61 protein-coding genes, 1 tRNA gene and 1 pseudogene (1 of these 63 cut by a window edge) are annotated in these 54928 nt (G+C 68.3%); 26 read left to right on the forward strand and 37 right to left on the reverse strand.

Annotated elements, in window-relative coordinates; translation table 11 throughout:
* The first annotated feature begins 181 nt into the window (after positions 1–181).
* The gene (locus tag LBW94_RS37530) at positions 182–1372 is read left to right on the forward strand and encodes a L,D-transpeptidase (RefSeq protein WP_416277038.1); all 1191 of its coding nucleotides are present in this window, start codon (positions 182–184) and stop codon (positions 1370–1372) included.
* On the opposite strand, the gene LBW94_RS37535 is transcribed toward LBW94_RS37530, so the two are convergent.
* Positions 1373–1624 (reverse strand): hypothetical protein, encoded by a 252-nt coding sequence (locus tag LBW94_RS37535; RefSeq protein ID WP_225058563.1) that lies wholly within the window; start codon positions 1622–1624, stop codon positions 1373–1375.
* A gap of 165 nt (positions 1625–1789) precedes the next feature.
* A complete protein-coding gene (locus LBW94_RS37540; RefSeq protein WP_225058562.1) occupies positions 1790–2635 on the reverse strand; it encodes a 3-hydroxybutyryl-CoA dehydrogenase in 846 nt (281 codons plus the stop codon).
* A gap of 107 nt (positions 2636–2742) precedes the next feature.
* Here LBW94_RS37540 and LBW94_RS37545 point away from each other — a divergent pair, with 107 nt between their 5' ends.
* Both LBW94_RS37545 and katG read left to right on the forward strand, forming a co-directional pair.
* Positions 2743–3183 carry a Fur family transcriptional regulator gene (locus tag LBW94_RS37545; RefSeq protein ID WP_225058561.1) on the forward strand — a complete coding sequence of 147 codons (441 nt, stop codon included), beginning with the start codon at positions 2743–2745 and terminating at the stop codon, positions 3181–3183.
* A gap of 26 nt (positions 3184–3209) precedes the next feature.
* The gene (gene katG, locus LBW94_RS37550; RefSeq protein WP_225058560.1) at positions 3210–5423 is read left to right on the forward strand and encodes a catalase/peroxidase HPI; all 2214 of its coding nucleotides are present in this window, start codon (positions 3210–3212) and stop codon (positions 5421–5423) included.
* Positions 5424–5471: 48 nt separating this feature from the next.
* Here katG and LBW94_RS37555 read toward each other — a convergent pair whose 3' ends face one another.
* Both LBW94_RS37555 and LBW94_RS37560 read right to left on the reverse strand, forming a co-directional pair.
* Entirely contained in the window at positions 5472–5903 is a 432-nt protein-coding gene (locus tag LBW94_RS37555; RefSeq protein WP_225058559.1) for a contact-dependent growth inhibition system immunity protein, read from the reverse strand.
* Positions 5904–5953: 50 nt separating this feature from the next.
* Positions 5954–6154 carry a hypothetical protein gene (locus LBW94_RS37560; RefSeq protein WP_225058613.1) on the reverse strand — a complete coding sequence of 67 codons (201 nt, stop codon included), beginning with the start codon at positions 6152–6154 and terminating at the stop codon, positions 5954–5956.
* On the opposite strand from LBW94_RS37560, the gene LBW94_RS44585 reads away from it, so the two are divergent.
* On the forward strand, positions 6071–6508 hold the full coding sequence (locus LBW94_RS44585) for a hypothetical protein (protein ID WP_416277039.1): 438 nt from the start codon (positions 6071–6073) through the stop codon (positions 6506–6508). The genes LBW94_RS37560 and LBW94_RS44585 overlap by 84 nt on opposite strands.
* Here the strand turns inward: LBW94_RS44585 and LBW94_RS37570 are convergent.
* Positions 6505–6945 carry a DUF1905 domain-containing protein gene (locus LBW94_RS37570; RefSeq protein ID WP_225058558.1) on the reverse strand — a complete coding sequence of 147 codons (441 nt, stop codon included), beginning with the start codon at positions 6943–6945 and terminating at the stop codon, positions 6505–6507. The two genes, LBW94_RS44585 and LBW94_RS37570, sit on opposite strands and share 4 nt — an antisense overlap.
* Positions 6946–7095: 150 nt before the next feature.
* Here LBW94_RS37570 and LBW94_RS37575 point away from each other — a divergent pair, with 150 nt between their 5' ends.
* The 3 genes from LBW94_RS37575 (at position 7096) to LBW94_RS37585 (ending at position 8956) form a co-directional block, all read left to right on the forward strand.
* The gene (locus LBW94_RS37575) at positions 7096–7821 is read left to right on the forward strand and encodes a TetR/AcrR family transcriptional regulator (protein WP_225058557.1); all 726 of its coding nucleotides are present in this window, start codon (positions 7096–7098) and stop codon (positions 7819–7821) included.
* A gap of 110 nt (positions 7822–7931) precedes the next feature.
* Positions 7932–8681: a TNT domain-containing protein gene (locus tag LBW94_RS37580; protein WP_225058556.1), complete on the forward strand. Its 750-nt coding sequence runs from the start codon at positions 7932–7934 to the stop codon at positions 8679–8681.
* Positions 8678–8956: a hypothetical protein gene (locus LBW94_RS37585; RefSeq protein ID WP_225058555.1), complete on the forward strand. Its 279-nt coding sequence runs from the start codon at positions 8678–8680 to the stop codon at positions 8954–8956. The genes LBW94_RS37580 and LBW94_RS37585 overlap by 4 nt, the downstream gene beginning before the upstream one ends.
* Before the next feature lie 23 nt (positions 8957–8979).
* Here LBW94_RS37585 and LBW94_RS37590 read toward each other — a convergent pair whose 3' ends face one another.
* The gene (locus LBW94_RS37590) at positions 8980–9876 is read right to left on the reverse strand and encodes an SDR family oxidoreductase (RefSeq protein WP_225058554.1); all 897 of its coding nucleotides are present in this window, start codon (positions 9874–9876) and stop codon (positions 8980–8982) included.
* A 135-nt stretch (positions 9877–10011) separates the two neighbouring features.
* On the opposite strand from LBW94_RS37590, the gene LBW94_RS37595 reads away from it, so the two are divergent.
* Positions 10012–10593 carry a TetR/AcrR family transcriptional regulator gene (locus tag LBW94_RS37595; RefSeq protein WP_225058553.1) on the forward strand — a complete coding sequence of 194 codons (582 nt, stop codon included), beginning with the start codon at positions 10012–10014 and terminating at the stop codon, positions 10591–10593.
* Positions 10594–10605: 12 nt separating this feature from the next.
* Here the strand turns inward: LBW94_RS37595 and LBW94_RS37600 are convergent, their stop codons facing one another.
* On the reverse strand, positions 10606–12273 hold the full coding sequence (locus LBW94_RS37600) for a methyltransferase (protein WP_225058552.1): 1668 nt from the start codon (positions 12271–12273) through the stop codon (positions 10606–10608).
* Positions 12274–12288: 15 nt separating this feature from the next.
* On the reverse strand, positions 12289–13473 hold the full coding sequence (locus LBW94_RS37605) for a 4-hydroxybenzoate 3-monooxygenase (protein WP_225058551.1): 1185 nt from the start codon (positions 13471–13473) through the stop codon (positions 12289–12291).
* A 171-nt stretch (positions 13474–13644) separates the two neighbouring features.
* Between LBW94_RS37605 and LBW94_RS37610 the strand changes: the two genes are divergently transcribed.
* Entirely contained in the window at positions 13645–14016 is a 372-nt protein-coding gene (locus LBW94_RS37610; RefSeq protein WP_225058550.1) for a hypothetical protein, read from the forward strand.
* Here the strand turns inward: LBW94_RS37610 and LBW94_RS37615 are convergent.
* The 6 genes from LBW94_RS37615 to LBW94_RS37640 form a co-directional block, all read right to left on the reverse strand.
* Positions 13979–14665, reverse strand: coding sequence for an EthD domain-containing protein (locus LBW94_RS37615; protein WP_225058549.1), 687 nt, complete (start codon positions 14663–14665; stop codon positions 13979–13981). The genes LBW94_RS37610 and LBW94_RS37615 overlap by 38 nt on opposite strands.
* Positions 14666–14829: 164 nt before the next feature.
* Entirely contained in the window at positions 14830–16317 is a 1488-nt protein-coding gene (locus LBW94_RS37620) for a sensor histidine kinase (protein ID WP_225058548.1), read from the reverse strand.
* Between the two features lie 100 nt (positions 16318–16417).
* The gene (locus LBW94_RS37625) at positions 16418–17134 is read right to left on the reverse strand and encodes a response regulator transcription factor (RefSeq protein ID WP_225058547.1); all 717 of its coding nucleotides are present in this window, start codon (positions 17132–17134) and stop codon (positions 16418–16420) included.
* Between the two features lie 5 nt (positions 17135–17139).
* A complete protein-coding gene (locus LBW94_RS37630) occupies positions 17140–17601 on the reverse strand; it encodes an MspA family porin (protein ID WP_225058546.1) in 462 nt (153 codons plus the stop codon).
* A 333-nt stretch (positions 17602–17934) separates the two neighbouring features.
* Complete coding sequence (locus LBW94_RS37635) at positions 17935–18612, reverse strand: DUF4352 domain-containing protein (protein WP_225058545.1); 678 nt, start codon at positions 18610–18612, stop codon at positions 17935–17937.
* A 328-nt stretch (positions 18613–18940) separates the two neighbouring features.
* Positions 18941–19582, reverse strand: a complete 642-nt coding sequence (locus tag LBW94_RS37640; RefSeq protein ID WP_225058544.1) for a TetR/AcrR family transcriptional regulator — start codon at positions 19580–19582, stop codon at positions 18941–18943.
* 116 nt (positions 19583–19698) lie between these two features.
* Here LBW94_RS37640 and LBW94_RS37645 point away from each other — a divergent pair, with 116 nt between their 5' ends.
* From LBW94_RS37645 to LBW94_RS37660, 4 genes are read left to right on the forward strand one after another with little or no spacing between them, the layout of a single operon-like run.
* The gene (locus LBW94_RS37645) at positions 19699–20439 is read left to right on the forward strand and encodes a hypothetical protein (protein WP_225058543.1); all 741 of its coding nucleotides are present in this window, start codon (positions 19699–19701) and stop codon (positions 20437–20439) included.
* Positions 20436–21206 (forward strand): hypothetical protein, encoded by a 771-nt coding sequence (locus LBW94_RS37650; RefSeq protein ID WP_225058542.1) that lies wholly within the window; start codon positions 20436–20438, stop codon positions 21204–21206. Before LBW94_RS37645 ends, LBW94_RS37650 begins: the two co-directional genes overlap by 4 nt.
* Positions 21203–21787: a cytochrome c oxidase subunit 3 gene (locus tag LBW94_RS37655; RefSeq protein ID WP_225058541.1), complete on the forward strand. Its 585-nt coding sequence runs from the start codon at positions 21203–21205 to the stop codon at positions 21785–21787. Before LBW94_RS37650 ends, LBW94_RS37655 begins: the two co-directional genes overlap by 4 nt.
* A gap of 4 nt (positions 21788–21791) precedes the next feature.
* Entirely contained in the window at positions 21792–22085 is a 294-nt protein-coding gene (locus LBW94_RS37660; protein ID WP_225058540.1) for a cytochrome C oxidase subunit IV family protein, read from the forward strand.
* On the opposite strand, the gene LBW94_RS37665 is transcribed toward LBW94_RS37660, so the two are convergent.
* From LBW94_RS37665 to LBW94_RS37690, 6 genes are read right to left on the reverse strand one after another with little or no spacing between them, the layout of a single operon-like run.
* The gene (locus LBW94_RS37665) at positions 22073–22789 is read right to left on the reverse strand and encodes a DUF6390 family protein (protein WP_225058539.1); all 717 of its coding nucleotides are present in this window, start codon (positions 22787–22789) and stop codon (positions 22073–22075) included. The two genes, LBW94_RS37660 and LBW94_RS37665, sit on opposite strands and share 13 nt — an antisense overlap.
* Positions 22786–23928, reverse strand: a complete 1143-nt coding sequence (hypD, locus tag LBW94_RS37670) for a hydrogenase formation protein HypD (protein ID WP_225058538.1) — start codon at positions 23926–23928, stop codon at positions 22786–22788. The genes LBW94_RS37665 and hypD overlap by 4 nt, the downstream gene beginning before the upstream one ends.
* A 28-nt stretch (positions 23929–23956) precedes the next feature.
* A complete protein-coding gene (locus LBW94_RS37675; protein WP_225058537.1) occupies positions 23957–24229 on the reverse strand; it encodes a HypC/HybG/HupF family hydrogenase formation chaperone in 273 nt (90 codons plus the stop codon).
* 9 nt (positions 24230–24238) lie between these two features.
* Positions 24239–25351: a hydrogenase expression/formation protein HypE gene (gene hypE, locus LBW94_RS37680; protein ID WP_225058536.1), complete on the reverse strand. Its 1113-nt coding sequence runs from the start codon at positions 25349–25351 to the stop codon at positions 24239–24241.
* Entirely contained in the window at positions 25348–26064 is a 717-nt protein-coding gene (locus LBW94_RS37685) for a D-sedoheptulose-7-phosphate isomerase (protein ID WP_225058535.1), read from the reverse strand. The genes hypE and LBW94_RS37685 overlap by 4 nt, the downstream gene beginning before the upstream one ends.
* Positions 26061–26771 carry a hydrogenase assembly protein HupF gene (locus LBW94_RS37690; protein ID WP_225058534.1) on the reverse strand — a complete coding sequence of 237 codons (711 nt, stop codon included), beginning with the start codon at positions 26769–26771 and terminating at the stop codon, positions 26061–26063. The genes LBW94_RS37685 and LBW94_RS37690 overlap by 4 nt, the downstream gene beginning before the upstream one ends.
* Positions 26772–27193: 422 nt before the next feature.
* Here LBW94_RS37690 and LBW94_RS37695 point away from each other — a divergent pair, with 422 nt between their 5' ends.
* The gene (locus LBW94_RS37695) at positions 27194–27532 is read left to right on the forward strand and encodes a hydrogenase maturation nickel metallochaperone HypA (protein WP_225058533.1); all 339 of its coding nucleotides are present in this window, start codon (positions 27194–27196) and stop codon (positions 27530–27532) included.
* Between the two features lie 3 nt (positions 27533–27535).
* Positions 27536–28321 (forward strand): hydrogenase nickel incorporation protein HypB, encoded by a 786-nt coding sequence (hypB, locus tag LBW94_RS37700; RefSeq protein ID WP_225058532.1) that lies wholly within the window; start codon positions 27536–27538, stop codon positions 28319–28321.
* A 58-nt stretch (positions 28322–28379) separates the two neighbouring features.
* Here the strand turns inward: hypB and LBW94_RS37705 are convergent, their stop codons facing one another.
* The 10 genes from LBW94_RS37705 to LBW94_RS37745 are packed head-to-tail and all read right to left on the reverse strand — an operon-like array spanning position 28380 to position 38163.
* Positions 28380–30866, reverse strand: a complete 2487-nt coding sequence (locus tag LBW94_RS37705; protein WP_225058531.1) for a carbamoyltransferase HypF — start codon at positions 30864–30866, stop codon at positions 28380–28382.
* Positions 30863–31108, reverse strand: a complete 246-nt coding sequence (locus LBW94_RS37710; RefSeq protein ID WP_225058530.1) for a HypC/HybG/HupF family hydrogenase formation chaperone — start codon at positions 31106–31108, stop codon at positions 30863–30865. Before LBW94_RS37710 ends, LBW94_RS37705 begins: the two co-directional genes overlap by 4 nt.
* Before the next feature lie 5 nt (positions 31109–31113).
* Positions 31114–31584 carry a hydrogenase maturation protease gene (locus LBW94_RS37715; protein ID WP_225058610.1) on the reverse strand — a complete coding sequence of 157 codons (471 nt, stop codon included), beginning with the start codon at positions 31582–31584 and terminating at the stop codon, positions 31114–31116.
* Between the two features lie 33 nt (positions 31585–31617).
* Positions 31618–31737, reverse strand: a complete 120-nt coding sequence (locus LBW94_RS44590) for a DUF6893 family small protein (protein WP_416277033.1) — start codon at positions 31735–31737, stop codon at positions 31618–31620.
* Positions 31738–31748: 11 nt separating this feature from the next.
* On the reverse strand, positions 31749–33104 hold the full coding sequence (locus LBW94_RS37720; protein ID WP_225058529.1) for a hypothetical protein: 1356 nt from the start codon (positions 33102–33104) through the stop codon (positions 31749–31751).
* Positions 33101–33751, reverse strand: a complete 651-nt coding sequence (locus tag LBW94_RS37725; protein ID WP_225058528.1) for a DUF6084 family protein — start codon at positions 33749–33751, stop codon at positions 33101–33103. Before LBW94_RS37725 ends, LBW94_RS37720 begins: the two co-directional genes overlap by 4 nt.
* The gene (locus tag LBW94_RS37730; RefSeq protein WP_225058527.1) at positions 33748–34362 is read right to left on the reverse strand and encodes a DUF5947 family protein; all 615 of its coding nucleotides are present in this window, start codon (positions 34360–34362) and stop codon (positions 33748–33750) included. The genes LBW94_RS37725 and LBW94_RS37730 overlap by 4 nt, the downstream gene beginning before the upstream one ends.
* Positions 34359–35294, reverse strand: coding sequence for a NifU family protein (locus LBW94_RS37735; RefSeq protein ID WP_416277034.1), 936 nt, complete (start codon positions 35292–35294; stop codon positions 34359–34361). The genes LBW94_RS37730 and LBW94_RS37735 overlap by 4 nt, the downstream gene beginning before the upstream one ends.
* Entirely contained in the window at positions 35287–37083 is a 1797-nt protein-coding gene (locus LBW94_RS37740; protein WP_225058526.1) for a nickel-dependent hydrogenase large subunit, read from the reverse strand. Before LBW94_RS37740 ends, LBW94_RS37735 begins: the two co-directional genes overlap by 8 nt.
* Before the next feature lie 24 nt (positions 37084–37107).
* On the reverse strand, positions 37108–38163 hold the full coding sequence (locus tag LBW94_RS37745; protein WP_225058525.1) for a hydrogenase expression protein HypE: 1056 nt from the start codon (positions 38161–38163) through the stop codon (positions 37108–37110).
* A 425-nt stretch (positions 38164–38588) separates the two neighbouring features.
* Here LBW94_RS37745 and LBW94_RS37750 point away from each other — a divergent pair, with 425 nt between their 5' ends.
* Positions 38589–38792 carry a cold-shock protein gene (locus tag LBW94_RS37750; RefSeq protein ID WP_225058524.1) on the forward strand — a complete coding sequence of 68 codons (204 nt, stop codon included), beginning with the start codon at positions 38589–38591 and terminating at the stop codon, positions 38790–38792.
* A 60-nt stretch (positions 38793–38852) separates the two neighbouring features.
* Here the strand turns inward: LBW94_RS37750 and LBW94_RS37755 are convergent, their stop codons facing one another.
* Positions 38853–39710, reverse strand: a complete 858-nt coding sequence (locus LBW94_RS37755; protein ID WP_225058523.1) for a mycofactocin-coupled SDR family oxidoreductase — start codon at positions 39708–39710, stop codon at positions 38853–38855.
* Positions 39711–39882: 172 nt separating this feature from the next.
* Between LBW94_RS37755 and LBW94_RS37760 the strand changes: the two genes are divergently transcribed.
* The 4 genes and pseudogenes from LBW94_RS37760 to LBW94_RS37775 all read left to right on the forward strand — a co-directional run bounded on the left by LBW94_RS37760 (position 39883) and on the right by LBW94_RS37775 (position 43357).
* Positions 39883–41163: a serine/threonine-protein kinase gene (locus LBW94_RS37760; protein WP_225058522.1), complete on the forward strand. Its 1281-nt coding sequence runs from the start codon at positions 39883–39885 to the stop codon at positions 41161–41163.
* 788 nt (positions 41164–41951) lie between these two features.
* Positions 41952–42608, forward strand: coding sequence for a type IV toxin-antitoxin system AbiEi family antitoxin domain-containing protein (locus LBW94_RS37765; RefSeq protein WP_323138030.1), 657 nt, complete (start codon positions 41952–41954; stop codon positions 42606–42608).
* 109 nt (positions 42609–42717) lie between these two features.
* Positions 42718–42807, forward strand: a pseudogene (locus LBW94_RS37770) (nucleotidyl transferase AbiEii/AbiGii toxin family protein); the annotation flags it as partial.
* Between the two features lie 178 nt (positions 42808–42985).
* Positions 42986–43357 (forward strand): nucleotidyl transferase AbiEii/AbiGii toxin family protein, encoded by a 372-nt coding sequence (locus tag LBW94_RS37775; RefSeq protein ID WP_225058521.1) that lies wholly within the window; start codon positions 42986–42988, stop codon positions 43355–43357.
* Between the two features lie 164 nt (positions 43358–43521).
* On the opposite strand, the gene LBW94_RS37780 is transcribed toward LBW94_RS37775, so the two are convergent.
* The 3 genes from LBW94_RS37780 to orn all read right to left on the reverse strand — a co-directional run bounded on the left by LBW94_RS37780 (position 43522) and on the right by orn (position 45379).
* Positions 43522–43833, reverse strand: a complete 312-nt coding sequence (locus LBW94_RS37780; protein ID WP_225058520.1) for a putative quinol monooxygenase — start codon at positions 43831–43833, stop codon at positions 43522–43524.
* A gap of 777 nt (positions 43834–44610) precedes the next feature.
* A tRNA-His gene (locus LBW94_RS37785) sits at positions 44611–44683 on the reverse strand.
* A 54-nt stretch (positions 44684–44737) separates the two neighbouring features.
* Positions 44738–45379 (reverse strand): oligoribonuclease, encoded by a 642-nt coding sequence (gene orn / locus LBW94_RS37790; RefSeq protein WP_225058519.1) that lies wholly within the window; start codon positions 45377–45379, stop codon positions 44738–44740.
* A gap of 135 nt (positions 45380–45514) precedes the next feature.
* Here orn and LBW94_RS37795 point away from each other — a divergent pair, with 135 nt between their 5' ends.
* Positions 45515–47146 carry a helicase HerA-like domain-containing protein gene (locus tag LBW94_RS37795; RefSeq protein WP_225058518.1) on the forward strand — a complete coding sequence of 544 codons (1632 nt, stop codon included), beginning with the start codon at positions 45515–45517 and terminating at the stop codon, positions 47144–47146.
* A gap of 6 nt (positions 47147–47152) precedes the next feature.
* Here the strand turns inward: LBW94_RS37795 and lysA are convergent, their stop codons facing one another.
* Both lysA and cmrA read right to left on the reverse strand, forming a co-directional pair.
* Positions 47153–48496 (reverse strand): diaminopimelate decarboxylase, encoded by a 1344-nt coding sequence (lysA, locus tag LBW94_RS37800; RefSeq protein WP_225058517.1) that lies wholly within the window; start codon positions 48494–48496, stop codon positions 47153–47155.
* Positions 48497–48640: 144 nt separating this feature from the next.
* Positions 48641–49438, reverse strand: a complete 798-nt coding sequence (gene cmrA / locus LBW94_RS37805) for a mycolate reductase (protein ID WP_225058516.1) — start codon at positions 49436–49438, stop codon at positions 48641–48643.
* Between the two features lie 292 nt (positions 49439–49730).
* On the opposite strand from cmrA, the gene LBW94_RS37810 reads away from it, so the two are divergent.
* The 5 genes from LBW94_RS37810 (at position 49731) to LBW94_RS37830 (ending at position 54519) form a co-directional block, all read left to right on the forward strand.
* Positions 49731–50060 carry a hypothetical protein gene (locus LBW94_RS37810; RefSeq protein WP_225058515.1) on the forward strand — a complete coding sequence of 110 codons (330 nt, stop codon included), beginning with the start codon at positions 49731–49733 and terminating at the stop codon, positions 50058–50060.
* Positions 50053–50676, forward strand: coding sequence for a DUF6879 family protein (locus LBW94_RS37815; protein ID WP_225058514.1), 624 nt, complete (start codon positions 50053–50055; stop codon positions 50674–50676). The genes LBW94_RS37810 and LBW94_RS37815 overlap by 8 nt, the downstream gene beginning before the upstream one ends.
* Positions 50677–50707: 31 nt before the next feature.
* Positions 50708–53104, forward strand: a complete 2397-nt coding sequence (locus LBW94_RS37820; protein ID WP_225058513.1) for an ATP-binding protein — start codon at positions 50708–50710, stop codon at positions 53102–53104.
* Positions 53105–53561: 457 nt separating this feature from the next.
* The gene (locus LBW94_RS37825) at positions 53562–54077 is read left to right on the forward strand and encodes a GNAT family N-acetyltransferase (protein WP_225058512.1); all 516 of its coding nucleotides are present in this window, start codon (positions 53562–53564) and stop codon (positions 54075–54077) included.
* Between the two features lie 103 nt (positions 54078–54180).
* Positions 54181–54519, forward strand: a complete 339-nt coding sequence (locus LBW94_RS37830; protein WP_225058511.1) for a hypothetical protein — start codon at positions 54181–54183, stop codon at positions 54517–54519.
* A gap of 25 nt (positions 54520–54544) precedes the next feature.
* On the opposite strand, the gene LBW94_RS37835 is transcribed toward LBW94_RS37830, so the two are convergent.
* Positions 54545–54928 carry the 3' portion of a VOC family protein gene (locus tag LBW94_RS37835; protein ID WP_266273084.1) on the reverse strand. It continues 327 nt past the right edge of the window, so the window shows 384 of its 711 coding nt (coding positions 328–711); its start codon lies off the right edge, out of view; the stop codon is at positions 54545–54547.

A 54928-nucleotide genomic window follows, 5' to 3' on the forward strand; every position in this document is an offset into this window, starting at 1 on the left:
ATCGCCTGCTCAGCGGGGGTGCGGGGGAGTGGGTAACGGTTGTGGGCCCAGTTTGGGCTGATTGTCGTCTTCGTGTTGATCCGCTGGCAGAATCAGCGCAGCGCGCGTGCTCTCGTCCGATCCCTGACCCGAGCTGCGACCGGATGGCGGTCGCGAATCAGACATGGAAACGGGGCTGATCATGAGCATTTCTGCTGGTAGGCGGTCGGTGCGGGTGGTGGGCGCGTTGACTGCGGTGTCTCTCGTGGCGGCCGGGTGCGGCCGGTTGCACGATGCGTCGCCCTCGGCGCAGGTGCATTCCGCGATGGACCAGATAAGACCGAAGGTCGCCGTGCCCATTCGGGACGGTGACCTGGAAGTTTCGCCCGGGGAACCGGTTCGGGTGAAGGTCGAGGACGGGACGTTGCTGTCGGTCGGGCTGACGTCCGCCGACGGGACGGCGGTGTCGGGGAAGATGACCGCCGACGGGCATGCCTGGGAGATCACTCAGCCGCTGGACTTCTCCACCGCGTATCGGTTGCAGGCCGAGGCGGTGGGGCTGGGTGGGAAAACGTCCATGAATATGAGTTTCGCCACGTTGACGCCTCGGGTGAAGACCCATCCCTATGTGATGCCGGGGGATGACGAGCCGGTGGGGATCGGGCAGCCGGTGGCGTTGCAGTTCGACGAGAACATCCCGGATCGGCGGGCCGTGCAGGATCTGGTGAAGATCACCACCAATCCGCCGGTGGAGGGGGCCTTCTTCTGGATCAACAATCGTGAGGTGCGGTGGCGGCCGGAGCACTACTGGGCGCCGGGGACGCATGTGACGATCGATGTGAACGCGTACGGGAAGAATCTCGGTGACGGGGTGGTCGCCGATGGTGATGTGCACTCCGAGTTCACTGTCGCGGAGGCGACCGTCTTCACTGCCGACGACGCCACCAAGACCGTGACCGTGGAGCGCAACGGGCAGGTGATCCGGACCATGCCGACCTCGATGGGCAAGGATTCGACGCCCACCGAGAACGGCATCTACATCATCGCCGATCGGTCCGAGCAGATCATCATGGACTCCTCGACGTACGGGGTGCCGGTGGGCTCGGCGGACGGGTATCGGACGCCGGTCGACTACGCCACGCGCATGTCCTACAACGGCACCTTCATGCATTCGGCGCCGTGGTCGGTGGGTGCGCAGGGGTCCTACAACACCAGTCACGGGTGTCTGAATCTCAGTCCGGAGGACGCCAAGTGGGTGTACGAGAACGCCAAGCGCGGTGACATCGCCATCGTGAAGGGCACGCTGGGCAGTCAGTTGTCGGGGCTGGACGGGCTCGGGGACTGGAACATTCCCTGGGCCGACTGGAAGGCCGGGAACATCGACACCCGATGATCAGGCGATACAGCTGAGATGGGTGCTGCCGCTGAGCGAGATGGCGCTGCCGGTCACCACGCACCAGGACTGGGCGCTGGCCGAGCCGGTGCCGACCACCTGACGGGCGGCGGGCGGTGCGGATGTCGTGGCCGTGGTCTCCGCATTGCCCGGCACGGGGGCCGGTTCCAGCGGGACGGCCGCGGCGGCCGCACCGGTGCCGGTCAGCAGCAGGGCGCCGGCGAGGGCGGCGGTCAGGGCATGTCGATTCACGGTCACGACTTTCTGCAACGGGAGTTCGTGACGAGTTTACGGAAATCGGATGTAGCGGGAGATGTTTCGGTGATCTTCACAGGCCACCGCGCGCGGTCCTGCGACGATGCGGCCGCCGCCACAAATCGCCTCGGCCCGAGGCGATTCGGTGGCGGCGGCGCCGGATCAGTAGGTGTAGAAGCCGCGCTTGGTCTTGCGGCCCAGGTAGCCCGATTCGACCATGCGGCGCAACAACACCGGCGGTGCGTAGTGCGGCTCGCGGAACTCCTCGTACAGCGACTCGGCGACCGCGAGGGTCACGTCGAGGCCGATGGTGTCGGTCAGCCGCAGCGGGCCCATCGGGTGGGCGCAGCCGGACACCATGCCCTCGTCGATGTCCTCCGCGTTGGCGAAGCCGGACTCCAGCATGCGGATCGCCGCGCACAGGTACGGGATCAGCAGCGCGTTGACGATGAAACCGGCCTGATCCTTCGATTCGATGGTGCGCTTGCCCAGCGTGTCGCGCGCCCAGGCGGTGGCCTTGTCGACCACGGCCCGTTCGGTTTTCAGGCTGACCACGATCTCGACCAGCGGCAGCACCGGCACCGGGTTGAAGAAGTGGATACCCAGCACCCGCTCCGGGTGGCTGGTCGCGTTGGCGATCCGGACCACGGGGATCGAGGAGGTGTTCGTGGCCAGGATGGTCTCCGGCGACACCAGGGCGTCGAGTTTGGTGAAGAACTCCGTCTTCAGCGATTCGATCTCCGGGGCCGCCTCGACGACCAGTTCCCGATCGGCGAAATCGTCGATCGAGGTGGTCAGCGTGATCCGGGCGCGGGCCTCGTCGGCCGCCGCCTGCTCCAGCCGGCCGGACTTGACCGCGCGGGCCAGTGAGGTCCCGATCCGCGCCTCGGCCGCGTCGGCGGCCTCCCGGTCGCGTTCGAGGACCAGAACGGTGCCGCCGGCCCGGGCCGCGACCTCCGCGATTCCGGCCCCCATCGTGCCGCCGCCGATGACTCCGATGCGATCCACGCCTGTCGCTCCTTCGTTCGTGGGATGCTCCGGGTCGAGCCTATCGGCGGGGGTGGATTCGCCGGAATTCCACCCCACCGAGACTGGAATGAGTCATACTTCTGAATGTGTCCACTGTGTCGGACTTCGAGCGGATGCTCCGGGCAGCCGCTCTGCGTGTGACAGCACCGCGAATAGCGGTGCTGGCCGCGGTGCACGACCATCCGCACGCCGACACGGACACCGTCATCGGTCTTGTCCGAGATGCCCTGGAAACGGTGTCCCATCAGGCCGTATACGACGTACTGCGGGTGCTGACCGGCGCCGGTCTGCTGCGCCGCATCCAGCCGACGGGTTCCGTCGCCCGGTACGAGACCCGGGTGGGAGACAACCACCACCATGTCGTGTGCCGGGTGTGCGGCGCCATCGCCGATGTCGACTGCGCCGTCGGCGTCGCACCCTGCCTGACCGCCGCCGACAGCCGCGGTTTCACCGTCGAGGAGGCCGAGGTCATCTATTGGGGCCGATGTCCGGCCTGTGTCCCGCAGCCGACTTCCGACAGCCGTTGATTCACCAGTTTCGAAAGGGAATTCCTTTGTCCGAGAACAGTTCCGAGAACAACGTCATCGCCGAGGGGGCATCCGGATGTCCCGTCCTGAGCGGCGCGTCCCCGTTCCCGGTTCAGGGTGGCGGTAACCGCACCTGGTGGCCGAACCAGCTGAACCTGAAGATCCTCGCCAAGAATCCGGCGGTCGCCAATCCGCTCGGTGAGGCGTTCGACTATGCCGCCGCGTTCAGCGGCCTCGATCTGCCCGCGGTGAAATCCGATATCGCCGAGGTGCTCACCACCTCGCAGGACTGGTGGCCCGCCGACAACGGCCACTACGGCCCGCTGATGATCCGGATGGCCTGGCACAGCGCGGGTACCTACCGGATCAGTGACGGCCGCGGTGGCGGCGGCGCCGGTCAGCAGCGGTTCGCACCGCTGAACAGCTGGCCCGACAACGGCAACCTGGACAAGGCCCGCCGCCTGCTGTGGCCGGTGAAGAAGAAGTACGGTCAGGCGCTGTCCTGGGCCGACCTGATGATCCTGGCCGGCAACGTGGCCCTGGAGTCGATGGGGTTCGAGACCTTCGGCTTCGCCGGCGGCCGTCCCGACGTGTGGGAGCCCGACGAGGACGTCTACTGGGGCCCGGAATCGGTGTGGCTCGACGACGAGCGCTACACCGGCACCCGCGATCTGGAGAACCCGCTGGCCGCGGTGCAGATGGGCCTGATCTACGTGAATCCCGAGGGCCCCAACGGAACTCCGGATCCGCTGGCCGCCGCGGTCGACATCCGCGAGACCTTCCGCCGGATGGCGATGGACGATGTGGAGACCGTCGCGCTGATCGCGGGCGGGCACACCTTCGGCAAGACCCACGGCGCCGGTGATCCGGACCTGGTCGGCCCGGAGCCCGAGGGCGCTCCGATCGAGCAGCAGGGCCTGGGCTGGAAGAACGCCTTCGGTACCGGCAAGGGCGGCGACGCCATCACCAGCGGCCTGGAGGGCACCTGGACGCCCACCCCGACCGCCTGGGACAACAGCTTCTTCGACACCCTCTTCGGCAACGACTGGCAGAAGACCAAGAGCCCCGCCGGGGCCTGGCAGTGGATCCCGGTCGATCCCGAGGCCACCGTGGCCGACGCGTTCGACCCGTCGAAGCGTCATCCGCTGGTGATGCTCACCACCGACCTGGCGCTGCGCGAGGATCCGATCTACGAGCCGATCTCGCGGCGGTTCCACGAGAACCCGGCCGAGTTCGCCGACGCCTTCGCGCGGGCCTGGTACAAGCTGACCCACCGCGACATGGGCCCGATCGCACGGTATCTCGGCCCGGAGGTGCCCGACGAGGTACTGATCTGGCAGGATCCGGTGCCCGCGGTCACGCACGACCTGGTCGGCGCGGACGACATCGCGAGCCTGAAGCAGAGCATCCTCGACTCCGGATTGTCGGTGTCGCAGCTGGTTTCGACCGCCTGGGCCTCGGCGTCGACCTTCCGCGGCGGTGACAAGCGCGGCGGGGCGAACGGCGCGCGCATCCGGTTGCAGCCGCAATCCGGTTGGGAGATCAACGAACCCGACGAACTCGCCGTCGTGCTGCGCACGCTGGAGGGAATTCAGCAGGCGTTCAACAGCTCTCACACCGGTACCCAGGTGTCGCTGGCCGATGTGATCGTGCTGGCCGGCGCCGCGGGTGTGGAACAGGCCGCCCGCAACGCCGGGCACGAGGTGCAGGTGCCGTTCGCGCCGGGCCGCGCCGACGCCACCCAGGAGTGGACCGACGTCGAATCCTTCGCGCCGCTGGAGCCGACCGCCGACGGCTTCCGCAACTACCTGGGCAAGGGCCAGCGCCTGCCCGCGGAGTTCCTGCTGATCGACAAGGGGAATCTGCTCACCCTGAGCGCCCCCGAGCTGACCGTGCTGGTCGGCGGCCTGCGGGTGCTCGGCGCGAACTATCGGAACTCGCCGCTGGGCGTGTTCACCGATCGCCCGGAGTCGCTGACCAACGACTTCTTCGTGAACCTGCTGGATCAGAGCATCGCCTGGACGCCGGTCACCGACGAGGCGGAGACCTTCGAGGGCCGCGACGGCTCCGGCGCGGTGCGCTGGACCGGTAGCCGGGTCGACCTGGTCTTCGGCTCGAACTCCGAGCTGCGGGCGCTGGCGGAGGTCTACGCCAGCGACGACGCGCAGGCGAAGTTCGTGCACGACTTCGTCGACGCCTGGGTGAAGGTCTCGAACCTGGATCGGTACGACCTGTTGTGAGCGCCGGGGTGCCGGTCGGGTCCGCCCGTCCGGCACCCGCCCCCGGCGCTACAGCACCTCGGCCGTGCGCAAGGTGTCGAGGTGCTGCCAGATCTTGTGATCGGCGGGCAGAAAGGTGCCGAGATCCGGCTGTGCCGAGAGGGTTTCGACGATCGCGCGCAGGCGGGCAGTGGAATGCGGGTTGCCGTACCAGAATTCGGCCGGGATGCCGGTGAGGGCGAGCAGCAATCCGCCCGGCAGGAAGTCGCCCGCGGCGAGCGGATCCTGTTCCAGCAGCGTCAGTGCCCAGGGCGCCACCGAGCCGAGGCTCTCCCGCTGCCGCAGCAGCACGAACAACTCCTCCGCGCCGAGCGCGCGAATCGGTGTCTGCCGCAACGCGTGTGCCGCGTGCCGCTCCCGCGACGCACCCGCCGGTGGTTCCGGACGGGTCTCGCCGTCGAGATCCTCGAGCGTCAAGCTCCCCAGGTCGATGGTGTTCATGCCAGTCCTCGCCGTTCTGCAACCCCCTTCGACGGTACCCGCCGCCGCGATCACCAGGTCGGTCGGCCATGGTTGGCGAAGAATTCGCCGGTCGGTCCGTCGGGGCCGAGCAGCGCCAGCCGCACGATGACCTCGGCGCCCTCCTCGACGGTCCGGGTGCCCGCGTGGTGGTTGAGGTCGGTGGCGGTGAAGCGGGGATCGGCGGCGTTGATCCGGCAGTTTCTCGGCGACGAGGGCCGGGTCCGGTACACCGCCGAATCCCCTGCGGCACTCGAGGAGACGGTGGTCGCCGAGCTGCGGGCCGCGACCGACCGCTATCCGGGCGACGACGGCCTGCGCCGCCTGGTCGCCGCGCTGTCCGAGCCCAGCCTCGCTTCCGCGGGATGTGGGAGCGCGGCGCGGTCGGCCACCACCGGGCCGCGCACAAGACCGTCGACCATCCGCTGGTCGGCGCGGTCACGCTGGACTGCGATGTGCTGACCGTGGCGGGCTGTGACCTGCGCATCATGGTGTACACCGCCGAACCGGGCACCCCGGACGCCGATCGGCTGGCGCTGCTGGCGGTGCTCGGCACCCAGGATCTCACCACTCCCGGTACGGGTTAGCCTGCGGCGGAGCGCAATTCGGCGATCGCACTGTCGATGCGGCGTTGCCGGGTCGCGTCGGTCTTGGCCTGCTCGATCGGTTGGACCAGGCGCTGTTTGCGGCTGTGGGACAGCGCGTCGTAGGTTCGGCGCAGCGCCGGGTCGAGGACCGCGGCGAGGTCGGCCGGCAGGTCGACGGTGCGGGGGGTGTCGTCGAGGGTGAGCTCGACCTCCACTCGATCGCCGGCGCTCACCCCAGCGGCCGCGCGGATCTCGGCGCTGACGCTGAGCAGTTGCCGCCCGCCCATCACCCCGAGGGTGGTGCGGTAGGTGTGATCGTTGATCGTCGCCGCGACGGGTGGGCGGCGACCGGCGCCGAGGGCGGTCACGACCTCGGCCGGTACCTCGATACCGGTCGTGTTCTTACCGGTGGCCTCGACGGTGGCCTGGAATTTCATCCTGCGAATCCCTCTCGTCGGGTGCGCTCGGAGCGAGTCGGCCCTCGAGCGTTTCTTGCACTCCTCGGTACCGGATAATGCACGGTATAGTACCGAGGCGGTACGGTAAGGTGCAATAGTTTTGCCGGGCGCACCGAAGGGCTGATCCGCATGGCGACCGAGGAACCCGGCACCCCGGACGATGTCCTGGTGGTGCGGATTCCGCTGTCCGCGCCGGACCCGGCGGCCCGTGCGCCGCGCGGCCCGGACCCGCGTGCCGTGCGTACCCGGGCGGCCGTCGCCGCCGCCGCGACCCGGTTGTTCCTGGAACGCGGCTATCAGGGCACCAGCGTCGATGACATCGCCGCGGCGGCCCGGGTCTCGAAACGCAGCGTGTACAACAACTTCGGCGACAAGCAGCGGCTGTTCACCGAGATCGTGCTCGGCGCCACCCCGACCGCCGCCGACTTCACCGCCCGGCCGGTCGCCGAATTGACCGGGGCCGCAGACCTTCCGGCGGCGTTGCACGCGCTGGCGCGCCGGCACCTCGCCACCGTGGCGCGGCCCCCGGTGCTGCGGCTGCGTCGGCTGATCATCCTGGAGGCCGGGCGATTTCCCGATCTCGCCGCCGAATACTTCCGGCGCGCACCGGGCCGGGTGATCGACGCGCTGACCGAGGCGTTCACGGTGCTGCACGAGCGCGGTGAACTGCGCGCGCCGGATCCGCGGCGCGCGGCGGAGCACTATTCGTATCTGGTGCTCGGCGCCACGCTGGACGCGGCGCTGTTCGCACCCGACGCCGACCTGCCCGGACCCGCGGAGCTGGACCGGATCGCCGACGCCGGGGTGGCGGTGTTCCTCGCCGCCTATCGGCCCGCCGGGCGCTCGCGGGACTGAGCGCCGGGTTGTGCCGCGGCGCTGCGGCATCGAATTCGCGGACCGGCGCGACCCGGTGCCGTCGCGTGCTCGATAGGGTCGACACGATCGACCGAGCACGAGAGGCTGTGATGGACTTCGACGAACTCGCCCTGATCCTGCGCGGACTGGGCGTGCCCGACTCCGTCGCCTCGATCGGCCGGTACGCCGACGACCGTTACTGCCTGGCGCCCGGATCGGAGGGGACCTTCGAGGTCTGCTGGTTCGAGCGTGGCACGAAACAGGATCTGTGCGTGTACGACTCGGTGGCGACCGCCTGTTACGGATTCCTCGGCGTGATCGGCGGCGGGCTCACCGGCCTGCAACCGGTGGCGCCCGGGCACGGCGTCCGCAACGCGCTCGGCGGGGCCTCGTTCGCGCATCCGGCGGTACAGCGACTGGTGGCGAACGACAGCGACACGTTGTTCGGCCGGTTGCCCGAGCAGGAGTGGATCCGGCGTTTCGTCGTGATGGAGGATCGGGGGCTGCCGATCGGCCAGCGCCGGTTGATCTGGCCGGATCCGCTCCGCCACCCCGACGGGTTCAGTGCCCCGGCGGCCCGCGCGCCGGGGCGGTTGGAGGTGGGGACCGTTCTGGATTCCTTCGGCCCCACCTTCACTCGCGTCCTGTACGAGGCGGGGACGCCGTTCGGCGCCCGCTCGCTGCCCATCGACTACGCCCAGTCCGGATACCGGCGCTGGCGGGTGCTGCAACCGACGCCGGTGTGGTCCGGCCCGGTGGCGCCCTGGTTCGGCCGCCCCGGCGGCGCCACCCAGCACTGGGCGATGACGCCGGTGATCGATCTGGCCGGCGCCGGATTCGTCGAGGAGCTACCGCTGTGACCGCCCTGGAAGCCCTGCCCCCGCAGGATCCTGTCAGCCAGTTCGCCACCTTCTCCAAGGTCGACGTGCCCGGCCGGCTGGTCTCGGAAAACGCTGTCCGCGAGCAGAGTTGGTGCATCCTGCGGGCGCCGGACGGCTGGTACGAGGTCTTCTACCACGAACACGGTGCGCGCACCGAGAAACTCGGCCGCGCCGCCACCCGTACCGCCGCCCTGCGCCTGCTCGGCGGCCGGCTCCTGCACGCCGACATCCTCAACCGCAGCACCCGGCCCTGAGCCGAAAGGTGTTCTCGGCCCTGCTATTCGGCGGAGTAGGCGCCCGCCGCGATGTCCTCCAGCAGGGTGGGTCCGGTGGGGGTCCAGCCGAGCAGTTCCCGGGTGGTGTCGCTGGTGGCGGCGAGGTCGGCGGCGAAGAAACCGCCGATCCAGCCGAAGTGGGCCGGGACGTCCTCGGGAGCGATGGAGGCCACGGGCAGGTTCAGGGCGGCACCGATGGCCTCGGCGATCCGCCGGGTGGGCACACCCGGCTCGGCGACGGCGTGCAGGCGGGCGCCGGCCGGGGCCTTGGCCAGGCCCAGGGTGGCCATTGTGGCGGCGTCGGTGCGGTGCACGGCCGCCCAGCGGTTGTCGCCGTCGCCGGGGTAACCGGAGACGCCGTGCTGCCGGGCTATTCCCGCGATGACCGCGATGAAGCCGTGGTCGCGGTGGCCGTGCACGGTCGGGGCGAAGCGCAGGCTCACCGCGTGGACACCGCGGGCGACGAATTCCAGGGCCAGGTTCTCGCTGCCGCCGCGCGGTGCGTCCGGGCCGTGGAACGGGGACGGGTCGGCCTCGGTGGCGGGCCGGCCCTGGGCGAGCGCGGCGACGCCGGAGGCCAGCAGGAACGGACGGCCGGAACCGGCGAGCGTCTCGCCGATGGTCTGCACGGCGGCCCGCTCGGCGGCGGCCGTGCCGGCCATGTCCGACCAGTCGTGCTTGTTGGCGAGGTGGAACACGGCCTCGGCGGCCTCGGCCCCGCGCCGGATGCCGTCCAGATCGTCCAGGTCGCCGCGGCGGACCTGGGCGCCCTTGGCCTCCAGGGCCGCTGCCGAGGCCTCGGAGCGGGCCAGGCCGGTCACCTCGTGACCGGCGGCGAGTAGTTCGTCGACCAGGGCGGAGCCGATCCATCCGGAGGCTCCGGTGACGAAGACGCGCATGACGTGATCTCCTTCGACACCCCGGCGGACCGGGATGATGGGTTCGGGCAGACAGTTGATGTCTGCGACTGACGTCAGTGACAGACATCAACCTACACCCGAAGTCAGCCGCTGTCATCACCTAGACTCGGGAGCATGGCGCGTTGGGAACCCGGGACCGTGGAGCGGCTGCAACGGGCCGCGCTCGAGTTGTTCGCGAGCCGTGGCTACGAGCAGACCACCGCCACCGAGATCGCCCAGTCCGTCGGCCTGACCGAGCGCACCTTCTTCCGGCATTTCAGCGACAAGCGCGAGGCGTTGTTCTACGGGCAGGAGCAACTCGAGCAGGCGTTCGTGGCCGGGGTGGCGGCAGCGCCGGCCGAGGTCTCGCCGCTCGAGATGGTTTGCGCCGCACTGTATTCGGCCACGGACTTCTTCCCCGACGAGCGCCGGCCGCACTCCCGGGTGCGGCAGACGGTCATCGACGCGAACCCGGCGTTGCAGGAACGCGAACTGCACAAACTCGCCCATCTGGGCCGTGCCGTCGCCGCGGCGCTGCGCGAGCGGGGGATCGGCGAACTCCCGGCCGCCCTCGCGGCGGAAACCGGGATCACCGTGTTCGGGCTGGCCTTCGCACAGTGGATCCGCGAGGGTGAGCAGCGATCCCTCGCGGACATCGAGACCGCTGTACTACGCGAATTGCTGGACCTGACAGCGGATTACCGGCGTCGCCCGTGAACGGTTGCGCGGTCAGCGGCGAACCGCGTGCAGCAGGGCGAAATCCAGTGGGAGCCGCCGCTGTCCGAGCAGTGTCAGGCCCGCCGCCTCGAGCAGTGTGCCGTAGTGGCCGAAGGTCCGTTCCCGGCCGCCGACATTGCAGAGCATGTGCAGATCCCAGGCCGGGGCCAGTGAATCGGCGCCGGATTCGGGCAGCAGCCGCTCCACGATGTAGAGGTCGGCGTGCGCGGGCATGGCCGCGGCGCAGCGCCGCAGGATCGTGCGGCACTGCTCGTCGTCCCAGTCGTGCAGGACCCGCGACAGCAGATAGATGTCGCCGCCACCGGGCACCGTGGCGGTGAAATCGCCCGCGACCAGCTCGCAGCGGTCGAGCAGCCCGGCCGCCCGCAGGCTGGGCCGGGCCTGCTCGAGGGTGACGGCCCGCTCGAACAGCACCCCGCGCAGCCGCGGATTCGCGTGCAGGACACCGGCGAGCAGTTCCCCGTTGCCGCCGCCGATGTCGACCACGGTGGTGGCGCCGGCGCAGTCGAGCAGATGCCCGACCCGGCCGAACATGGCGGCGCCGGCGGCCATCGCGTCGTCGAACAGCGCCGCCCGATCGGGTTCGGCAGCGAAGTAGTCGAAATGGTGTTCGCCGAAGTGATGATCGAAGGCGGTGCGCCCGGTCTGCACGGCATAGCCGAGGTGGGCGAAGGATTCGTAGAAGTATCCGCCGTAGAGCCGGGCCAGCGGGTGCAGCGATCGGTCCGCCCCGGTGGCGAGCAGGGCGCCGGTCTCGGTCAGCGTCCAGCCGTCGGCCACGGGCCGGACCACCTCCAGATCGGTGAGGTAGCGCAGCAGCCGGACCAGGGCGTCCGGGTGGGTTCCGGTCTGCCGTGCCAGGTCGGCGGCGGTGCAGCCGGGTGCGACGGCCAGCCGGTCCGCGACGCCCAGTTCGGCGGCGGCGGCCAGCGCCTGGGTGGCCCACGCGCCGGTCAGCAGCCGCAGCAATCGGGTGGCCGGATCGGTGGTGTCGGCCAGATGGGTGTCCAGCACCTCCGGATGATGGCCGGCGACGAACAGTTCCAGCCGCCGGTACTGCGGCCGGACCGGCCCGGTACCGGCGAAGTACAGCACGGTGCTGTCCTGGTGCTCGTTGTAGCCGCCGCCGTCGCTGCGCAGCCGTCCGGGGCCGGTGAGCAGTGCCCGCAGCCCGGTGAGCGTGACGGAGTCGACCGGGCCGGTGGCGAGCGCCACGTGCGCCTCGTGGGTGGCCGCGCGTTCGGCGGCCGCCACCTCCTCGGGCGCGTCCACCAGCGCGAATATCTCTATCTCGCAAGGGGTTCCGTCACCCGCCGGGACGGCCGCGTGCACGATGGACAAGGCCAGGGTGTCGGCCGGCAGTCCGTGCCGCGTGGCCAGTCGCTGCCGCACCACCACGCTGGGCACGGGCGGGCCGGCGGTGATGTCGTGCGTCGCCAGCGCCTCGTCCAGCGCGTCGAGGTCCGGTGGGAACACCAGCACCGCGGCGTGCGCGAGCCGGCAGTGCGCGGCGACCGCGGCCCGCTGGCCGTCGGTCAGATCGGGCACCATGGCCGCGAGAACGCGTGTGCTGTCGTGGGATCCGATGAAACGAACGGCCGCGTCCACCTGTGTCAGGTCGGCCGGGTCGAGAGTCGATAGTGCCAGCGAACGGGTCATTGCGTCCTCCTGGGTTCAGATGTCGACGTAGCTTTCGGCGAAGAAGTCCCGATGAGAACGCGAGGTGGCCAGGCTGTGCAGTTGCGCGCGTTGCAGGTCGCGGCGGAAGGCGGCCCGCGGCCCGACCGGCGGATGCAGCAGCTCGATCATGGTGTGCGAGAACTGTTGTGCCCGAAGAATTCTCGGTAGGAAATCGATCGAGTACCGGTCCAGTGCGGAACTGTCGCCGTCGCGGACCGCGAGGGTCAGCGCCTGCGCCAGGTCCCGCGCCCCGAGGATGGCGAGGTTGGCGCCCTTGGCCGCCGAGGGGCTGATCGAGGTGGCCGAGTCGCCCGCGAGGAACAGCCGCCCCTCCTGGATCGGATCGAGGATCTCCGACCGCAGATGCACCAGGCTGCGCTCGATGATCGCGCCCTCACACAGCGGTCCGTACCGATCGGCGCCCAGGCGCCGGGACAGCTCCGACCAGATCCGCTGTTCGCTCCACCGCAGCGGATCGTCGTCCGGGCCGCATTGCAGGTAGTACCGGGTGACGTCGGGGCTGCGCGGCATCTGCCCGGCGAATCCGTCGGCGTGCACGCCGTAGACGACCGTCGCGGTGGTGGGCGGGGCCTGGGCCAGCAGCGCCAGCCAGGTGATGTCGTATTCGTTCGTGGTCCGGGCGACGGTGACGACCTGCCGGGCCAGGCCGCGGGCGCCGTCGCACCCGGCGAGATAGCGTGCGGTGACCCGATGTTCGCGGCCGTCGGCATCGCGGGCGAGCACCTCGGGCCGGTCGCCGAAGCGGTCGTGGACGGCCGTCGCGGTGTGCTCGAAGCGCAGATCCCCACCGCGGCGCAGATATTCCGCGGCCAGATCGGTCACCAGATGCTGCTGCGGATACACCGTATGGGCTTCCCCTCGCCCCAGCTCACCGTAGTTCAGCTCGAAACGACCTGCGGCACTGCGGAACTCGCACACGCTGTGGGTCTGCCCGCGGGCGCGCAGCCCGGCGTCGAGGCCGTGCTCGCGCAACACCGCGACACTGTCCGGCGCCAGGAATCCGGCGCGGGCGCGCTGCTCGATATGGGCGCGGCTGCGCCGCTCCAGGACGATGCACTCGACCCCGGCCGCCCGCAACAGGTTGCCGAGCACGAGACCGGCCGGGCCCGCGCCCAGGATGACTACCGCGGTGGTGTGGGTACTGCCTTCGGCGCGCACGGATGAGAAACCTAGATCAACAGTCCAGGTTTGTCAGAACAACCACGCCGTGTCGGGACCGATGTGGCGAAGGCGACATTGCGGGCGCGGCCGCGGCCGGTGCGACATTCACAATGAATCATGCTGCGCGCAATGGTGTTTCGCGCACCAACCGGACCGTACCCTCGGCCGATGCGGTCATTGCGGCGATCGGTACCCGCCGATACGGAGGTGGTGCGGCAGGCCCCTGGCGTGGGGGTGGGGCACGACATGTGGGACCCGGCCCGCTGGCGGCCACGAGCGGTGCTGCGACGCGTCGGCCGCCGGCTCGGCGCCACCCGGGCCCGGCGGGTGGCCGTGCGGTTGCTGTCGGCGGTCGTGGCACTGTTCGTGATCCCGGTGAGCGTCGGCGCGGTGGCCGGGGCGCAGCCTCGCACCGAGGCGGCCGGGACCACCACCACCCTCCGAGGCGATTCCGGTCTTCTGATCCGCCGGGCGGGCACGGGTTTTCGCGGTGGCCGCCGGTTCAGTTCAGGTCGTAGGTGTATCGGCTGGTCGGGATGAGGTCGAGATTGCGGTCCGCGCCGAACGCGGCGATGCTGTGCAGCATCCGGGTCAGGCGGGAGCGGAGTTCGGTCTCGTCGCCCGCGCTGCCCCAGAACGCGTGCGGATCGGTCATCGCGGCCATCGGGAAGAGTTCCTCGACCAGCCCGTCGACCGCCGGGCCGCCGGTGATCGGCGCGAGTACGGTGTTCTGGACATAGCCGAAGGTCGCCTGGGTCTCGATCGCGATCGTGGTGTGCGTGCCGTGCCAGTACCGCAACCAGTCGGCCCTGGTCATGCCGTCCGGGATGCGGAGCAGCGCGATATTGGCCAGGGCCGCGCAGCGCTGCCCGTTCGGGGTCGGCGGTGGCGGCAGCGGCGTGCGTTCGTCGACGATCCATCCCTCGAGTCCGGCGGCGGCCGCGGCCAGCAGCGGGGTGATCGCGGTGTGGTCGTCGCAGTGCACGCTGACGATCGCGGTCACCGGTTCGGGGTAGGTGCCGATGCGCGTCTGTGCCGCGGCGACATCGGCGTCGGATACGTTGACCTGCAACGCCGTAGCACCGGCCCGCGCCAGCTCGTGATGCAGTGCCCGGTCGTGCAGCGCCGTGGTCTCGCCCCAGAGGGCGTACATCAATTTCATGGTGTGCCTTTCGATACTGCTGCCCATGATGGTGACCGCCCGGCGCGCGGCGCGGGGGAAGTTCCGGTGTCCGGGATCGGAGCGGGATGCGACATCCGGGGGCCGCACGGCCCCGGCCCGAGGAGGAATCTCGTGAAGCGCATGACGTCGAAGGCGGCGGTGGCCGGTGGCATCGGGCTCGCCGGGGTGGGTCAGGCGTCGGGGCGGAAGAGGATTCGGAAGGACGTGCCGTGGCCGGGGGCGGTCGAGAGGTAGATGCGGGCGTCGTGCGCGGCGAGGATCGCGGTCACGATGGCCAGTCCCAGTCCGGAACCGCTGGTGCGCGCGCGGGACCGGTCGGTGCGGTAGAACCGGTCGAAGACGTGCCGCGCCTGATCCGGCGGGATGCCGGGGCCGCTGTCGCGCACCTCGACGGCAATGAAATCACCGGTCCCGGCATCGTTTTCGTCGGCGCCGGAGACCGCGACCGGGTTCGGCGGCGGGGTCGTGGCGGGTGCCACGGTCACATCGATCTCGGCGGTCGGCGGGGTGTGGGTCAGGGCATTGTCGACCAGGTTGGTGATCACCTGGCGCAGCCGGTGTTCGTCGCCGAGGATGTGCTGTGCACCGGCTGGAATGTGCAGCCGCAGAGTGCGTTCCGGCGCGCGGATGCCGGCGTCGTGCACGACCTCCCCGGCCACCGCGGCCAGATCCACCTGGGCCAGATCGAGGGGGCGCTCCTCGTCGAGTTCGGCCAGCAACAGCAGATCCTCGACCAGCACCCCCATCCGGGTGGCCTCCTGCTCGATCCGGCTCATCATGTGCCCGACGTCGGCGGTGGTCGCCGCGCCGCCGTGCCGGTAGAGCTCGGCGTAGCCGCGGATCGAGGTCAGCGGGGTGCGCAGTTCGTGGGAGGCGTCGGCGACGAAGGCCCGCAGCCGGGCCTCGGAATCCGCGAGCCGGTGCAGGGTGGTCGACAGGCGGCCCAGCATCACGTTGAACGCGCGGCCGAGCCGGCCCACCTCCGTGTGCGGATCGACGTCCGTCACCCGGCGGTCGATATCGCCCTCGGCGATCGCCTCGGCGGTGTGCTCGACCCGGGTCAGCGGCGACAGTCCGGCCCGGACCAGCAGGGCCGCGACGATGCCGAGCACGCACAGCAGGACCGCGCCGGTCACCAGCTCGATCGTGCGGAGTTGCGCGATGGTGGTGTAGTAGGTGTCGAGCGGGATCGCGACCGCCGCGGTGCCGCCCTCCGGTTCGAAGGGGTCCGGCGGCTGGACCACCACGGCCACCCGCCACTTGGTGTTGCCGTCGCGCTCACCGATGGTGAAGGGTCTGCTGCCGCGCGCGCGGACCGACGCGGTGTCCATCGGCGGTAGCAGCAGGGTGGAATCGCCGATGCCCAGTCGTCCGCCCAGGGTGCCGTCCGGGTCGTAGAACAGCAGTCGCGAGGTGGACGGGAACAGCAGATCGTCGCCGGCCGACGAGGGCGGCGTGGGTGGCGGCGGGGGCCGATAGGCCGACACCAGTCCCACGGTGACGCGATCGATCTGGTCGTCGATGCGGGCCAGTTGCGAGCGGCCGAGCAGCGCGGTGCTCAGGGTGCCGAACACGACCATCCCGGCCGCGGTGATGCCCAGCACGGCCGCCAGCAGCCGGGTGCGGAGGGTCCAGCGGCGCAGCCGTGGGCGGCTCATCGGATGTCCCCGCGGGCGACCGCGCTGCCGCAACCGGCGCGCCGGTGGCGGCAGAAGGTGCGGTGGGTGGCGGGTCGTCCGGAGCGACCGGGGATGTCGCTCATAGCGTCCGATCCGACCCGCGCAGGACGTAGCCGAGGCCGCACACGGTGTGGATCAGCGGGGGTCCTCCGGCGTCGACCTTCTGCCGCACGTGGCTGATGAAGGTCTCCACGACCCGGCTGGTGCGCTTCTCGCCGGCGCCCCACACGTTCTCCAGGATCTGGTTGCGGCTCACCACTTTTCCGGCGTTCAGCAGCAGATATCCGAGCAGATCGAACTCCCTGGGCGACAACCGGATCGGCGTGTCGCCGCGCCACACCTGATGGGTGTCGGCATCCAGCACGAGATCGGCGTAGCGCAGCCGTTCGGTCTCGTCCTCGGGTCGCGCGGTCCGGCGCAGGATGGCCCGCAGCCGTACCACGACCTCCTCGAGGCTGAAGGGTTTGCTGACGTAGTCGTCGGCGCCGGCGGTCAGCCCGCCGACGCGATCGGACACGGCGTCGCGAGCGGTGAGGAACAGCACCGGCGCCTCGTAACCGGTGCTACGCAGTTGCTGCGCCACCGCGAATCCGTCGATATCCGGCAGCATCACGTCCAGTACCACGATGTCGGGCCGGTGCACGGCGGCGACCGACAGCGCGCCGGCGCCGTCGGCGGCCGAATACACCTCGAATCCGTTCAGGCGCAGCGCGGACCCGAGCAGGTCCAGGATGAACGGTTCGTCGTCGACCACCAGGACGGTGGCCGGGGCCGATTCGTCGAAAGTGTCGTTCACGGCATTCACGATAATTTCCCGGCCCTCGGACTCGCGCACGGCGAACCCGTCCGGGCGGCGATGGTGTGGATCAGGGCGCCGCCGTCGCTCCCGCCGGCCTTGCTGTCGCTCTGCCCGGCGCTGTCGCCGCTGCCCTTCGCGTGCACCCCGCTGCCGAGATCGACCTGGCACCCGACCACATATCCGGTCTGCAAGGTGCCCGAGGTCGCCCCGTCGATGGTCGCGAACACGGTCCCGGACATGCTGGCCGTCCGCGACAACCCGTTGGACGCCAGCGACGGCGAGAGCACCGCCTGCTCGCCGGTCCGGGTCAGATCCACCTGGACCCCCGTCGCGGTGGTCAGCGCCTGCTCACCGTCCGGCAGCGGTACCTGCGTGTCGGCTTGTCCCACTCCGGCCCCGAGCAGCACCACGGCGACCCCCAGCCCGGCTCCGGTCAGCCAGCGGCCGCCTTCACTTACCTTCATCGGTCACCTTCGGTCGCTGATTCAGCAAATGCCGATACCGTGACATCCGAATGTCAAGGTTTGCTGGCAGTAACCTGAATGTTCTGTGTAGGCGCTGGGAAAGTGCCGATTATCTGATATGTCCGCATTGGTGCCGATGGTGCGAGTCGGCCACCCGCGGCGGCGTAAGGGGCCACGTTGGCCCGCCCCCTCTCCCGCGCGGCCCGTACCGTCGGCCGGCCCTCCGTCATCGCGTCGTCTCGGCTGCCCGAGCGCTGCGGCCGAGCCGGTACGGCTTCGGTTCGACGTGCGAGAAATGCTGTCGTGCAACGACTACCGGTCGGCTCGCGTCGCCTACCGGAGCGACACGGTGGTGCCCCCGGAGAACATCGAGTCGTGCAGCACGATGTGGTCCGGTGCGGCGTCCGCCGGTAGATCGAAGGCCACCTGTGCGGTGATCGCGTTGCCGGGGTTGATATCCGCGTAGAGGCTGGTATTGGCTTGCAGGTTCATTGCGGCTGCCGCATCGTTGCCGAACTTGCGGTTCTGCGCATCGAAGAGATCCTGATCCGACGGCGAGAACCCATACGGCACATTGGATATGTTCTTCACGGTGAGCGACACGATGGTGTAGGCACCCTGTGCAGTCTTTCGCATGAACGGGTTGTCGCCGACCGTGCTCACACCGGATTGCACCGCGGTGACCGTGAATTCGAATTTTCCGTCCCGAACCGGGGTATTCGGTCCCGCGGTCGCGCGGGCCTCCGGCGCGACCGCGGGTTGCCCGGTGCCGCCCGGTGCCGCCGCACCCGCGGCAGCGGTCACCCGCGCGGATGCGGCCGGCCTGTCGCTGCCGTGAGCGAGCAGGCCGCCCACACCGCACAGCGCGATGATTGCCACCACCACGATCAGAAGTATCAGTCCGGCATTGCTCTTCTTGCGTGGTGGCGGTGGGAAGTGTCCGGGGTACGGCGGGCGGCCGGGGCCGACCGGCGGATAAGGTTGCTGCGGGTACGGGCCGGGGTAGTTCATGAGTTTCTCCGGTAATTGTGAGCGTGGCGATCGCTGTGCGCCGTGACGACTCGGCCGGAATGGCACACGCGATGTCGCAATCATCGGCTCGGCAATCGTCTGGAGCTGAATTGTGCTGTCGTGGACGACTTTCGCGTTGCGATCACCCGTGGCTGTATTCGATGGTCCGAGCAACGAAGAATCTCATGATGCCGCAGCGGCCGCAATCGGGTTGCCCGACATAGGTGATTCGATGCGGGGTATTCCAGACTTCTGGACCGGACCGGTCGGTCGCGCCGAATGCGGCTCGCGATGGCCGGTACGACATTGCCCGGTTGTGCCGCGTCGGCTATCGGACGGCGGGGATCAGGGTGGCTATTTCGGCGGGAGCCGTGGTGGTGGGGGGTTCGCCGGTGAGGCCGCGGGCGGCCCAGCGGCGGATGGCGTCGGCGACGAGGATCTGGGCGATACGGGCGGCGCGGGGGATGTTCACGTCGGCGGGGAGTTTGCCGTCGAGTTGGGCCTGCCGGAACGGGTCCAGGAAGAGGGGGGCGAGATCGGATTCGAGGGCGTTGTCGGCGAGGGCGCGCTGCTCGAGCCGGTAGATCTCCAGGACGGTTTCGAAGATCAGTTCCGCGGGGAACGCGCGCAGGTGTTGTTCGAGGGTGCCGACGACGGCGGCGATCAGATCGGTCAGTTCGTAGGGGCCGGAGGTGACCGTCTCGGCGGCGGTGTGGGCGTCGCGCATCGTGAAGACCTCGAGCTCCAGCAGGACGTCCTCGCGGCGCGAGAAGTACACGTAGAAAAGGGCTTTCGAGACTCCGGCGGCCTTGCAGATATCGGTGACGGTGGTGCCGGCGAAGCCCTTGGTGCGCCACAGGGCCATCGCCGCGTGCAGGATGGCCTCCCGGCTGGCATGCGAGCGGGCCCGGACCGGGACGGCACGAGTGTGACGGTAGTCAGTCTTCTGATCTGGGGAAACCTCCGTCATACCAACGACTCTAGCGCACGGCCATTATTGACCATGGTCAGGAAATCATTGACTGCGGTCAGTAAAGCTGCCATGCTCCCGGAGGGATCCCCTCCATCTCGAGGAAGAGAGCGGTTATGCAGGTCCTCACGACGCACGAGGAGCGGACGGTCTCCGCGGTCCGGGCGCAACAGGTGATCCTCTGGTCGTCACCGGTGGTCGCGGCAGTTCTGCTGGTGTTGTTCGCGACGTTTCCCGGATTCTTCCCGCCGATGTCGCCGGATCTGCCCGCCGCGGAGGTGGCGCGCTTCTATCAGGACCACACGGCGTGGATCCGGTTCAGCATGGTCGGTTTCAACCTGTGCGGCATCATGATCGTGCCGTTCTTCGTCCTGATCATGGCGCAGATGCTGCGCATGAAGGGACAGACCCGGATCTTCGCCTTCTGCTATCTGACCTCGGTCGTCGCGGGGGCCACCCTGTTCGCGCTGTCGGCGGTGCTGTTCGGTGTCGCCGCCTTCCGCCCGGATCGCGGTGCGGACCTCGAACAGCTGCTCAACGATCTGGCCTGGATCGTCTTCATCGCGCCGATCGGCATGCTGGTCTCGCAGTTCGTGCTGCTGGCGCTGGCGGTGTACTTCGACGACGAGCGCGCGCCGGTGTTCCCGAAATGGGTCGGGCACTACAGCCTGCTGACCGCGGTGCTCATGGCGCCGGCGGCGGGCGCGGCGGTGTTCCGGACCGGGCCGCTGGCCTGGAACGGATTCATCTCCTTCTGGCTGCGCAACGGCGCGTTCGCGCTGTTCTGCGTGGTGATGTTCGTGGTGCTGCGCGGCGCGCTGCGGCGGCAGGCCGAGGCGGAAGGGGTTCCGGCATGAGCCTCACGACCGCCGCCGCACCCGGTGCGGCCGCCGCGCCGGATCGCCCCGCCAACCGCGACGTCCGAATCGTCTACTGGGCCTTCGCCGTTTTCTATCTGGTGCTGTCGGTCGGGGTGGTGCTGTTCGGCCGCGCCACCCCGCCGCCGCGCCCGGATGTGACCGATCTGCAAGCGGCGCAATGGTTCGACAAACACCACCTGACCATCCAGATCGGTTTCGCCGTCCTGCTCGTGGTCGCCGGCGGCGCCGCGGTGGCCAACGGCATCATCGGTTACTACATGAAGCGGATGTCGTCCGGTTCGGTGCTGGCCTACGCGTTCATCGGCGCCATGGGGGTCGGCGCCATCCCGGGCTTCCACATCCTGCTGGTGTGCTGGCTCACCGCGACCTTCCGGCCGGACCGCAGTCCGCGGCTGTTGCACACGCTCTACGACCTGGGCATGTTGTCCTACAACGGATCTCTGGGCTGTTTCACCGCCGCCTACGCGGTGCTCGCCATCGCGATCCTCTACGACCGCAACCGCATCTTCCCGAAATGGTTCGCCTACATCTCGGTCTGGCAGATCGTCACCGAGGTGCTGGCCACCCAGATGTGGGTGTTCCACTCCGGCGCCTTCGCGTGGAACGGGCTGATCACCTTCTACATCGCGGTCGTCATCTTCGGCCTCTGGATCGCCTGCCTGCTGCCGATCATGTGGGTCGCCATGGGCCGCGAGACGGCCACCCCACCGGAACCGCTGTACGCCACGGAGGAATCCCGATGACGATCTCCGACCGCGAAACACCGGACACCACCACGCGATCGGCCACCCGCCTGCCCGGCGACCTCGACATGTGGGTGATGATCCTCGGCGACCTGTTCTTCTTCGGGTGCTACTTCATCGCCTACATGATCTTCCGCACCCGCTCGCCGGAGGCGTTCGCCGCCGCGCAGCGGCATCTGAACATGGGCATCGGCGTCGCCAATACCATTGTGCTGCTTACCAGTTCGATGTTCGCCGCCGCCGCGGTGGCCGCGGTCCGCCGCGGCGCGGTACCCACCGCGCGCCGGCTGATCCTCGCCACCGCCGGTTGCGGCCTGCTGTTCGCCGCGCTGAAAGCCGTCGAATGGCATCAGGAGTTGTCCCACGGCTACACCATGTCCAGCGAGTTCTTCAGCTTCTACTACGTGCTGACCGGCGTGCACCTGGCGCATGTCGCGCTGGGTGTGCTGATCCTCGGCGTGGTGGGCCGCGAACTGCGCCGCGAGCAGCGGGTGGAGTTCGTCGAGCAGGGAGTTCTGTTCTGGCACATGATCGACCTGCTGTGGCTGGTCATCTTCGCCACCGTCTACCTCATGAGGTGAAATCATGACCGCCCCGTCCCCGGCCCGCCTGGACCCGGCCACCCGCACCATCGTGCTGGTCTGGGCCGCCCTGACGGCCATCACCGTCGTCGCCTGGCGGCTGGCCCCCGGCCACTCCGACACCGCCGCGCTGAGCAAGGGTCTCGTCGTCGCCATCGTGGTGCTGGCGATGATCAAGTGCCGCTTGGTGATCCGCTACTTCATGGAGGTCCGCCACGCCCCTCGGTGGCTGCGCCTGGCCACCGACACCTGGCTGATCGTGCTCTGGGCGACCCTGCTGGGCATCTACCTGTACTGATCGGCCCGGTCGGCCGCGAGCCGGCGGTTGGTCACCGCCAGCTGGCGCAGGGTGCTGTGTTCCAGTGTCCGTTGCCGATCCGGGGTGAGGTGGTCGCAGATCCGGCCCCAGTGCACGGCGACCAGGTCGCCCGGTGTCACTGTGACCGGGCCGGCGGCGACCCGCAGGCGGACCGGATCGGTCAGTGCGAGAACGCCGCCGGCGTGGGTCAGGCGGCGGCAGGCCACCTCGGAATCGGTTCCGTCGCAGGACAACACCGTGGCCCAGCTGATCCGGCAACTGTCCAGGACGTGCAGCGGCTGGTCGCCGGAGCCGAGCAGCCGGGACCACGGGTAGACGCCGAAGACGTGGAAACTGTGGTTGGCGGCGGCCTCGTCGGCCAGGTCACCGGTCAGATGTGACCATTGGGTGCCGGGCCCGATGGCCGCCAGCAGCGCGGCGGTGAACTCCCTCGGGTCCAGCTCCGCGCCGAGTCCACCACCGAGCCAATAGGATTCGACGAGGCGGTGGTCCAGGGGATCGGCTATGCCGGTGAGCCGGGACAGCACCCGCAGATACGGCCAGGCGCCGGAGAACTGGGGTGCGGCGGCACGGATCCGGTCGGTGTCGTGCAGCGCCGCCGGGTCGGCCGGGCCGCAGTAGCCGAGTTGGTTGGGGGCACAGGCGTAGCGGGCGAACATCTCCGGTCCGCGGGTGTCGTTCACACCCCGGCCTGCCCCACCAGCGCGGCGGCGTCGCGGTGCATCCGGCCGAAGTTGTAGTAGGCCGCGCAGGCGCCCTCCGGCGACACCATGCAGGTGCCGATCGGGGTCTCCGGAGTGCAGGCGGTGCCGAAGACCTTGCACTCCCACGGTTTCAGCACACCCTTGAGCACCTCGCCGCACTGGCACGCCTTGGGATCGGCGACCCGCACGCCGGGCATCGAGAAGCGTTGCTCCGCATCCAGTTCCGCGAAATCGTCGTGCAGGCGCAGCGCGCTCTGGGAGATGAAACCCAGTCCGCGCCACTCGAAATGCGGGCGCAGGGCGAACACCCGGCTCAGCAGGGCCAGCGCCTGCGCGTTGCCGTCCGGCGGCACCACCCGGGCGTACTGGTTCTCCACCTCGCAGCGGCCCTCGCGGATCTGGCGTAGCAGCATCGCGACCGCGGCGAGAATGTCCAGCGGCTCGAATCCGGCCACCACCAACGGTTTCCGGTACACCTCGGGGACGAACCGGTACGGCCGGTTGCCGACCACGGTCGACACATGGCCCGGCCCGAGAAATCCCGACAGCCGCAGATCCGGCGATTCCAGGATGGCCTTGATCGGCGGCACGATCGTGACGTGATTGCAGAACACGCTGAAGTTGCGCACCCCCAGCTCGCGGGCCCGCACCAGCGTGACCGCGGTGGACGGGGCGGTGGTCTCGAAGCCGAGGGCGAAGAACACCACCTGCCGGCCCGGGTTGTCCACGGCGATCTTCAGGGCGTCCAGTGGCGAATAGACGAAGCGGACGTCGGCGCCCGCGGCCTTGGCGTCCAGCAGCGAACCGTGTGAGCCCGGCACCCGCATCATGTCGCCGAAGCAGGTGAAGATCACCTCGGGCTGCCGGGCCAGCCACATGGCGTCGTCGACGCGACCCATCGGGATCACGCACACCGGGCAGCCGGGGCCGTGCACCAACTCGACGGTCTCGGGCAGCAGATGTTCGATCCCGTGCCGGTAGATGGTGTGGGTGTGCCCGCCGCACACCTCCATGAATTTGAAGCGCTCGCCGTCGTCGCCCCCGTCCGCCAGCGCCGCGATGGCGGTCAGCAGGGTGCGCGCGGCGGCCGGGTCGCGGAATTCGTCGACGAAACGCATTCTCCACCTCCGTGTTCGGGCCGGACGATCAGTCGATGGCGGACGAGTCGAAGGCATCGATCTCGTCGGTGTAGGCGGTGCCGAGTTGCCGGATCGCCGTCAGGGTCTGCCGGGCCTCCGCCTCGTCGATCCTCGCCATCGCGAAGCCGACGTGCACCAGCACCCAGTCGTCCGGGCCGGGCGGGGCGTCCGCGAGCAGCCGCACGCTGATCGTGCGCTGCACGCCGTCGACGTCGACGGTCGCCAGCTGGTTTGCCGCGTCGACGATTCCGACGATCCGTCCGGGAATTCCGAGGCACATGGCTTCTCCTCAGCAGATGCGGGGCAGGGGGTCGCCGACGAGCATGTCCACGATCCGGGTGCCGCCGAACGCGGTACGCATGACCACGGTCGCCGCCGGTTCGGCGGCGATCTCGCCGATTTCCACGGCGTCGGCGCCGAGCGGATGCGCGCGCAGCGCGGCCAGGCCCGCCGCACACTCCCCGGGGGCGACGACGGCGAGGAATTTGCCCTCGTTGGCCACGTAGAGCGGGTCGATACCGAGCATCTCGCAGACGCCGCCGACAGCCGGCCGCACCGGCAGCCGGTCCTCGCGCAGCACCACACCGTGCCCGCAGGCGCGGGCCAGTTCGTTGCAGACCGTCCCCACGCCGCCGCGGGTCGGGTCGCGCAGCCAGCGGGTGCCCGGCGCGGCGGCGAGCAGCGCTTCCACCAGCGGGCTCACCGCGGCGGTGTCGGACACGATATCGGCCTCGATGCCCAGATCGCCGCGGGCGAGCATGACGGCGGTGCCGTGATCGCCGATCGAACCCGACAGCAGCACCTTGTCGCCGGGCCGCACCGCCTGCGGGCCGAGCCGGCGGCCCGCGGGCACCACCCCGGCGCCGGTGGTGGTGACGAACAGCCCGTCGGCCGCGCCCCGGGGCACCACCTTGGTGTCGCCGGTGACGATCTCGACACCGGCCGCCGCGGCCGCATCGGCCATGTCCGCGACGATGTCCTGGAGTTCGGCGACCGAGAAACCCTCTTCCAGCACGAACGCCACCGCGATCCAGGCCGGTATCGCACCGGCCATCGCCAGATCGTTGGCCGTGCCGTGCACGGCCAACCGGCCGATCGAGCCACCGGGAAAACGCAACGGCTGCACCACGAACGAGTCGGTCGACAGCGCCAGCCGATCCCCGCCGGGCAGGGTGAGCACCGCGCCGTCGCCGAGCGATTCGAGATGCGGATTGCGGAACGCCTCCACGAAGACCGCGTCGACCAGGGCGGCCGACGCCTTCCCTCCGGCGCCGTGGGCCATGGTGACGAATTCGTCCCGCAGCCGGGGACGCCGCCGCCGGAACAGTTCGATTCGCTCGATCACCTCACCCTCGGCGAATCCGGGCCCGGACGACAGATAGTCGTCGACCGTCTTCCTCATCGGACCTCGCTCTCCTCGGACTCGGTCGAACGCTGGACCGCCGACCACAACTGGTACCCGAGCAACGCCTGCGCCTCCTGGATCCGGTGCACGCTCTGCGACCGGACGACGAAGCAGGCGTCGACATCCGGGCTGCTCGCGAAGGCGCCGCCGTCGTATCCGGCGAAGCCGATGGTGTACAGGCCGCGACGACGAGCCTCCCGCAGCGCCGCGGTGAGGTCGGCGGAATTTCCGCTGGTCGACATGGCGATGGCGATGTCACCGGCGGTGGCGCGGGCGATCAGCTGTCGCGCGAAGACGAGTTCGAAGCCGACGTCGTTGCCGAGGGCGGTCAGGATCGCCTGATCCGCGGTCAGCGACCAGGCCGGCAGCGGCAGCCCGGCCGGTGGCCGCGCGAACAGGGTCGCGAGCGTGGTGGCGTCGGTACTGCTGCCGCCGTTACCGAAGGTGAAAAGCCTTCCCCCCGAGACGAATCGGCGGCTCATCTCGGCGGCGGCGGTGACCAGCAGTGCGGCGTTGGCGGTCAGCGCGCTCCGGCGCAGCGCGGCGCTGTCGGCGGCCTTCGCCTGTGCCGAACGTGCGAGATCGGCCAGCAGTGCGGCGGTGTCGGATGCGCCGCCGTCGAGGAACGGGTAGAGGAAACTGGTTGGGGGAGTGCTGGTTTCGAATGCGGCCGATGCGGATTCCGTCCGGGTGGACACGGGCCGGTTCATCGCGCCTCCCCACCGACGGCGCCGATCGCGGTGCCCGCGTGCACCAGCAGCAGATCCCCCGCCGAGACCACCCCGACGAGGGTCGTCGCGACGGTTTCGACGCCGGTCGCCGTCCGGACCGTCGCGGTGTCGCCGGTGGTGGCGATCACCTCACCGAGCCGCCCCTCGTCACTACAGGTGATGCAGGCGTCCGGGGCGTATTCCGGTGGTGGCACGGGATGTTCGAGGCAGACGTGGGTCAATTCCCACAGCAGGTGATAGGCCAGCACGAAACCGCCGGCCGCGGGCATCCGGCGATCGGGATCGTCGAACCACAGCAGGTGGTCGGCGGCCCCGGCGGGTGGCCGGGGCCCGTTGCCGATCCAGATCGTGGTCACCCCCCACGCCGGGGCACGCAGCATCAGCGAACACACCTCGGGATCGTCGGCGCCGGACACCGCGATCAGGACATCGCCCGCACGTGCCGATACCCGGGCGGTGCGCACCGGATCCGGGCCGGTCAGCGCCACCGCGGGCAGCGCGCGTTTGCCCACGATCACCGGGTGCACGAATTCCACCGCGATGTGCTGGGCGTGCGGTTCCCACGACGGGGCCACACACCACAGGGTGGCGCCCGCGGTGAAACGGCGGGCCAGGGCCAGCGCCGTCGCCGCGAGATCCGCGGCCGGTTCCGCGTCGAGTTCGTGATCGATCGCTGTCGTACTCATATCGATACCGCCCGTTCGTCGTCGAACAGCCGTGCTCGGACTTCCGCTCCGGTATTGCGGGGATCGGATATTCGTGCCCGGACCGCGGTGAGCGGCGGATCCGGATATTCCGCATCGGGATATCGTGCCGAGCGTAGCGTGCGATGCCGTCGCTGTCCGGGGAGTGGGGATAACATCCCGGCCGCACCGGGAACACTCGCGGTTTGTGATATCGGCTCCGGGTCACGATATTACGGATCGGCGGCGAATTCCGGGTGCGGGTGTCGATATCGCGGCGCGGCCGCCAGTATTACGGGCACCGGGCACGTGGCCGATCCGCCACGATCCCGTCGATAGCGCGCGTGCCATTCTCCCGGTGGCACGCCAGTCGCCCGGAACGCCGGTCGGATCCCTGCGTTTCGCAGTTCTCGAGGAGGCCGGTCGTGCACGAGCTGGCAATCTGCGAATCCATCGTGCACGCGGTGCGGGAACACGCGGCGGGGCGGCCGGTCCGCACGGTGCATCTGCGGATCGGCAATCTGCGCCAGGTCGTTCCCGACACGCTGATCTTCTGCTGGTCGCTGGTCACGGACGGATCCGATCTCGCGGAGGTGGAGCTGCTGGTGGAGCGGATCGAGGGCCGCATCCGCTGCCGGCAGTGCCACGGCGAGCGGGTGCTCGACGACTACGTATTCGCCTGCGACCGCTGCGGCGGCGTCGATGTCGAGGTCGTGGCGGGCGAGGAATTTCTCATCACCGCACTGGAACTCACGGAGGCATGAACCATGGGCCGGTTTCACCGTCACGACGAGCACGACCATTCCCACGAGCACGGTCACGACCATTCCCACGACCACGGTGACCATTCCGGTTACGGCACCGCGACCGAACGGGTCCTGGTGCTGGAACGGATCTTCCACGAGAACGACCGCACCGCCGCCGCGAACCGCGCGGATTTCGACGCCTGCGGTGTGGTGGCGATCAATCTGATGTCCTCACCCGGCGCCGGGAAAACCCACCTGCTGCGCGCCGCGCTGCAACACCTCCGGGGCCGGATGCGGATCGGCATCGTCGAAGGCGATATCGAGACCAGCCTGGACGCCGATCTGCTCACCGGATTCGGCGCCGATATCAGCCTCCTCAACACGGCCAACGGTTTCGGCGGCGAATGCCACCTGGACGCCCCGATGGTGCGATCGGCGCTGACCCGGCTACCACTGCCGGAATTGGATCTGCTGATCGTCGAGAATGTCGGAAACCTGGTCTGCCCGGCCGAATTCGAGATCGGCGAACACGCCCGCGCCATGGTGTATTCGGTCACCGAGGGCGAGGAGAAGCCGCTGAAATATCCGGTGATGTTCCGATCGGCGGACCTGGTCCTGCTCAACAAGATCGACCTCCTCCCGCACCTGGACTACGACCTGGACCTCTTCTACGCCAACCTGCGCGCGGTGAACCCGGCGGTCACGGTCATCGAAACCAGCGCCCGCACCGGCGCGGGCATCGACGCCTGGTGCGAATGGCTGAGCGCCCGGCAACCGGCACGCCGGCCGTCCGCGACGACGGTCTGATCTCGTACGCGTGCGGGGCTGGTCCGCGGACGGCGTGGGTGGCGGGCCGGCGACTCGATCAGCCCGAGCCCGCCACGAGCAGTTGGCCGAACGCCAGGCCCCCGTCGTTGGGCGGTAGGCGGCGATGGCAGAGGACCTGGAAGTTGTTGTCCTCGAGTAGTCTTCGAGACCGGGCGAGGAGCAACGCGTTCTGGAACACCCCGCCGGACAGCGCGATCGGCGTTGTCCCGGTGGCGAACTCGATCGCGAGCTCGAGCACCAGGTGCGCCACCGCCTCGTGGAAGCGGGCGCCGATCACCGCCGTGGGCACCCCGCGGCAGGCGTCGCTCACCACCGCCGCCAGCACCGGGCCCGGATCCAGCTCGGCGACAGGGCCTTCCGCGTCGTCGCGGGCGCCGGGCGAGATCGCGAACCGGTACCGGACAGCGCCGGGATCGGTTCCGCGTGACAGTCCCTCCAGTTCGATCGCGGCCTGGGCCTCGAAATCGGCGACATGCCGCACTCCCGCCAGCGACGACACCGCATCGAACAACCGGCCCATGCTGGAGGTCGGGACACAGCCGGTGCCGGTGGCCAACTGCCGGGCCAGGATCGCGCGCTCGGCCGGTGGACAGGCGCGCACCGCCGCGATCCCCTCGTCCCACTCGATACCCGCCGCGAACAGGTGGGCGAGCGCCATCCGGTACGGCCGGCGGATACTGACGTCGCCACCGGCCAGTGGCACGTATCGCAGGTGCGCCAGCCTCCGGTAGCCCTTGTACCGCGCGGCCAGCACCTCTCCGCCCCAGATCGCCGCGTCGGGCCCGAAACCTGTTCCGTCGAAAGCGAATCCGACCACCGAGGTCTCCGGATCCACACCGTGCTCGCCCATCACCGCCGCGAGATGCGCATGATGGTGCTGCACCGGATACACGGGCCGATCACCGGCGTGCTCGGCTGCCCAGAGCGCCGACCGGTAGCGCGGATGCGAGTCGGCCGCCAACTGCACCGGCCGGACCCCGGTCAGCTGCTCCAGGTGCTGTTCGGCGGCGGCGAAGGCGCGCAAGGTGGCCAGATCGTCCATATCGCCGATGTGCTGACTCAGCCACGCGTACCGGCCCTCGGCCACCGCACAGGTGTTCTTCAGATCGGCCCCGGTCGCCAGCGTCGGCGGCACCGGGAACGGCAGCGCCAGCGGCATCGGCGCATATCCGCGCGACCGCCGCACCGGCACCTCCTCCCCGTCGACCAGGCGCACCACCGAATCGTCGCAGGGCACGAGGATCCGCCGATCGTGGCACAGCCGGCCGTCGGCCAGCCCGGCCAGCCGCTCCAGCGCATCCGCGTCGTCGAAGCACAAGGGCTCCCCGCCGAGGTTGCCGGACGTCATCACCAGCGCCTGCGGGCCGGGCTCGTCCTCCGGCAGCCCGAACAGCAGCAGATGCACCGGCGTGTAGGCGATCAGCACACCCAGATCCGGATTGCCCGGCGCCACGTCCGGTACCACGACGATGCCCGAGGCCGAGGGGTGCAGCGCGACTGCGCGAGGGTCGCCGGTGCGAAGTGCATCCGGATCGCCGAGGCCCCGGCGGTGGCCGTGTGCTGGGCCGGCCACATCACCGCCGCCGAATTGCTCGGCAACCTCCTCGGGCAGACCGCGAGATGTCGGGACCGGCCCGGTACCAGCTCGGTGTCCCGGCCCAGGATGTACAGCGCGGGGGAGCAGCACGATCGGGCGGGCCGGGCCGGTCAGCAGTGCCGCCGCGGCGGCGTCGACGGTGACGATCTGCCGGGCGGTCGCCAGGTCCGGCACCATGACGGCGAAAGGTTTGGCGCCGCGGCGTTTCCGGCGGCGGAGTTCGGTGACGGCGGCGGGGTTGGCGGCGTCGCAGGCCAGGTGGTAGCCGCCGATGCCCTTGACCGCGAGAATTCCACCGGAGCGCAACAGGTTCCGCGCGGCGGTGAGTGGATCGCCGGTACCGGGGCCGTGGTAGGACAGGGTCGGGCCGCAGTCGGGGCAGGCGATCGGCTGGGCGTGGAAGCGGCGGTCGCGGGGGTCGGCGTATTCGCGGGCGCACTGCGGGCACATGGCGAATTCGGCCATGGAGGTGTGCTGCCGGTCATAGGGGAGTTCGGCGATGATGGTGAATCGCGGACCGCAATTGGTGCAGTTGACGAACGGGTGCCGGTAGCGGCGGTCGGCCGGGTCCCGGAGTTCGGCGGCGCAGTCGGCGCAGATCGCCACGTCGGGGGAGGCCAGGGTGCGGCCGCCGCCGGCGTGGGTGGTGTCCGTGATGCGGAATCCGGTGCCGCCGCGCGCCGGGATCTCGGACACCTCGATCGACTCGATCATCGCCAGTGGAGGTGGGCCGCCACGGATTCGGTCGGTGAAGGTATCCAGGTCGGCTCGGCTGCCCTCGACCTCCACGATCACGCCGGAGCTGTCGTTGCACACCTCGCCGGACAGCGCGAACTCGGCGGCGGTGGCGTACACGAACGGCCGGAAGCCGACGCCCTGCACGACGCCCCGGACGACGATGCGCCGCCGGGATCGCCGCGTGCTCAAGGCTCCTCGCCCCGGCCGAGCAGCCGCAGGCCGGCCATCGCGGCCTCCGCGCCGGCCGCGTCGGTCTTCTGCACCGCGAAACCCATGTGGATGATCACCCAGTCGCCGGGGCGGGCGCGATCGTCGTCCTCCAGCAGGCCGATGTTGACCCGCCGGTGCTCACCGGAGACGTCGACCAGGGCGATCTGATCGTGGTAGCCGTCGACCAGCGACACCACGCGGCCGGGTATGCCCAGGCACATCCGCGTCACACCTCCTGCCGGGCGAACAGGTCGTCGAGCACCGAGCCCACGGCGGCCACGGTGATCGGTACCGCGGCCGCGACGGTATCGGTCAGCCCGATGGTCTCGGTGATCGATTCGACCTGGCAGCCGACGACGAGCGTGGTGGGCGGCAGGGTGCCGCCCAGCGCTCGGACCGTCGCGAAGGTCGCCTCGGGATTCATGGCGTGCGCGTCGAGCTGCGCGGAGGTCTCGGCGGCGGCGTCGACGCGCAGCACCTCCACGCGGCCGGGCGCGCCACGGTTCGGCAGCGCGTCCACCAGCACCAGCGCATCCCAGGCGTCGAGCAGGTCGTAGGCGAGATGCATACCGCGAATGCCGTAGTCGGTCACGCGTACGCCGGGTGCGCGCGGCGGTGGCAGTTCACGCACCACCGCCGGCCCGAACCCGTCGTCACCGAGGAAGACATTGCCGATACCGGCCACCAGCACCCGCATCACGTGCACCCTCCGATCGTCGGTAACCGTGGGCTACATCTGGCGAATCTTCAAGTAACGCTTGATATCCGGGATGGACCGGACGCCGATGACCGCCAGCGCCGCCGCGATCGCCGCGATGACGACGGTCGAGATCACTCCAACCGATTCCATGGTCCTGCCTTTCATTCCGGCGGGCCGCCGAGCGGCTCGATCTCCTCGGGAGCGAAATACAAGTAGCGGCCGTACCATTCGTGCATATCGGCCGCGGGATCGTCGTCGACGACCACCGCGATGTGCACCCGGCCGTCGAAATCCTGATGCACCGACGCCACCCGCGCCGCGCATCCCGCGTAGAACAGGTCCTGCGCGTCGGCGCGGCGGGTGGGCCGCAATCGCACCCGGCTGCCCTTGCGGACCGGCACCCCGTCGACCACAACCGCATCGGTCTCGGGGCTCACCGCCGCCTCGGCCCGCGGATCCCAGTAGTGCGCGGCGTCCCTGCCGTCGGGCAGCGGTTGCGTATCCACCGAGTCGGGTCCGGGGTCGAGGCGGTGCGCCCCCTCCGGATCGCGCAGCACGCCGTGCAGCCGCTGCAACTGATCGGCGGTGAGCGCGTCGCAGTGGTCGATGATCTCGGCGCCGCGCGGGTCGGTGGCGCGGGCCTGCTGCTTCTCCTCGTCGGTCAGCGTCATGATGCGCAGCGCCAGGATCTCGTCGATCTCGGTGCAGTCGAACAGCGAGATGTCGCTCTGCTCGGCCACTTCCGGGTGGTCGTAGAGGATGATCGGCGAGATCAGCAGCAGGCTGCGATCGCCCGCCGGCCCGGCCAGCACGGGGAAGCAGCGGTGCTGCGCGCACCGGCCGGTGGCGGCGGCCGCGGCCGGAGGCGGTTCCAGCAGCGATACGAACTGCGCGCCCGCGAGTTCGGCGACGACGTGGGCGCCGAGGAAGGAGCGGGCTGTGGCGTCCGCGCGGTCCAGGGCGGGTGCACCGGTGTTGCGGACGGTGACGGTGAGGCGGTGGTAGCCGTCGACGCGGTCGGCCGATATCTCGAGCATCCCGTCCAGCGGCTGCCTGCTGCGGACCAGATACCCCGCGTCGGGCAGTTCGTCCACCTCGCTGCCGGCCGGTACGTGCAGAGGAAAACTACTGTCGCGCAACGGTATCGAGCCGAAGTACAGCTCGTGCTCCACCGCCTCGTCCCAGCTGATCCAGCAGCGGTCGCCGCAGCGCAACTCGGCGACGGGGGTGCCGTCGGTGGTGTGCACCGTGCGGCGCTGCTGTTGCAGGAACCGGACGGTCAGCGTCACGGTCGCGGCGTCGCCGTCGGCGATCAGGCATTGCGCCGCCAGCGACATGTCCTCGCCCAGGCCGGATTCCGCCGCGCCCACCGGGCCCAGCACGCCGAACTGCCAGCGGGACCGGTTCTTCTGCGAGTCGGCCCGGTACGGATACAGCAGATAACCCTCGTAGAGGACGGTGTCGGCGAGGGTGCGCACCCGATCGCGCAGCGGCCGAGCGGTCCGGTCGACGGTCACGACGCCGCCTCCGTTCCGGCGGCCAGCAGTTCGGCCATGGCGTCGTCGTAGCCCAGCAGGCCACGGCGGGACTTGTAGGTCGACAGCGCGTCCAGGGTGGTGCGCGACAGCCGCAGCCAGCCGGAGTCCGGGAAGTGCCCGGCCATCAGCTCCCGCCACACCGAGATCGGCATGTCGTACCCGCAATCGCGATCCCACGGCACATTGCGGATCGCGAAACCCTTGCCGCCCTTGACGAATACCGTGCCGCTGAACAGGAACAGCAGCGGCACGGTCCCTTCGCGCAGCGCGTGCAGATATTTCGACCCCGCGACCTCGAAGTCGTAGGTGCACGGCAGCGGCAGCTCCACCTCGGCGGACTCCCGGAAGCCGGGAACCATGGTGGCGCAGTGCATCCACAGGAACGAGCGCTGCGTGTCGTGCCAGCGCTCCCGCGGCCCGAACAGGTCGGTGAGCCCGGTGCTCTCCTCGTCGCTGTAACCGCGGCGGTACGGTTCGATGCGGACCTGGGCGCGTAATGCGATGGCGTGCACCGGTTCGTCGGCCGGGGTGGTGAGGGCGACCCGGGCCGACAGAGCCGGGGTGAGCGCGTACGGTTCCGGCCCGATGCCGGTGACGGTGAGTGCGAGGCCACAGGTCTCGGTCATGATCGCCCCCGCGCGGTGACGGTGGTGAAGAATTCGTCGATGTAGCGGTGCGCGTCCTGGCCGCCGTCGAAGCCGCGCCACAGCCGGCGCATGTGGCCGACGAATTCGTAGCACGCGTCGATGGGCAGCAGCACACAGCCACCGTCGCTGCCGCGTTCCGGCATCCGGATCAGCAGCGCCTCGACATCATCGGCGAGCGTGCCGAACTCCGGGTGCCGGTCCAGGATCGCCTGCCAATTTTCCAGCGGCAGTTCCGATTCGGTGGCCCCGGCCGGTCCCGGATAGACCGCGACGGTGCGGTCCAGCCGCGAGTTGCGGAAGAAGAAGGCGAGCCCGACCGGGATCTCCAGGGTGTTCCACTCCGCCGGTTCGACGGTGACGCCGGGGAACGCCAGGCAGCGATCGGGCACCGCGCGATACCGCTGCGCGGCGGCGGGGTCGGTGAACAGCAGACAACAGCCGCGGCACACGCACATCAGTTGGCGGCCTTCGAGATCCACCACGTGCTGATGGGTGCCGCCGATCGGTTCGGTGCACATCTCGCACCGATCCCCGGCGGCCGGCGCCGCTGTGGCCGCCAGCCGCCGCAGCACCGTGAACGAGGTGCTCACCCGGCCACCTCCACCGGTACCGCGACCGAGAGCTGCCCGTCGCGCACCAGCATCGGCAGCGGATCGAGATGTCCGTCCCCGTCGAGCCGGTCGCCGGCGTGCACGGCGTCGTAGTGCGCACGGCAGCACGGGCATTGCAGGACGGCGTCACCGGCGGGGGAGTCCGGGCCGCCGTGCAGTACCGCCCCGGCCAGGGACTGTTCGCAGGCCGGGCAGTGGTCCCGGTACGCGTACAGCTCGGCGCCGATCCGGCAGACCACCACGTCCAGCCCGGCGACCGCGAAGCCACCGACCTCGCCGGGCCGCAGATCCGCGAACGCGGGCACCGGAACCCAGGAACCGGTGGCCGGGACGGTCCGATCCACGTGTGAGAACAGCGATTCCGCGGCGATCACCGCCGAAGTCTCGGCGGCGGTGTCGACTTCGATGGTGTCGATCTCCGGTGCGGCGGCCCGCACGGCGTCCTCGACGGCCAGTTCCAGGGTGACCGAGGACGACGGGCAGGTGCGGCAGCTGCCGGAAAGCCGCAACCGCACCACCGAATCCCGCACCTCCAGCAGCGACACATCGCCGCCGTGCGAACCCAGGTATGGACGCACCCCGTCCAGGGCGGCCCGCACCCGGGTCTGCACGTCGTGCGGGTGCAGGCCGTGCACCAGCAGCAGGCTCGCGACCAGGTCGTCGCGGACCAGTTCCGCGGCGGCGTCCGCGCCGAGGCATCCCACCAGCCGCGACAGGGCCGCGCCGTACAGGTCCACCACTTCGCGGACCAACTGTTCGGCGCGTTGCCGCGCGGCCGGGCCGCCGTGCACCGAACTCGCCTCCAGCAGCGTCTCGATGCGATCGCCGGCGGTGCGCCAGCGTTCGTCGTCGGCGGGCCGGTCCTGTTCGTCCCGGCCCGCGCGCTCGCGCACCGCTTCGGCGCTACTCACCGGTCAGCGCCTGTGTCGGCGAATGCAGTGTCTTCAAGGTCTTGCCGTCGCCGAGATACATGTGGACGCCACACGGCAGGCAGGGATCGAAACTGCGCACGGTGCGCATGATGTCGATGCCCTTGAAATTCTCCCGGTCGTTCTCCTCGAAGATCGGCTGGCCCTGCACCGCGTCCTCGTACGGGCCCGGGGTGCCGAAACTGTCTCGCGGACTGGCATTCCAGGGTGTGGGCGGATACGGGTGGTAGTTGGCGATCTTCCCGTCCCGGATCACCATGTGGTGCGACAGCACGCCGCGCACCGCCTCGGTGAAGCCACAGCCGATGCCTTCCTCGGGCACCTCGAATTTCTCCCAGGTCTTGGTGCGCCCGGCCCGGATCTCCGCGAGCGCCTTCTCCGCGAAGTGCAGCGCGCAGGCCGCCGCGTAGGCCTGGAAGTAGGTGCGGGCCCGGTCGCGTTCGATGGTGTTGCTGCCGTATTCCGGTATCTTCCATTCGAATTCGACGGGACCCTTCAGCGCCGTCTTCGGCAGGTTGATCTGCACGCTGCGTCCGGTGGACTTCACGTAGCCGATGTCGACCAGCCCGGCCAGCGCCGTGGTCCACAACCGGGCCAGCGGTCCGCCGCCGGTGTCCAGCGCCAGATGGTCCTTGCCGTCGAACCAGCGCGGCGACATCACCCAGCTGTACTTCTCCTCCAGGTCGCGGCGTTGCGGCCGGGGATTGGTGTGCTGGTTCCAGGGATGGCGGCGGTCCACCGGATTGCCCAGCGGATCGTGGGTCACGAACATCTCCTGATCGGTCCAGTCGTCGTAGTACGAACTGCCGAGCAGGATGCGCAGGCCCAGGTTGATGTCGACCAGCGAGGTGGTGACCAGTTTGCCGTCCACCACCACACCCGGGGTGACGAACATCTTCCGGCCCCAGTCCTCCATGTCCCGGTAGCGGAAGTTGCAGACGTCGGGATCCTGGAACGAACCCCAGCAGCCGAGCAGGGTGCGGCGCAGGCCGACCTGTTCGTAGCCGGGCAGCGCGTCGTAGAAGAAGTCGAAGAGATCGTCGTGCATCGGCACGGTCTTCTTCATGAACTCCACGTACCGCATCAGCCGCGTCATGTAGTCGGTCATCAGCTGCACCGTGGCCACCGTGCCGACGCCGCCGGGATACAGCGTCGACGGGTGCACGTGCCGGCCTTCCATGAGGCAGAACATCTCTCGCGTGTACCGGCTGACTTGCAGTGCCTCCCGGTAGAACTCGCCGCTGAACGGGTTGAGCGCCCGCATGATGTCGGCGATGGTGCGGTACCCGTGCGCCTCGGAGTGCGGTGCGAGGGTCTTCTCCGCCTGCCGCAGCACGCCCGGATTGGTCTCGGCGACCATCTTCTCGCAGAAGTCCACGCCGACCAGGTTCTCCTGGAAGATGTTGTGGTCGAACATGTATTCCGCGGCCTCGCCGAGGTTGACGATCCACTCGCCCAGATGCGGCGGCTTCACCCCGTACGCCATGTTCTGCGCATAGCAGGAACAGGTGGCGTGATTGTCACCGCAGATACCGCAGATGCGGCTGGTGATGAAGTGCGCGTCGCGAGGATCCTTGCCGCGCATGAAGATCGAGTAGCCGCGGAAGATCGACGAGGTGCTGTGACACTCCACCACTTGGTTGTTGGCGAAGTCGATCTTGGTGTAGATGCCCAGGCTGCCGACGATCCGGGTGATCGGATCCCACGCCATCTCCACGAGCGTGGACGGTTCGGTCGGGTGCTGCGAGGGCCGCGGGATGATCTGAGTCATCGAAGTCCTCTCCTGCGGAGGGTGTTACCAGGTGCGCGTTGCGCCGGACAAGAGCTCGGAACCCCGGTGCCGCCAGTGCGGCTCCTTGTCGACGGTTCTCGCGGTGATGTGCCGCAGATTGCGGATCACCGATCCGTACAACCCCGAGGCGGTGGACGACAGCTTGCCGCCGGGCGGCTCGTCCATGAAAGGCATGAATTTGTCGGGGAATCCGGGCATGGTGCACCCGATGCAGATACCGCCCACGTTCGGGCAGCCACCCACGCCGCCCAGCCAGCCACGCTTGGGCACATTGCATTTCACCACCGGACCCCAGCAGCCGAGCTTGACGATGCACTTCGGGGACCCGTATTCGGTGGCGAAATCGCCCTGTTCGTAATAACCGGCCCGGTCGCAGCCCTCGTGCACGGTGGCGCCGAACAGCCACTTCGGCCGCAGCGCCTCGTCGAGCGGGATCATCGGCGCCTGACCGGTGGCCTGGTAGAGCAGGTAGGTCAGCGTCTCCGCGAGGTTGTCCGGCTGGATCGGGCAGCCCGGCACGCACACGATCGGTATGCCCGCCTTGCTCTTCCACTCCCAGCCGAGATAGTCCGGAACGCCCATGGCGCCGGTGGGGTTGCCGGCCATCGCGTGGATGCCGCCGTAGGTGGCGCAGGTTCCGACGGCCACCACCGCGGTCGCCTTCGGCGCCAGCCGATCCAGCCAGGCGCTGGTGGGCATCGGCTGACCGGTGTCCGGATCGTTGCCGAAACCACACCAGTAGCCCTCGGAGTGCAGTTGTTCGTTCGGGATGGACCCTTCCACGACCAGCACGAACGGCTCCAACTCGCCGCGATCGGCCTTGAAGAACCATTCCAGGAAGTTGTCCGCGCCACCGGACGGCCCGCATTCGAAATCGATCAGCGGCCAGTGCACCGCGATCTTCGGCAGGCCCGGCAGCGCGCCGAGCGCGATCTCCTCGATGCTCGGCTGGCTGGCGGCGGTCAACGCCACCGAGTCGCCGTCGCAACTGAGCCCGGCATTGATCCACAACACGTGAATGAGCGTTTCTTCTGCTTCGATCGCTTCTCGAGTCGGCATGGACCGCCACCCTTCGCCAAGTGCGGTTCGTCGGTGGGCGCCCCGGACGGGACGCCGGATATGACCCGGATCACATCAGCGTCCGTAGTCTAGGACGGGCCCTGATCACGGCTCAAGAACGATCGATCGAACCGTGCTCTCACCCCGCGTTCCTCGCATTCCCGGCGAGATCCGGGCGTGACCGACCGGCGGCAGTGACGACCGTGGCCACCCGGACCAGGGCATTTCCGAAAATGTGTGCCGGATCATAGACTGTGGGCCCGACCTGCCGAGACGATGCGGATTCGGCACCGGATGACCCCGACACGCGCGCGCCTATCGGCCGCGCTGTTGGGCTGCGACCCAGAAGTATGACATGCTGGTGGCCGAGCAACGGGTAGTTGAAGTGATCGCCTGGCTCACTACAAGGAAGTAAAACAAACAGTATGTCGCAAGGCAGTGTGAAGTGGTTTAACGGCGAAAAGGGCTTCGGGTTCATCGCGCAGGACGGTGGCGGCCCCGACGTGTTCGTCCACTACTCCGAGATTTCCGGCTCCGGCTTCAAGTCCCTCGACGAGGGTCAGCGCGTGGAGTTCGAGATCGGGCAGGGCCAGAAGGGCCCGCAGGCTCAGAACGTGCGCGCTATCTGATAGCCGAGAACAGCTCGAAACCCGCGCCGTGGCGCGGGTTTCCTGCATTTCAGGGGCCTGTCAGTACTTCAGGGCACCCGAGTCCACCGCGATCTGGTTGCCCGTGGTGGATCCCGAACCGGGCCCGGCCAGCCAGGACACGATGTCCGCCACCTGGTCCGGTGACATGAACCCACCGCGGCCGTCCCCGCCGTTCGCCGCGACCGGCCGGTAGGGCACCGGCGGAAAGCTGTGCAGGAACGACGGATACGTCGCGAACAGCTTCATCATCGCGTCCGGATCGATCATCGGGGTGTCCACCGAGTACGGATGGATCGAGTTGACCCGGATCCCGAACTCGCCGACCTCCAGGGCCAGCGAATTGGTCAGCCCCACCAGCCCGTGCTTCGACGCTGAATAGTGCCCGTTGCCCGGCGTGGCCTTCAACCCGGCCGACGAACTGACGATGATCACCGACCCACCGTGCCCGGCCTCGATCATCGCCGGCACCGCCGCCCGGACGGTCCGCCAGGTCCCACTGAGGTTGACGTCGATGACGGTGTCCCATTCCTCCGGGGACATCTCGAACAACCGCCCCCAACTCAGCACCCCCGCATTGGCCACCAGCACATCGAGCCGCCCGAACAGCGCGACGGCATCGGTGACCACCTGCTGCAATCCGGTGAGATCGCGAATATCGAGCTCACGCGCCAGGATGGAGCGCCCCGTCTCCTCGACCAGCCGCGCGGTCTCGGCCAGATCGGCGGCGTTCGCGGGCCGATAGGCGATGGTGTCGGACGCCGCCGCGCAGATGTCGACGGCGATGATGTCGGCGCCGTCACGGGCCAGCCGGAGCGCGTGCGCCCGTCCCTGACCGCGCGCCGCGCCGGTCACCATGGCCACTCTGCCGTGTAGCGGTGCATTCGTATCGGATGTCACGGATCTGCTTTCTGCAACAAGTTCTCGGATCTCCCTGCATCGTGTCATGCGGGCGCGGGCGCCGGAGGTCCGGCCGTGCTGTCCGGCGGCCGGAACGGTTCCCCGGTCGGGCCGACCGGGCCTGTCGATGTCCGAGTCGCCGGTTATCCTGTACCTGGAACGGGGGTACGTTGTGAGTAGCACGCTCCACCCGGGAGAAGTCTTCGCCGGCTACGAGATTCAGCATCTGCTCGGCGTCGGCGGCATGGGCGAGGTGTACCTCGCGCGAGACAGGGACCTGGGTAGATCGGTCGCATTGAAACTGCTGACCCACACCGCCGGTGCCGATGCGGAGTTACGCAACCGTTTCGAGCGGGAAGCCAGGACGGTGGCGCAACTCGATCATCCGAACATCGTCACCGTCTATGCCCGCGGTCTCGAGGATCACCAACTGTGGCTGGCCATGTCGTATGTGGACGGGACCGACGTCGCTCAGGAACTGACCCGCACCGCGACGATGGAGCCGGCGCGTGCGGTGCGGATCGTTACCGAGGTCGCCGATGCCCTCGACTACGCCAACGACAAGGGCGTCCTGCACCGCGACGTGAAACCCGCCAACATTCTGCTGGCTCGATCACCGCGTGAACGAGCGGTGCTGACCGACTTCGGAATCGCCAAGGTGGTCAACGAGTCCTGGAAGCTGACCGAGACCAGCAACGTGGTCGCCACCTTCCAGTACGCCGCCCCGGAGCGGTTCACCGCCCCGGACAGTGTCGACCGCCGCGCGGACGTGTACGCACTGGGCTGCACGCTCTACTACATGCTCACCGGTGAGCTGCCGTACCCCACAACCGACCTGTCCCAGCTGATCTACGAGCACATCCACGGCGCGATCCCGCAGCCGAGCGCTCGGAGACCGGAACTCCCGGTCGAATTCGATGCGGTGATCGCAACCGCGCTGGCGAAATCTCCCGACGAAAGATTCGCCACCTGCGGCCAACTCGCCACTGCGGCAAGGGAAGCGCTGGAGGGACGCCGATCGGCCGTCACGGTTCGAAACCCGGCCGGCCAACCCGACGGAAGCGGGAAGAAAGCCGCCTGGGCGCCTGCGATTGTCCGCGCCGTCCTTCTTCTGCTGGGCATTATGTGCGGCGTCGTGACACTGTTCTGTGGCATCACCGGTGCGGACGAACTCGGCTGGATCGGCACCCCCGGCACATTCACCGCCTCGAGCTGTGCCAAGGACTCCTGCGCCGGAACCTTCGAACCGGACGGCGGAGGAGCCCAGCAGACTGTGACGATCGATACGACATACAGCCGGGCCGATTCACCCGGCGTGCGCGTCAACAAAATCGACCTGTTCTTCATGGATTCCGTCCCTGCCAACAAAGGGCACGGTATCGGAATGCTGGTGGTGGCCGGCATCGCCGCTGCGATAGCCTACTTCTTCGTCGCCGCAGGGGCTGTCTGGTGACGGTGTGGTAGTTCTGCTCGTGCGGGGAAGTGCGGCGGGGAGTCGATGCCACCTGTGGGGTGGAGGCTTGACGGGCCGGATCGCCGGTGGTTCTCGGCAAGCTGTTTCTCGGCCGTTGCGGGACAGCGGCGCGAGGTGTCTACCATGTAAGAAGGTCAGGTCCGGGAAATCCCGGACCTGCCCCTTCAGGGTGGACGACGGGACTCGAACCCGCGACACCCAGGCACAAGATCGCAGGATTTCTGGGGGTCCCGGTAAGTCCTGGGATGGCCTCGCTCGCGATCCACGTCCCTGTCGGTCCTCGGTTGCTCCGCGGTGTCGGTGCTCAGAAGTTGGAAAGGTTCGAGTTCTCGTCCCTCGTTGTCCCGGTCGCGCTCCCGGGTAGGCGGGCGGCGTGTCGTGAATGCGACGCGCCGACGATCTTCGAATCCTGGCAATCGAGTGGCTATCGCTTGATGCGGCGTCTCGACGAGACCATTACGTCCGAGAGCGTGGTCGTCGTCGCCGGGACCTACAAGGCATTGGTACCGGCGACGGGTATCGGCCTGTGCGGCAGTTGGCCTGTAGTCGCCGACGGCTGGAACCCGGGGTAGGGGGCGTTATGACTGCCAGTGATCGCGATGAGCTGATCCGTGAGCCCGGGGCTGGTCGCGGCTGGGGCGGTTGTGCTCGTTGGTATGAGTTCCCCGGCCTAGGGCACAGGTTCGCTTCGTCGGCGAGGCGGGCCAGCTGTTCAGTAGTATGCATTTCATTGGCTATTAGCCAATGAAATGCATACTCTTCGGGAGGTGGTGCTGGTGGCTGGGCGTCGCAAGACCTTGTTGCCCAGTGAACTCTGGCGCGCACCGCTTCGGACCGTACGGCCGCAGGACTTGGCCGACTTTTACGCTCAGCCGGGTCCCGAGGTCGCGAGGCTTGTCGAGCAGGGCGTGTTGCATCGCGTTGCTCACGGCTACTACATCATCGTCCCGCCGGACTATGTCGGCCGCACCTGGCTGCCCGGGCTCGAGGCGGCCGCCGCAGGTATTGCGTCGTCGATCTATGGGCCGGATCGGGCGATTGTCATGGGCATCAGCGCAGCGCGCATGTTGGGAGCCGTACCTCGTGCGCTGGCGACCGCGGTGGTCGCGGTTCCGAGCCAGCACCGGCCGATCACCCTGGTCGACCGCTCGGCGCAGGTTCGTCTCGTCCGTCGTGATACGGGCACACTCGACGCCGAGCGCCTCGAAACGCCATTGGGCCCAGCGCTGGTCACCACTCCGGAACAGACCGTGCTCGATCTCGCCCGTCGCCCGGACCTGGGAAATGCCGAGGCGGATGTTCGTTCGGCGATCGCGACGCTCTACCGCGGTAGCGATTCGTCGAGACTTGCGCAGATCGCTGCAGATCAGAGTTTGGGAGCGGCACTTCAACGTGTGGAAGGTTGGGTCGGGCGTGAGTTTTGACGAATATGACAGTGTCGCAGCGCAATTCGGAGTTGCCCCGGAGCAGATCGAGCGCGACCATCTGATCTCCCATCTGCTCGCGGCAATCAGTCGTGCGTTCTGTGATCGGGTGCATTTCATCGGCGGAACTGCCCTTGCCCGTACACATCTGGTGAGTGGCAGGCTCAGCGAAGACATCGATCTGGTGGCGTTGGGCAACCGGACGGTGCTCGCGGCCGAAGTCGACGCCGCTTTGCCGCGATCTGTCGCGCGCACCTACGGCCGGTTGGAATGGGCACCGCCGCTGAGTGGCATCCCGGACACCGGGGCCGCAAATCTTCGCTCCGCCCCTCAGTGTATCCGTCAAGATCCAGTTGTTGTCGGCCCGAGGCCGGGCGGTGTGGCCGACCGAACTCCGCAGTCTCGAGCAGCGATACCACGACGTTCCACCGGCCGAACTGCTCGTACCAACTTTGCCGGCCTTTGTGGCAGGCAAGACCGCGACCTGGCACGATCGGCGGGCATCGCGCGATCTCTGGGATCTTTGGGCGCTGAGCGAAATTGGGGCGATCGACGGTGCTGCGGGAGCGCTGTACCGCAGGTACGGGCCGACCAACCGGCTCCCCGCCGCGCAACTGTTCGATCATGCGCCGGATGAGAATGACTGGAATGCGCAATTGGCCGGGCAGACACGGTTGTTGATCAGTGCCGAGATGGCTCGGGTAGCGGTTCGAGATGCGTGGGAGCGTGTCGAACAGGGACTGGCGTAGCCCTGTGCGGGGCTGACGACGTTGAAGCCGGTCGCTCAACATGGGCCCAATGGTGCACGAGACGGTGAGAGCACTGGCACGTGCAGAAGCGCGCAGCGTGGATACCGTCCACGGTTTCGCGGCGTGGTGCGGTCTGACCCGCCCCCTGTAGCCGATGGTGTTGCTCATTCCCCGGCCGGCAGGCCCTTCGTAGCGGCTGGAGTGAGGAACTCGACACGGGCTGTTGCGACATACTGATCCCGCTCGGACAGGAATCGGAGCGTATGTGGCTGGCGCTCGTGCTCATCGAAGGCAGCACGGTCTCGATACACCTCGTAGAAGATCCGCGTCAGCGGTTCGCCTTCGACGCGGTGAGTGGCGTAGACCAACGTGCCGGGCTCCTTCTCGAGGATGGAGGCAACGGTGGAAGCCACCAACTCATCGAACTTGGCGGCCCGGTCGGCGTGTAGATCGAATCGCACCACGAGCGCAAACATTGGTCTCCCTCAACTAGCCAAGCGGACTGATGGCCTGGATGGTCCTTCCGGCCGGTGACACCGTAGCGTGGAACCGGGACGGACTGGGAAGGCGTTCGCCGATCAAGCCGTCGGCTTGATATCGGCTATCGGTCCGTTCAGAGTAAATATGCGCCGATCCCGACGCGGTCAAGATCCGGCCGAGTCTCGGGCACTACCGGATTCGGGAGCTCGACACCCCGGTTCTCGATGCCTATTTCGCGGCCATCGCAGCTCAGGGGCACAAGCGTAAGGCTCGATGGCACAAGACCATCATCGGCGAAACCCTGGATCCATGTAAGCGGCACGGTGCGATCACGGGGGACAATCCGGTGAACGGGGTCGGTAAGCGCGGTATGCGCCGGAATTGGGCGAAGCCGAATGCGGCGGCGTGGGAACGGTTGCAGGCGTTACGGATTCAGGTACGGGAGTGTGGCCGTGGCGAGAAGATTCCGGGGACGCCGGCGTACACGTACGGGCCGAGGCGCAACGCGCAAGAGCTGCTGGACGTGATGGACATGGCTGCGGGCGCTGGCGGTGTCCGACCGCACGGGGTGTTCGCGGCAGCTCAACCATGCCGTGGGGTCGCGAGTGACAGCTGAGCATTATGTGGACCGGCCCGCAGAGGTGCCGGATGACCGGGACGTACTGAACGCCTATGTGGCCTGATTCGCGAAAGGAACAGGCGTGAAAACTTGGAAAAGCTCGAATAAAGACCGAGGGCAGGTCAAGGGTTATGCCCTTGACCTGCCCTTTCAGGGTGGACGACGGGACTCGAACCCGCGACAGCCAGGATCACAACCTGGTGCTCTACCAACTGAACTACGTCCACCATTGCCGGTAACTTCCGGCGCGCTAGATCGTAGCGCGTGGGGCGGCTCGGGACCTAATCGGTGCCGGTTCGGGGGGTGTTCGTGCTGGTCCCGGGGTCGTCGCGGAGGTCGGCGGCGATGGCGGCTATCTCGGCGGTGGAGGGGCCGGGGGCGGGGACGAAGGCGGTGCGGCGGTAGTAGCGGAGTTCGCGGATGGACTCCTGGATGTCGGCGAGGGCGCGGTGGGCTAGGCCTTTTTCCGGCTGGCCGAAGTAGATGCGGGGGTACCAGCGGCGACAGAGTTCCTTGATGGAGCTGACGTCGATCATCCGGTAGTGCAGGTGGGCGTCCAGGGCAGGCATGTCGCGGGCGATGAAGCCGCGGTCGGTGGCGATGGAGTTGCCGGCCAGGGGGACGATGCCGGCGGTGGGGGCGTGTTCGGTCACGTAGGCCAGGACCTGTTGTTCGGCCTCGGCGAGGGTGACGATGGAGCGGCGGACCTCCTCGGTGAGGCCGGAGCGGGCGTGCATCTCCTGCACCACCGGGGGCATCGCGGCCAGGGCCTCGTCGTCGGCGTGGATCACGATGTCCACGCCGTTGCCGAGGATGTTCAGATCGCTGTCGGTCACGAGGGCGGCCACCTCGATCAGCTTGTCGCTGTCGAGCCGGAGGCCGGTCATCTCACAATCCATCCACACCATCAATTTGTCGGACACCGGAGCAACCTTACGCGGCGCGGTTGCCGTGCCATCGCGATGTCGCTCGGCGGCGTGATCGCCGGATATATGGTTTTCGCGAAGCTGTGCTCGGTTCGGAAAGTCAGCGGGACTTCGGTGGACGGAGGATCGGCGATGACGACGGCTCAGGAGAAAGCGGCGGCGGCGCGCAGGGCGGCCGAGGAGGCGGCTCGGGTGGCGGCGGAGGCCGCTGCCGCAGCGGAGAAGGCGGAGCGGGAGGCTGCTTCGGGGTCCGGTGACGTGTCCGCGGCGCGGGGGATCGCCGCCGGGTACGAGGTCGGCGGGGCGACGTTGGAGCTGGGGGCGGTGGTGATCGATGGTGTCTCGGATCCTGGTGCGTGCGTGCGGATTCCGATGCGGACCATGAATCGGCACGGGTTGATCGCGGGGGCCACGGGGACCGGGAAGACCAAGACCGTGCAGGGGATCGCGGAGCAGTTGTCGGCGGCGGGGGTGCCGGTGGTGCTGGCCGATGTCAAGGGGGATCTGTCGGGGCTGGCGGTGCCGGGGGAAGGAGGCGAGAAGGTGCTGGCTCGGGCCGCGGAGTCGGGGGATGCGCAGTGGTCGCCGAGCGGGTTTCCGGTCGAATTCGTCTCGCTGGGGACCGAGGGGATCGGGGTGCCGATCCGGGCGGCGATCACGTCGTTCGGGCCGGTGTTGCTGAGCAAGGTGCTCGGGTTGAACGAGACGCAGGAGTCGACGCTCGGGCTGATCTTCCACTGGGCCGACGCGCAGGGACTGGCGCTACTGGATCTGAAGGATCTACGGGCGGTGATCACGCATCTGACCAGCCCGGAGGGGAAGGCCGACCTGAAGGGGATCGGCGGGGTGTCGGCGGCCACCGCGGGGGTGATTCTGCGGGCTCTGGTGAATCTGGAGAGCGAAGGGGGTGACACCTTTTTCGGGGAGCCGGAATTGGAACCCGCGGATCTGTTGCGGACCGCCGGTGGGCGCGGGGTGATCACGGCGTTCGAACTGGGGGCGCAGTCGGCGCGGCCGGCGCTGTTCTCCACGTTCCTGATGTGGGTGCTGGCGGATCTGTTCCAGACGTTGCCGGAGGTCGGTGATGTGGATATGCCGAAGCTCGTCTTCCTGTTCGACGAGGCTCATCTGTTGTTCCGGGATGCTTCCAAGGCGTTTCTCGGGCAGGTGGAGCAGACGGTGAAGTTGATCCGGTCGAAGGGGGTGGGGGTGTTCTTCTGCACCCAATTGCCCACCGATATCCCGAATCCAGTGTTGTCGCAGTTGGGGGCGCGTATTCAGCACGCGTTGCGGGCATTCACCCCGGAGGATCAGAAGGCGTTGTCGAAGACCGTGCGGACGTATCCGAGGACCGCCGTCTACGACCTGGAGCAGGCGCTGACCTCGCTGGGGATCGGGGAGGCGATCGTGACGGTGCTCTCCGAGGAGGGGGCGCCGACTCCGGTGGCGTGGACGCGATTACGGCCGCCGCGGTCGTTGATGGCGGGCATCGGTGACGACGGCATCCGGTCCCGGGCTCAGGCGAGCCCGTTGTGGGCGAAGTACGGTGTGACCATCGACCGGGAGTCCGCCTATGAGATTCTGGCGGCGAAAGTCGTTGCGGCGCAACCAGAACCGCAGATGCCCGATCGGCCCGCACCGGTGGAGCCCTCGGCCGCCGACCGGATCATGAGCAATCCGGCGGTCAAGAGTTTCCTGCGTTCGGCCGCCACCGCCGCCGGCCGCGAGATCAGCCGCTCGATCTTCGGCACCCGCCGCCGTTGAATCCGTTCAGCCCAGGTCGCGGGCCAGCAGGTCGGCGGGGGTTTCGCGGCGGATGAGCTGGCGGCTGCGGCCTTCGGTGACGGCGACGATCGGGGGGCGGCCGACGCCGTTGTAGGAGGAGGCGAGACTGTGGTGGTAGGCGCCGGTGCAGGGGACCGCCAGGACTTCGCCGGGGCGGAGATCGGCGGGCAGGGTGATGTCGTGGGCGAGGATGTCGCCGGCTTCGCAGTAGCGGCCCGCGACGGTGGCGGTCATTCTGGCGCCGGTGGGGTGACGGTTGACCAGGACCGCGTCGTAGCGGGCGCCGTAGAGGGCGACGCGGGGGTTGTCGTTCATGCCGCCGTCGACGATCACGTAGGTGTGGCCGTCGGGGATGTGTTTCACCGTCATCACGCGGTAGAGGGTGACGCCGGCGCGGGCGACGATGGCGCGGCCGGGTTCCAGGGCGATGCGGGGGCGGGGGAAGTGGTGCAGGGCGCAGGCGGAGTCGAGGGCGTCCTCGACGATGTCGGCGAGGATCGGCAGCGACATCTCCTTGTCGCCGCCGCGGTAGGCGACCGCGTGGCCGCCGCCGAGGTCGAGTTGCCGCAGCAGGATGCCGTGTTCGCGGTGTACCCGGGCCATCTCGGCGATCATCCGGCGGACCGCTTCGCCGTAGAACTCGGCGTCGTGGATCTGTGAGCCGAGGTGGCAGTGGAAGCCGGCCAGGTGCAGCATCGGCTGCCGCAGGATGCGCTCGACGGCCTCCGTCGCCTGGGGGCCGCCCAGCGGGAAACCGAACTTCTGGTCCGTGACGCCGGTGCGGACGGCCGGGTGGCCGTGCACGTCGATATCGGGTGACAGGCGCAGCAGTACCTGTTGGGGGCGGGTCGCCAGAGCGGCCAGGAGGGTGATCTCGGTGAGCGAGTCGACCACGATCCGGCCGACTCCGGCGGCCACCGCGGTCTCCAGTTCGGCGAACGGCTTACCGGTGCCGTGCAGCACGATGCGTTGCGGATCCACTCCGGCGGCCAGGGCTATGGCCAGTTCACCGGCGGAACACACGTCCACCGACAGACCCTCCTCGGTGACCCAGGCCGCCACGGACCGGATCATCAGGGCCTTCGCGGCGTAGATGATCTCCGCGTCGGGGAAGTGCTTGCGGTAGGCCCGGCAGCGGCCGCGCACCTCGGCCTCGTCGAGCACGTAGGTGGGGGTGCCGTACTGGTCGGCGATGTCGGTGAGTGCGACGCCGCCGAGGGTGACGCGGCCCATGTCGTCGTAGTGGGTGTCGCAGGGCCAGACACTGGTGTCCAGCCGGGGCGACGACATCCCTGCCCGCAGGGACGGGCAGATCTCGAGCAGTGTCAACGGTGTCTCCTGCTGTTCGCCCCGCTTTCGATGTGCTGCGGGGTCAACGCCAGAACTACGCCTGGTGGTCGATCACCGAATCGGCCGGTTACGGTCCTTTGACACGCGACTCTGCGATCTTGACGCCCTGCTGACGATGATGTGTTACCGACCACCCATCTTCTTGTAGATCGCGCCGACCACCGGCGCGGTCAGCGCTCGTGGCGCGTACTGCCCGGCGACGCTCATACCCTTGCTGATCAGGCCCGGAACCACGCGCATCTTGTTGCGGGCCAGCGAGTCGATGGACAGTGTGGCGGTGTGCGCGGCCGAAACCCAGACGAATTCGGGGATCCTGGTGCCGACGTCCTCCTGATCCGGATTCGTGGTGCGGACCGGACCGGGGGCGAGCAGGGTGACATTGACGCCGGTTCCGCCGAGTTCCCCGCGCAGCGATTCGGAGAACGAATTGGTGAACGCCTTGGTGGCGGCGTAGGTGGCGTTGTGCGGGACGGCCATGTTGCCGGCGACGGAGCCGGTGATCAGGATGCCGCCGGCGCGGCGGGCCAGCATGCCGGGCAGCACCGACAGGGTGAGGTCGTGCACCGCCACGGCGTTGAGTTCCACCACCGCGCGTTCGTAGGCCGGATCGAGCTTCGAGAGCGGGCCGAAGGTGGCGACACCGGCGTTGTTGCAGAGAATCGCGATCTCCCGTTCGGCCAGCTCACGCGAGAGCGGTTCGCGGTCCTCGCGGTCGGACAGGTCGACGGCGCGTACCTCGGCGGTGACGCTGTACCGGTCGCCGAGCCGGGCCGCCAGCTCGGTCAGCAATTCCTTGCGGCGGGCCACGAGGATCAGCGAATATCCGCGCCGCGCAAGCTCTTCGGCGAGCGCGGTGCCGATTCCCTGAGAGGCTCCGGTGACGACGGCACGATTGTCGGCGGTGGGTGCAGGCAGGCTCACGCCCGGCAGCCTACCGAGCGGCCGTCGCACTGTCCCGCCCGGATCGTGCGGGCCGTCGGCGAGTGGTCTCGGGCCCTGAACGGCAGGCTCGATGTTGCCCGGTCGCTGCCGGTGGCCGGCCTGCCGGGTATCTCCGCGCGATCATGCAGGCCGGGCGAACCGTCGAAAGGTTGGCCGCAGGTTGCGGTACGACGTCACAGATCCACTTTTCGGATAGCGCCGACAAGAACGGCTGCATGAACGCCGCTTTCACGGCAGTTGAACAGGAAGGCTGATAACATACCCTTGCGGGGTGCCGCACTGCCATATAGAAGGAGTGTTGGTAAAAATGGGTGGAAATATTTGGGAGCCGGATCCGGCTGCGTCCTTCAGCCGACGTCTCGGGATATCTTCGAAAGAGCCGGGAAGCGGCCGTAACGGCGGCAACGGTAGTGGGGGAGAATCTGGTTGTCCCGATATCTGGGAACTTGACAACGGCGATGTCGCCTTTATCGGCAGAGATTTGACCAGCAGTTATGATTCGAGATTACCCGAGGGGGTGAGCGTCAACGAGAACGAGCGTCTCGTGGTGCTGCCGAGGGGGATGATCATAGCTGCCAAGGCGGATATACCGGATGCTTGACGACATCTATCGAATTTCGGGTGAAAAGCTCTTGGGGGATGTCTACCTGTCCGACTTCGACGGCAGGTTCTGGAATATTCGATCGCACGGATTCTGGAAACTCGAGCGGCGACAGCATTTCGAGGAACCGAACGACGACAGCTGGGTGGCCTTCTCCCGGGGCCGGTGGGACGAGGCGCTGGAGCTGCTCGAGGATCGCCGGCCGCGGTTACGTCGGCACTATGACCGCCTGGCGGAATCGAATATCCCTACCAGGCGTGTCCGCATAGTGGAGAATCCGGTTTCGAAATACATGCAGTGGGAGCTGCATCTACTGCTCATCCGCGACGAGTTGGGAGGTAGCTGCCGGGTACTCCACACCGACCGGGTCCGGCGGTACGAGACGTCCAACATCCTGCCCGAGCTGGTGACACTCGGTGACGACGTCATGTACGAGTTGCTCTACGACGGTGACGGATTGCAGGAGGGCGGCGTTCGGTACACCGATCGGCAGGCCGTCGCGCGGAGCCGCGAGTTCATCATGGGCCTGTACGAATCCGGTGAGGATCTGGCGAGCTATTTTCGGCGCGAAATCGCGCCGTTGCCGCCACCGGACATGATCCGAAAAGATGAGTAGCGGCGCAGGTCGGGACAGTGGCGACGAGGAGGTGAGTGCAAGCGGCCAATATTCGGAACTCTCCGGCTCGGCATCCGATGTCGTGCAGGCGCGGGATGTGCAGGGCGGTATCCATTTCCACGGGGCCCGATCGTCGTTCGAATCAGCGCCGCGGCAACTGCCCGGTGACGTCAGCGGCTTCGTCAACCGAGCGGAAGAACTTCGGCAGTTGGGCGAGATGCTCGCGCGGATGCCGGTCGAGCCGATGGTGGTGGGGCTGTATGTCATCACCGGAACGGCAGGTGTCGGGAAAACGTCGTTGGCGCTGCATTGGGCCCACAGCATCCGACACCGTTTCCCGGACGGCCAGCTGTATGTGAATTTGCGTGGGTACGACCCCGAGCCGCCGGTATCCGCCGGACAGGCATTGGATCGGTTTCTGCGGGCCTTGGGGGTACCGCCGTCGGCGATTCCGGCGGAAGCGGAGGACAAGGCTGCGCTGTATCGATCGATCCTGTCCGGAAGGCGCATTCTCGTAGTACTCGACAATGCGGCGACGGTCAAACAGGTTCGTCTTCTTCTCCCCGGGAGTTCGGAATGCCTCGTCCTGGTCACGAGTAGAAGCCGGTTGTCGGGACTCATTGCACGAGATGGCGGCTATCGATTCTCTCTCGACGTCTTGAGTGAATCCGACGCCATCCGGCTCCTGCACACCGTCACCGACGGCTACCGGAGGCGCGACGACGAGGAGGAGATACGCGAACTCGCCAGACTGTGCGCCAGACTCCCCCTCGCGTTGCGTATCGCCGCCGAGCGCGCCGCCAGCCGTCCGTTGATGTTGCTCCGGGATCTGATCGCGGATCTGCGCGACGAATCGGTGCTGTGGGATGCGCTCACCCCGGACCACGACGACGACGCCGATGCCGTTCGTACCGTGTTCGCCTGGTCCTACCGGGCGTTGCCCGTCACCGCCGCTCGGGTGTTCCGGTTGCTGGGACTGCATCCCGGCCCCGACTTCGGAGTGCCTGCCGTGGCGGCGCTCGCCGAGGTCACGAGGAACGAGGCCAGGCAGCTACTGGACATCCTGACCGGGGCGCACATGCTCGAACAGCAGATTGCCGATCGATACCAGTTCCACGACCTGTTGCGCGCGTACGCCACGGAACAGGTGATGAATCAGGAGACGAACGACAGCCGGCGACACGCGTCCGCGCGATTGCTCTCCTGGTATCTGCGCAGTCTGCGCAATGCGGTATCCGTCATCGCGCCACACGACAGACTGCCGGCGGCACCGGAGACGGATTCCGGCTCGGAACCGTTGAACTTCCCCGATGCGGCCGCTGCCTTCGCATGGTACGAAACCGAGTACACGAACATCGTCGGGTCGGCTCGTGTCGCCGCGGCGTACGAACTGCACGACTCGGCGTGGAGGTTTCCGGTGCTGCTGCGCAGCATATTCGTGAGTCAGAATCCTTTCGAAGATTGGATCGCTGTCACCGATGTCGGCCTGGCCTCCGCGCGCCGGATCGGTGACAGGTTCGGTGAAGCCGAGTTGCAGGACAGCCTGGGAAAGGCATACGTGCAGTCCCACCGGCTCGAAGCGGCAGAACAGTGTCATCGTGCGGCACTCGCCATCCGGCAGGAGATATCCGACGATTTCGGTGTTGCCGCCTCGATCAACTCGCTGGGTTTGGTGCATTGGCGTTCGCGGCGCTTGGCGGCGGCGACCGCCGATTTCGAGGAGAGTCTCGAGATGTTTCGTGCTCTGGCCGAGCCACGATGGCAGGCCGTCGTCTCGACGAATCTCGGTATGGCGCATGTCGATCGGGCCGACATCGAATCGGCGAACGAAATTCTGACGAGATGCGTGGAACAGTGCCGGGCGATCGGTGACACCGCCTATGAGGGCAATGCCCTGTTCTTTCTCGCCATGGCCCAGCGAGAAGCCGGGCTGCCGAACGAGGCACTCGCCTCGATCGAGTCGGCGCTCGCGATAGCGAGGGACAGGCGACTGGATGCCTGGGGCGGATACTGGCTCATGGAACTCGGCAGGGTGCAGCGAGCTCTCGGGCTTCCCGAGGAAGCGTTGACCTCCTACCAGAGATCTGCGGTCGTCCACCGGCGGCTGGTCGATCGCAATCGTGAGGCCATGGCGATCGATGGCACCGGCGAATGCTATCGGGAAATCGGCCGCTACGAGGACAGCATTCATTTCCACCGGCTGTCGGTGGCGATCTTCCGGGAAACCGGTGATCGGTGGTGGCTGGCGACGGCGCTGTACAACCTGGCCATGTCGCTCGGGCTCGCGGGCAGGTCCCGGCAGGCGATCCCATTCTCCAGGGAGTCGTGGGGCCTGTTCGGAGAATTCGAGGACCGCAGGGCGGTCGATATGCGGAACCGGGCTGCCGCTCTCGTCGAATCCGCTGCCGACGACGAGGAACCGGACTGACTCTCGTTGCCCGGATGTTCGACGACATGAGATCGGGGGTTGCCTCTTGACCGGCAGTACACCGGACGGCTGGGCCGACAGAATTCTGCACGGTCATATTCGGCGCATCGCGGAGATCGATCCGGAGGTTGCACCGGCGGAACGATTGTCCACCGGAAACCCGATCCTCGATGCCGCGATCGACCCCTCTGCCATGGGTGAGATGCGTTATCGGGCCTTCGGTCCGGAGGACGAGGCAGCCCTGTGGGGAAGCCTGCATCGATACGTTCTCGAGATCCGGGTGTGCGGGACGACTCCGGCGCAGGCGTTCGGGACGGTACTCTCCGAATTGGTCGCCGCGATATTCTCCCGGCCCGCCGAACCCGACAGCTCCGTATCCGTCACCTGGCCGATTCGGGACGTCGAATGTGCCGGTCAACTGGTCCGGAACGGGTTCTGCCCGGTCAGTGTACTGGCGATGAAGATGCTGACCAGCGGCGATCGGGACGAGCCACGGATCAGGCCCGCCGGCCCCGGCGACGTCGAACGTATCGTCGCACAAGCCGAAGAATTGCACCGGCTCGATATCTCGCTCGGTGCGCTGCCGATGCGTCCGGATCTGCCTCGGCGACTGGAGCGCGAAATCCTGCCGGAAGTGTTGCGTCGCGACGGCACGGTGCTGGTCTGGATCTCGGAAAACGGAGATGTGGCCGGCTTCATCCAGGTGCAGCCACCGCAGAATGCGTGGATAGAAAGCCGGGTCCGCGTCGGACCCGCCGGTTATATGCAGCGTCTGTATGTCGATCGGAGCTACCGGAACAGTGGTGTCGGAGGTGGATTGGTGGCCGCCGCCGAACGGCGTCTGGTGGCGTCCGGGGCCGAATACGCGCTGCTACACCACAGCATTCACAATCCGTACGGGGCGCCGTTCTGGATTCGACGTGGATTTCGTTCGGTATCGGTCACGTGGACGAGGTCGGTGACCGGCTGTTGATACCGTCCGGTTCGTCCCCGGAATTGACAGATATCCTGGGGCGGATTACCTTACCGGAGAACTTTCAGGGGGTTTCATGGATCCGATACTGACCGGTTCTCTGTTGACCGATGCGCTGCACAAGATTCTCGACTCTGCCGCGGGTGAGGCCGGGAAGCGGGCGTGGGAAGCGCTCGCGACGCTGCTCGGGCGACATCGATCGGAGCCCGATGCCACGGAGGAGCCGGTCCCCGTGCCGGAAACCGATTCGGAGATCGAGGATTTGGCGAATCGCCTGGCACGGATCGCGGCGGCCGATCCGGCCGCGGCCGAGCGGCTGCGGGCGTGGCTGGACGGTATCGACGGGGATCCGCCGGGAACCACCCACAACACGATCTCCGGCACGGTTCAGGGACACGCGATTCAAGCGCGCGATATATCCGGGCCGATCACGTTCGGCTGATCCGCGGGTTCGCGGGGTCGCTCGCTCAGCGGGGTGCGGGTTCCAGGAAGGCGATGCCCCAGCGGACGTGGCCGCTCCAGACGCTGGCGATGCGGCCGCCTTGGACGGCCGGTTTCGGGTCGCCGATGGGGCCGCCGGCGGCGCGGACGGCGGCTACGGTGGCGTCGAGGTCGGGGGTGCCGAAGGCGATGCCTGCCAGGATCGGGGGGCGGCCGGTCGAGACGACTTCCAGGAAGGGTTTGCCGACGCGGTAGAAGGCCATTTCGGGGCCGGATGGGCCGCGGGGGTGGAAGCGGCGGCGGGGTTCGGTGCCGAGGACCGCGTTGAGCGCGGTCACGGCGTCGTCCAGGTCGGGGACCCAGTAGACGAGGTGGTCGACGTAGGTGGCGCCGTTGGGATGTGTCGCGGG

The sequence above is a fragment of the Nocardia sp. alder85J genome, assembly GCF_020176955.2.
In the GTDB taxonomy this organism is placed as follows: domain Bacteria; phylum Actinomycetota; class Actinomycetes; order Mycobacteriales; family Mycobacteriaceae; genus Nocardia.

What these genes read in the sequence shown, in the direction of transcription:
- LBW94_RS37750 (WP_225058524.1), top strand. Translation starts at nt 38,589, where the DNA reads ATGTCGCAAGGCAGTGTGAAGTGGTTTAACGGCGAAAAGGGCTTCGGG.
- LBW94_RS37780 (WP_225058520.1), bottom strand. Translation starts at nt 43,833, where the DNA reads ATGTTTGCGCTCGTGGTGCGATTCGATCTACACGCCGACCGGGCCGCC.
- LBW94_RS37685 (WP_225058535.1), bottom strand. Translation starts at nt 26,064, where the DNA reads ATGAACCGGCCCGTGTCCACCCGGACGGAATCCGCATCGGCCGCATTC.
- LBW94_RS37745 (WP_225058525.1), bottom strand. Translation starts at nt 38,163, where the DNA reads ATGCCGACTCGAGAAGCGATCGAAGCAGAAGAAACGCTCATTCACGTG.
- LBW94_RS37580 (WP_225058556.1), top strand. Translation starts at nt 7,932, where the DNA reads ATGGACTTCGACGAACTCGCCCTGATCCTGCGCGGACTGGGCGTGCCC.
- LBW94_RS37530 (WP_416277038.1), top strand. Translation starts at nt 182, where the DNA reads ATGAGCATTTCTGCTGGTAGGCGGTCGGTGCGGGTGGTGGGCGCGTTG.
- LBW94_RS37590 (WP_225058554.1), bottom strand. Translation starts at nt 9,876, where the DNA reads ATGCGCGTCTTCGTCACCGGAGCCTCCGGATGGATCGGCTCCGCCCTG.
- LBW94_RS37630 (WP_225058546.1), bottom strand. Translation starts at nt 17,601, where the DNA reads ATGAAGGTAAGTGAAGGCGGCCGCTGGCTGACCGGAGCCGGGCTGGGG.
- LBW94_RS37650 (WP_225058542.1), top strand. Translation starts at nt 20,436, where the DNA reads ATGAGCCTCACGACCGCCGCCGCACCCGGTGCGGCCGCCGCGCCGGAT.
- hypE (WP_225058536.1), bottom strand. Translation starts at nt 25,351, where the DNA reads ATGAGGAAGACGGTCGACGACTATCTGTCGTCCGGGCCCGGATTCGCC.
- hypD (WP_225058538.1), bottom strand. Translation starts at nt 23,928, where the DNA reads ATGCGTTTCGTCGACGAATTCCGCGACCCGGCCGCCGCGCGCACCCTG.
- LBW94_RS37795 (WP_225058518.1), top strand. Translation starts at nt 45,515, where the DNA reads ATGACGACGGCTCAGGAGAAAGCGGCGGCGGCGCGCAGGGCGGCCGAG.
- LBW94_RS37600 (WP_225058552.1), bottom strand. Translation starts at nt 12,273, where the DNA reads ATGACCCGTTCGCTGGCACTATCGACTCTCGACCCGGCCGACCTGACA.
- LBW94_RS37645 (WP_225058543.1), top strand. Translation starts at nt 19,699, where the DNA reads ATGCAGGTCCTCACGACGCACGAGGAGCGGACGGTCTCCGCGGTCCGG.
- LBW94_RS37575 (WP_225058557.1), top strand. Translation starts at nt 7,096, where the DNA reads ATGGCGACCGAGGAACCCGGCACCCCGGACGATGTCCTGGTGGTGCGG.
- LBW94_RS37570 (WP_225058558.1), bottom strand. Translation starts at nt 6,945, where the DNA reads ATGAAATTCCAGGCCACCGTCGAGGCCACCGGTAAGAACACGACCGGT.
- LBW94_RS37555 (WP_225058559.1), bottom strand. Translation starts at nt 5,903, where the DNA reads ATGAACACCATCGACCTGGGGAGCTTGACGCTCGAGGATCTCGACGGC.
- hypB (WP_225058532.1), top strand. Translation starts at nt 27,536, where the DNA reads ATGGGCCGGTTTCACCGTCACGACGAGCACGACCATTCCCACGAGCAC.
- LBW94_RS37675 (WP_225058537.1), bottom strand. Translation starts at nt 24,229, where the DNA reads ATGTGCCTCGGAATTCCCGGACGGATCGTCGGAATCGTCGACGCGGCA.
- LBW94_RS37690 (WP_225058534.1), bottom strand. Translation starts at nt 26,771, where the DNA reads ATGAGTACGACAGCGATCGATCACGAACTCGACGCGGAACCGGCCGCG.
- LBW94_RS37615 (WP_225058549.1), bottom strand. Translation starts at nt 14,665, where the DNA reads ATGGGCAGCAGTATCGAAAGGCACACCATGAAATTGATGTACGCCCTC.
- LBW94_RS37595 (WP_225058553.1), top strand. Translation starts at nt 10,012, where the DNA reads ATGGCGCGTTGGGAACCCGGGACCGTGGAGCGGCTGCAACGGGCCGCG.
- LBW94_RS37725 (WP_225058528.1), bottom strand. Translation starts at nt 33,751, where the DNA reads ATGACCGAGACCTGTGGCCTCGCACTCACCGTCACCGGCATCGGGCCG.
- LBW94_RS37655 (WP_225058541.1), top strand. Translation starts at nt 21,203, where the DNA reads ATGACGATCTCCGACCGCGAAACACCGGACACCACCACGCGATCGGCC.
- LBW94_RS37815 (WP_225058514.1), top strand. Translation starts at nt 50,053, where the DNA reads ATGCTTGACGACATCTATCGAATTTCGGGTGAAAAGCTCTTGGGGGAT.
- LBW94_RS37635 (WP_225058545.1), bottom strand. Translation starts at nt 18,612, where the DNA reads ATGAACTACCCCGGCCCGTACCCGCAGCAACCTTATCCGCCGGTCGGC.
- LBW94_RS37740 (WP_225058526.1), bottom strand. Translation starts at nt 37,083, where the DNA reads ATGACTCAGATCATCCCGCGGCCCTCGCAGCACCCGACCGAACCGTCC.
- LBW94_RS37620 (WP_225058548.1), bottom strand. Translation starts at nt 16,317, where the DNA reads ATGAGCCGCCCACGGCTGCGCCGCTGGACCCTCCGCACCCGGCTGCTG.
- LBW94_RS37610 (WP_225058550.1), top strand. Translation starts at nt 13,645, where the DNA reads ATGCGGTCATTGCGGCGATCGGTACCCGCCGATACGGAGGTGGTGCGG.
- LBW94_RS37710 (WP_225058530.1), bottom strand. Translation starts at nt 31,108, where the DNA reads ATGTGCCTGGGCATACCCGGCCGCGTGGTGTCGCTGGTCGACGGCTAC.
- LBW94_RS37825 (WP_225058512.1), top strand. Translation starts at nt 53,562, where the DNA reads ATGAAGATGCTGACCAGCGGCGATCGGGACGAGCCACGGATCAGGCCC.
- LBW94_RS37715 (WP_225058610.1), bottom strand. Translation starts at nt 31,584, where the DNA reads ATGCGGGTGCTGGTGGCCGGTATCGGCAATGTCTTCCTCGGTGACGAC.
- LBW94_RS44590 (WP_416277033.1), bottom strand. Translation starts at nt 31,737, where the DNA reads ATGGAATCGGTTGGAGTGATCTCGACCGTCGTCATCGCGGCGATCGCG.
- LBW94_RS37640 (WP_225058544.1), bottom strand. Translation starts at nt 19,582, where the DNA reads ATGACGGAGGTTTCCCCAGATCAGAAGACTGACTACCGTCACACTCGT.
- LBW94_RS37660 (WP_225058540.1), top strand. Translation starts at nt 21,792, where the DNA reads ATGACCGCCCCGTCCCCGGCCCGCCTGGACCCGGCCACCCGCACCATC.